51 protein-coding genes and 1 riboswitch (1 of these 52 only partly in view) are annotated in these 56,964 nt (G+C 70.4%); of the genes, 36 read left to right on the forward strand and 15 right to left on the reverse strand.

What is annotated here, in order from left to right:
• Together KCH87_RS24630 and KCH87_RS24635 are read left to right on the forward strand one after the other, a co-directional pair.
• Positions 1-927: thiamine pyrophosphate-dependent enzyme (locus KCH87_RS24630; protein ID WP_247196756.1), on the forward strand; the 927-nt coding region annotated here is incomplete at its 5' end.
• Positions 928-989: 62 nt separating this feature from the next.
• Complete coding sequence (locus tag KCH87_RS24635; RefSeq protein WP_210588411.1) at positions 990-1,730, forward strand: IclR family transcriptional regulator; 741 nt, start codon at positions 990-992, stop codon at positions 1,728-1,730.
• Positions 1,731-1,738: 8 nt separating this feature from the next.
• On the opposite strand, the gene KCH87_RS24640 is transcribed toward KCH87_RS24635, so the two are convergent.
• The 3 genes from KCH87_RS24640 to KCH87_RS24650 are packed head-to-tail and all read right to left on the reverse strand — an operon-like array spanning position 1,739 to position 5,328.
• Positions 1,739-3,199 carry a sugar ABC transporter ATP-binding protein gene (locus KCH87_RS24640; RefSeq protein WP_210588412.1) on the reverse strand — a complete coding sequence of 487 codons (1,461 nt, stop codon included), beginning with the start codon at positions 3,197-3,199 and terminating at the stop codon, positions 1,739-1,741.
• A gap of 1 nt (position 3,200) precedes the next feature.
• Positions 3,201-4,268: a sugar ABC transporter substrate-binding protein gene (locus KCH87_RS24645; protein WP_210588413.1), complete on the reverse strand. Its 1,068-nt coding sequence runs from the start codon at positions 4,266-4,268 to the stop codon at positions 3,201-3,203.
• A gap of 31 nt (positions 4,269-4,299) precedes the next feature.
• Complete coding sequence (locus KCH87_RS24650; protein ID WP_210588414.1) at positions 4,300-5,328, reverse strand: ABC transporter permease; 1,029 nt, start codon at positions 5,326-5,328, stop codon at positions 4,300-4,302.
• Between the two features lie 160 nt (positions 5,329-5,488).
• Here KCH87_RS24650 and KCH87_RS24655 point away from each other — a divergent pair, with 160 nt between their 5' ends.
• A complete protein-coding gene (locus KCH87_RS24655) occupies positions 5,489-6,214 on the forward strand; it encodes an SDR family NAD(P)-dependent oxidoreductase (protein WP_210588415.1) in 726 nt (241 codons plus the stop codon).
• Here KCH87_RS24655 and KCH87_RS24660 read toward each other — a convergent pair.
• Positions 6,191-6,916, reverse strand: coding sequence for a MerR family transcriptional regulator (locus tag KCH87_RS24660; RefSeq protein ID WP_210588416.1), 726 nt, complete (start codon positions 6,914-6,916; stop codon positions 6,191-6,193). The genes KCH87_RS24655 and KCH87_RS24660 overlap by 24 nt on opposite strands.
• Positions 6,917-7,138: 222 nt before the next feature.
• Between KCH87_RS24660 and KCH87_RS24665 the strand changes: the two genes are divergently transcribed.
• Together KCH87_RS24665 and KCH87_RS24670 are read left to right on the forward strand one after the other, a co-directional pair.
• Positions 7,139-8,575, forward strand: coding sequence for an amino acid permease (locus tag KCH87_RS24665; protein WP_210588417.1), 1,437 nt, complete (start codon positions 7,139-7,141; stop codon positions 8,573-8,575).
• A 120-nt stretch (positions 8,576-8,695) separates the two neighbouring features.
• Positions 8,696-9,184, forward strand: coding sequence for a hypothetical protein (locus tag KCH87_RS24670; RefSeq protein ID WP_210588418.1), 489 nt, complete (start codon positions 8,696-8,698; stop codon positions 9,182-9,184).
• Here the strand turns inward: KCH87_RS24670 and KCH87_RS24675 are convergent.
• Positions 9,144-10,025 (reverse strand): arginase family protein, encoded by an 882-nt coding sequence (locus tag KCH87_RS24675; RefSeq protein ID WP_210588419.1) that lies wholly within the window; start codon positions 10,023-10,025, stop codon positions 9,144-9,146. The two genes, KCH87_RS24670 and KCH87_RS24675, sit on opposite strands and share 41 nt — an antisense overlap.
• 86 nt (positions 10,026-10,111) lie before the next feature.
• A complete protein-coding gene (locus KCH87_RS24680) occupies positions 10,112-11,641 on the reverse strand; it encodes a M1 family metallopeptidase (protein ID WP_210588420.1) in 1,530 nt (509 codons plus the stop codon).
• A 189-nt stretch (positions 11,642-11,830) separates the two neighbouring features.
• On the opposite strand from KCH87_RS24680, the gene KCH87_RS24685 reads away from it, so the two are divergent.
• The 3 genes from KCH87_RS24685 (at position 11,831) to KCH87_RS24695 (ending at position 16,871) form a co-directional block, all read left to right on the forward strand.
• Positions 11,831-13,807 (forward strand): Xaa-Pro dipeptidyl-peptidase, encoded by a 1,977-nt coding sequence (locus KCH87_RS24685; protein ID WP_210588421.1) that lies wholly within the window; start codon positions 11,831-11,833, stop codon positions 13,805-13,807.
• Positions 13,804-15,069, forward strand: a complete 1,266-nt coding sequence (locus tag KCH87_RS24690) for a M14 family metallocarboxypeptidase (RefSeq protein ID WP_210588422.1) — start codon at positions 13,804-13,806, stop codon at positions 15,067-15,069. Before KCH87_RS24685 ends, KCH87_RS24690 begins: the two co-directional genes overlap by 4 nt.
• 83 nt (positions 15,070-15,152) lie before the next feature.
• Positions 15,153-16,871, forward strand: coding sequence for a BCCT family transporter (locus KCH87_RS24695; RefSeq protein ID WP_210588423.1), 1,719 nt, complete (start codon positions 15,153-15,155; stop codon positions 16,869-16,871).
• A 77-nt stretch (positions 16,872-16,948) separates the two neighbouring features.
• Here KCH87_RS24695 and KCH87_RS24700 read toward each other — a convergent pair whose 3' ends face one another.
• Entirely contained in the window at positions 16,949-17,893 is a 945-nt protein-coding gene (locus tag KCH87_RS24700) for an FAD-dependent oxidoreductase (RefSeq protein WP_210588424.1), read from the reverse strand.
• Positions 17,894-17,959: 66 nt separating this feature from the next.
• Here KCH87_RS24700 and KCH87_RS24705 point away from each other — a divergent pair, with 66 nt between their 5' ends.
• Positions 17,960-18,985 (forward strand): oxidoreductase, encoded by a 1,026-nt coding sequence (locus KCH87_RS24705; protein ID WP_210588425.1) that lies wholly within the window; start codon positions 17,960-17,962, stop codon positions 18,983-18,985.
• Between the two features lie 48 nt (positions 18,986-19,033).
• Positions 19,034-20,674 carry an ABC-F family ATP-binding cassette domain-containing protein gene (locus KCH87_RS24710; RefSeq protein WP_210588426.1) on the forward strand — a complete coding sequence of 547 codons (1,641 nt, stop codon included), beginning with the start codon at positions 19,034-19,036 and terminating at the stop codon, positions 20,672-20,674.
• A gap of 187 nt (positions 20,675-20,861) precedes the next feature.
• Here the strand turns inward: KCH87_RS24710 and KCH87_RS24715 are convergent, their stop codons facing one another.
• The 3 genes from KCH87_RS24715 to KCH87_RS24720 form a co-directional block, all read right to left on the reverse strand.
• Positions 20,862-23,288 carry a Tex family protein gene (locus KCH87_RS24715; RefSeq protein WP_210588427.1) on the reverse strand — a complete coding sequence of 809 codons (2,427 nt, stop codon included), beginning with the start codon at positions 23,286-23,288 and terminating at the stop codon, positions 20,862-20,864.
• 123 nt (positions 23,289-23,411) lie between these two features.
• The gene (locus KCH87_RS50120) at positions 23,412-23,543 is read right to left on the reverse strand and encodes an LPFR motif small protein (protein WP_282612984.1); all 132 of its coding nucleotides are present in this window, start codon (positions 23,541-23,543) and stop codon (positions 23,412-23,414) included.
• Between the two features lie 82 nt (positions 23,544-23,625).
• A complete protein-coding gene (locus KCH87_RS24720) occupies positions 23,626-24,495 on the reverse strand; it encodes a hypothetical protein (RefSeq protein ID WP_210588428.1) in 870 nt (289 codons plus the stop codon).
• A 112-nt stretch (positions 24,496-24,607) separates the two neighbouring features.
• Between KCH87_RS24720 and KCH87_RS24725 the strand changes: the two genes are divergently transcribed.
• Both KCH87_RS24725 and KCH87_RS24730 read left to right on the forward strand, forming a co-directional pair.
• Positions 24,608-25,567, forward strand: a complete 960-nt coding sequence (locus KCH87_RS24725) for a GlxA family transcriptional regulator (RefSeq protein ID WP_210588429.1) — start codon at positions 24,608-24,610, stop codon at positions 25,565-25,567.
• 11 nt (positions 25,568-25,578) lie between these two features.
• Positions 25,579-26,214: a DJ-1/PfpI family protein gene (locus KCH87_RS24730; protein WP_210588430.1), complete on the forward strand. Its 636-nt coding sequence runs from the start codon at positions 25,579-25,581 to the stop codon at positions 26,212-26,214.
• On the opposite strand, the gene KCH87_RS24735 is transcribed toward KCH87_RS24730, so the two are convergent.
• The gene (locus tag KCH87_RS24735; RefSeq protein ID WP_210588431.1) at positions 26,201-26,950 is read right to left on the reverse strand and encodes an enoyl-CoA hydratase/isomerase family protein; all 750 of its coding nucleotides are present in this window, start codon (positions 26,948-26,950) and stop codon (positions 26,201-26,203) included. The two genes, KCH87_RS24730 and KCH87_RS24735, sit on opposite strands and share 14 nt — an antisense overlap.
• Before the next feature lie 270 nt (positions 26,951-27,220).
• Here KCH87_RS24735 and KCH87_RS24740 point away from each other — a divergent pair, with 270 nt between their 5' ends.
• Complete coding sequence (locus KCH87_RS24740; protein ID WP_210588628.1) at positions 27,221-27,730, forward strand: ATP-binding protein; 510 nt, start codon at positions 27,221-27,223, stop codon at positions 27,728-27,730.
• Positions 27,731-27,736: 6 nt separating this feature from the next.
• Here the strand turns inward: KCH87_RS24740 and idi are convergent, their stop codons facing one another.
• Both idi and KCH87_RS24750 read right to left on the reverse strand, forming a co-directional pair.
• Positions 27,737-28,330, reverse strand: a complete 594-nt coding sequence (gene idi / locus KCH87_RS24745; protein ID WP_210588432.1) for an isopentenyl-diphosphate Delta-isomerase — start codon at positions 28,328-28,330, stop codon at positions 27,737-27,739.
• 269 nt (positions 28,331-28,599) lie between these two features.
• The gene (locus KCH87_RS24750) at positions 28,600-29,538 is read right to left on the reverse strand and encodes a cation diffusion facilitator family transporter (protein ID WP_210588433.1); all 939 of its coding nucleotides are present in this window, start codon (positions 29,536-29,538) and stop codon (positions 28,600-28,602) included.
• 418 nt (positions 29,539-29,956) lie between these two features.
• Between KCH87_RS24750 and KCH87_RS24755 the strand changes: the two genes are divergently transcribed.
• The 20 genes from KCH87_RS24755 (at position 29,957) to KCH87_RS24845 (ending at position 50,974) form a co-directional block, all read left to right on the forward strand.
• Positions 29,957-31,735, forward strand: coding sequence for a DUF5941 domain-containing protein (locus tag KCH87_RS24755; protein ID WP_210588434.1), 1,779 nt, complete (start codon positions 29,957-29,959; stop codon positions 31,733-31,735).
• Complete coding sequence (locus KCH87_RS24760; RefSeq protein ID WP_210588435.1) at positions 31,732-32,484, forward strand: sugar phosphate nucleotidyltransferase; 753 nt, start codon at positions 31,732-31,734, stop codon at positions 32,482-32,484. Before KCH87_RS24755 ends, KCH87_RS24760 begins: the two co-directional genes overlap by 4 nt.
• Complete coding sequence (locus KCH87_RS24765; protein WP_210588436.1) at positions 32,472-33,533, forward strand: iron-containing alcohol dehydrogenase family protein; 1,062 nt, start codon at positions 32,472-32,474, stop codon at positions 33,531-33,533. The genes KCH87_RS24760 and KCH87_RS24765 overlap by 13 nt, the downstream gene beginning before the upstream one ends.
• Positions 33,511-34,290 carry a CDP-alcohol phosphatidyltransferase family protein gene (locus KCH87_RS24770; RefSeq protein ID WP_210588437.1) on the forward strand — a complete coding sequence of 260 codons (780 nt, stop codon included), beginning with the start codon at positions 33,511-33,513 and terminating at the stop codon, positions 34,288-34,290. Before KCH87_RS24765 ends, KCH87_RS24770 begins: the two co-directional genes overlap by 23 nt.
• Before the next feature lie 8 nt (positions 34,291-34,298).
• Complete coding sequence (locus tag KCH87_RS24775) at positions 34,299-35,171, forward strand: glycosyltransferase (RefSeq protein WP_247196784.1); 873 nt, start codon at positions 34,299-34,301, stop codon at positions 35,169-35,171.
• Positions 35,172-35,268: 97 nt separating this feature from the next.
• Positions 35,269-36,198 (forward strand): ABC transporter permease, encoded by a 930-nt coding sequence (locus KCH87_RS24780; protein ID WP_210588439.1) that lies wholly within the window; start codon positions 35,269-35,271, stop codon positions 36,196-36,198.
• Positions 36,191-36,970 carry an ABC transporter ATP-binding protein gene (locus tag KCH87_RS24785; protein ID WP_210588440.1) on the forward strand — a complete coding sequence of 260 codons (780 nt, stop codon included), beginning with the start codon at positions 36,191-36,193 and terminating at the stop codon, positions 36,968-36,970. The genes KCH87_RS24780 and KCH87_RS24785 overlap by 8 nt, the downstream gene beginning before the upstream one ends.
• 386 nt (positions 36,971-37,356) lie before the next feature.
• Positions 37,357-38,259 (forward strand): squalene synthase HpnC, encoded by a 903-nt coding sequence (gene hpnC, locus KCH87_RS24790; RefSeq protein ID WP_210588441.1) that lies wholly within the window; start codon positions 37,357-37,359, stop codon positions 38,257-38,259.
• Positions 38,256-39,203, forward strand: a complete 948-nt coding sequence (hpnD, locus tag KCH87_RS24795) for a presqualene diphosphate synthase HpnD (RefSeq protein ID WP_210588442.1) — start codon at positions 38,256-38,258, stop codon at positions 39,201-39,203. The genes hpnC and hpnD overlap by 4 nt, the downstream gene beginning before the upstream one ends.
• A complete protein-coding gene (locus tag KCH87_RS50785) occupies positions 39,203-39,340 on the forward strand; it encodes a DUF6380 family protein (protein ID WP_374199030.1) in 138 nt (45 codons plus the stop codon). Before hpnD ends, KCH87_RS50785 begins: the two co-directional genes overlap by 1 nt.
• Positions 39,337-40,767: a hydroxysqualene dehydroxylase HpnE gene (hpnE, locus tag KCH87_RS24800; RefSeq protein ID WP_210588443.1), complete on the forward strand. Its 1,431-nt coding sequence runs from the start codon at positions 39,337-39,339 to the stop codon at positions 40,765-40,767. The genes KCH87_RS50785 and hpnE overlap by 4 nt, the downstream gene beginning before the upstream one ends.
• Positions 40,767-41,894 carry a polyprenyl synthetase family protein gene (locus KCH87_RS24805; protein ID WP_210588444.1) on the forward strand — a complete coding sequence of 376 codons (1,128 nt, stop codon included), beginning with the start codon at positions 40,767-40,769 and terminating at the stop codon, positions 41,892-41,894. Before hpnE ends, KCH87_RS24805 begins: the two co-directional genes overlap by 1 nt.
• A 116-nt stretch (positions 41,895-42,010) precedes the next feature.
• Positions 42,011-44,002 carry a squalene--hopene cyclase gene (gene shc, locus KCH87_RS24810; protein ID WP_210588445.1) on the forward strand — a complete coding sequence of 664 codons (1,992 nt, stop codon included), beginning with the start codon at positions 42,011-42,013 and terminating at the stop codon, positions 44,000-44,002.
• Entirely contained in the window at positions 44,002-44,643 is a 642-nt protein-coding gene (locus tag KCH87_RS24815; protein WP_210588446.1) for a 1-hydroxy-2-methyl-2-butenyl 4-diphosphate reductase, read from the forward strand. The genes shc and KCH87_RS24815 overlap by 1 nt, the downstream gene beginning before the upstream one ends.
• A gap of 5 nt (positions 44,644-44,648) precedes the next feature.
• Positions 44,649-45,671: an adenosyl-hopene transferase HpnH gene (gene hpnH / locus KCH87_RS24820; protein ID WP_210588447.1), complete on the forward strand. Its 1,023-nt coding sequence runs from the start codon at positions 44,649-44,651 to the stop codon at positions 45,669-45,671.
• Positions 45,672-45,675: 4 nt separating this feature from the next.
• Complete coding sequence (gene ispG / locus KCH87_RS24825; RefSeq protein WP_210588448.1) at positions 45,676-46,833, forward strand: flavodoxin-dependent (E)-4-hydroxy-3-methylbut-2-enyl-diphosphate synthase; 1,158 nt, start codon at positions 45,676-45,678, stop codon at positions 46,831-46,833.
• Between the two features lie 29 nt (positions 46,834-46,862).
• Positions 46,863-48,818 (forward strand): 1-deoxy-D-xylulose-5-phosphate synthase, encoded by a 1,956-nt coding sequence (gene dxs, locus KCH87_RS24830; RefSeq protein ID WP_210588449.1) that lies wholly within the window; start codon positions 46,863-46,865, stop codon positions 48,816-48,818.
• On the forward strand, positions 48,815-50,200 hold the full coding sequence (locus tag KCH87_RS24835; protein ID WP_210588450.1) for an aspartate aminotransferase family protein: 1,386 nt from the start codon (positions 48,815-48,817) through the stop codon (positions 50,198-50,200). The genes dxs and KCH87_RS24835 overlap by 4 nt, the downstream gene beginning before the upstream one ends.
• Positions 50,201-50,261: 61 nt before the next feature.
• The gene (locus tag KCH87_RS24840; RefSeq protein WP_210588451.1) at positions 50,262-50,855 is read left to right on the forward strand and encodes a helix-turn-helix domain-containing protein; all 594 of its coding nucleotides are present in this window, start codon (positions 50,262-50,264) and stop codon (positions 50,853-50,855) included.
• Positions 50,852-50,974, forward strand: coding sequence for a DUF6126 family protein (locus KCH87_RS24845; RefSeq protein ID WP_210588452.1), 123 nt, complete (start codon positions 50,852-50,854; stop codon positions 50,972-50,974). The genes KCH87_RS24840 and KCH87_RS24845 overlap by 4 nt, the downstream gene beginning before the upstream one ends.
• 10 nt (positions 50,975-50,984) lie before the next feature.
• On the opposite strand, the gene KCH87_RS24850 is transcribed toward KCH87_RS24845, so the two are convergent.
• Positions 50,985-51,782, reverse strand: a complete 798-nt coding sequence (locus tag KCH87_RS24850) for a tyrosine-protein phosphatase (RefSeq protein ID WP_210588453.1) — start codon at positions 51,780-51,782, stop codon at positions 50,985-50,987.
• Between the two features lie 170 nt (positions 51,783-51,952).
• Between KCH87_RS24850 and KCH87_RS24855 the strand changes: the two genes are divergently transcribed.
• The 3 genes from KCH87_RS24855 to KCH87_RS24865 all read left to right on the forward strand — a co-directional run bounded on the left by KCH87_RS24855 (position 51,953) and on the right by KCH87_RS24865 (position 56,473).
• Positions 51,953-54,022, forward strand: coding sequence for an alpha-galactosidase (locus KCH87_RS24855; RefSeq protein ID WP_210588454.1), 2,070 nt, complete (start codon positions 51,953-51,955; stop codon positions 54,020-54,022).
• Between the two features lie 296 nt (positions 54,023-54,318).
• Positions 54,319-54,483, forward strand: a riboswitch (cyclic di-AMP (ydaO/yuaA leader).
• Positions 54,484-54,487: 4 nt separating this feature from the next.
• Positions 54,488-55,429, forward strand: coding sequence for a LysM peptidoglycan-binding domain-containing M23 family metallopeptidase (locus KCH87_RS24860; protein WP_210588455.1), 942 nt, complete (start codon positions 54,488-54,490; stop codon positions 55,427-55,429).
• 258 nt (positions 55,430-55,687) lie between these two features.
• Positions 55,688-56,473 (forward strand): SGNH/GDSL hydrolase family protein, encoded by a 786-nt coding sequence (locus tag KCH87_RS24865; RefSeq protein WP_210588629.1) that lies wholly within the window; start codon positions 55,688-55,690, stop codon positions 56,471-56,473.
• 21 nt (positions 56,474-56,494) lie between these two features.
• On the opposite strand, the gene KCH87_RS24870 is transcribed toward KCH87_RS24865, so the two are convergent.
• A protein-coding gene (locus KCH87_RS24870; protein ID WP_210588456.1) for a TetR/AcrR family transcriptional regulator crosses the window boundary here: on the reverse strand, positions 56,495-56,964 show its 3' portion. Its footprint extends 151 nt past the window's final position; only the last 470 of its 621 coding nucleotides appear in the window; its start codon lies beyond the right edge, outside the window — the gene reads right to left on this strand; the stop codon is at positions 56,495-56,497.

The raw sequence follows: 56,964 nt of genomic DNA on the forward strand, positions 1-56,964 counted from the left end.
TTCCCCACCACCCACCCCCTGTACGCCGGTGCACTGCCGCCCCGCCACGACGCCATCCGCGCCACCCTCGACGCCTACGACGTCGTCCTGATCGCCGGCGCGCACGCCTTCACGCCCCACTCCTACAGTCCCGGCCCCGCCCTGCCGCCCGCCCTCACCGTCGTCCACCTCGACACGGACCCGGACGAGATAGGCCGCAACTTCCCTGCGGACGCCGGCCTGGTGGGCGCACTCGGCCCGTCCCTCCACCAACTCGCCGAACTACTGCGGGAACTCATCCCCGCGCACACCGCCAAGGGCCGCATCCTCCGTGCCGGCGAGCGCCACACCGCCGAACGCGACAGCACCGAATCCGCCGCCCACGCCGCCTACTCCGCGTCCCCCCTCGCCCCCTGGGCCGCCGCCCACGCCGTCGCCCGCGGCCTGCCGCCCGATGCCGCGGTCGTCGAAGAGGCCATCACCGTGGGCCTGCTCCTGCGCCGTCTCGTACGACTGGACCGCACCGGCAGCTACACCCACACCGTCGGCGGCGGCCTCGGCTGGGGCATCGGCGCCGCCGTCGGCCGCGCCCTCGCCGAACCCGACCGGCCCGTCGTCGCCGTCCTCGGCGACGGCTCCGCCCTGTTCGGCCTCCAGGGCCTGTGGAGCGCGGCGCGACAGCAGGCCCCGGTCCTGTTCGTGGTGATGAGCAACGGGGCCTATCGCACCGTTCAGGAGACATACACGGCGATGGGCGGAAAGGGAGTCTGCCCCGGTACGGAGCTGGGGCAGCTGGACTTCGTGCGGGCGGCGGACTTCTTCGGGGTGGAGGCGGTGCGGGCCCGGAGTGCGGACCATTTGCGGGAACTGGTGGCGGGGGCGGGGGAGTTGAGGGGGCCGCGACTGGTGGACGTACGCCTCCAGGAGCAGAGCCCGTCCGGCCGTTGAGGAATCTTTCTCACGGCCTCCGACACCTTGTCACCCGCCCCCCTGACCACGACCATCACCCCATGACGGACGGCGCGCTCCCGAAGTCGGTCCTCGCACGCGGGGCCGCACTGCTGCGCGCCTGCGGCGACTCCGACGCCGCCCTGAGCCTCGCCGAGCTGGCACTCCGCACCGGCCTGCCCAAACCCACCGCGTACCGTCTGATCGGCGAACTGGTCCGGCTCGGCCTGGTGGAACGCACGCGCGACGGCAGCTACCGCATCGGCCTGGGCCTGTTCGAGCTGGGCCAGTCCGCGCCGTCCGTGCGCGAACTGCGGGACACCGCGCTGCCGTACCTCGGCGACCTGCACGAGGCGACCCACGAGAACGTCCACCTCGCCGTTCCCGACGGCACCGACACCCTCTTCCTGGAGAAGGTCACCAGCCGCCGCGCGACCCCGATCGTCTCCCGTACCGGAGGCCGGCTGCCCGCCCACTGCACGGCCACCGGCAAGGTGTTCCTCGCCCTGGACCCGCGCCCGCCGCGCGTCGGCCTGCCCCGCCTCACCCCGCGCACCCTGGTCCTGCCCGGTCAGCTCGCCCGGGACCTGGCCCTGACCCGGGCTCGGGGTTACGGCGTCAACCTGGAGGAGGCCGAGATCGGCGTCTCGGCCGTCGCCGCCCCGGTCTACGCCCGCGGCCGCGACTCCTGCCCGGTCGCCGCGATCTCCGTCACCGGCGTCACCCGCCGCCTCGACATGGACCGCGTCGGCGCGAGGGTGTGCGAGGCGGCGAGGGCACTCACGCGGAAGCTGTCGGCTTGACGAGGCACTCAGGCTTTCGTCTGCTGCATCGCCACCGCCAGCGCACGCTCCGTCAGCCGCGCTCCACCCACCTCACCGGTGATCCGCCCGCGCACGAACACCAGGACCCGATCACACACCTCCGTCAGCTCGGCGAGGTCGGTGGAGGCGATCAGCACGGCCGCGCCGCCCGCCGCCAACTCGCCGACGATCCGGTGCATTTCGGCCCGCACGCCGACGTCGACACCCCGGGTCGGATCGTCGAGGACCACGATCGACGGGTCGGTGGCGAGCCATTTCGCGAAGACGACCTTCTGCTGATTGCCTCCGGAGAGCCGGCCCACCACGTCGTACGGCCCACCCCGCAGCCGCAACCGCTCCGTCAACTCGACCGTACGCCGGACCAGTCCGGCCCGCGCCGGGGCGACCCCTCCGCGCCCCAGCGCCAGCCAGCTGACCGCCGTGGTGTTCTCCCACACGGTCCGGTCCACCATCAGCCCGAACCGCTTGCGGTCGCTCGGCACGAAGGCCACCCCCGCCCGCACGGCGGCCCGCAGCGAGTGCGGCAGCCCGCGTCCCCCGATGTCCACCCGCCCCGCGGAGACGGCCGTACGCCCGCACACCACCTCCAACGCGCTGAGATGACCCGCCCCTTGCAGCCCGGCGACCCCGACCACCTCGCCGGCCCGCACCGTGAAGGTCACGTCCGCCAGCTGCCCGGGGACGCTCACGCCGGACAGCACCACCGGCGGCGGCAGATCGACCACGGTCCGCGTCCGGCGTACGGGCTTCTCGGGGCGTCCGCCCAGCATCGCCGTGACCAGCTCCGGTACGTCCACCGCGTCCCGGTCCTCCCCGGCCAGTGCGACCCGCCCGTCCCGCAGTACCGTCACGCGCTGCGCGAAGCGCATCACCTCCTCCAGGAAGTGGGTGACGTACAGGACGGCGATGCCCCGTCCGGTGAGCGTGCGCAGTACCTGTTCGAGGCGGTCGACGGCGGCGGCCGGGAGCGCGGACGTCGGCTCGTCGAGGATCAGCAGCCCGGGCCGGCGCAGCAACGCCCGTGCGATCTCCGTCAACTGCTGGTCCGCAAGGGGGAGTTCACCCAGCAGGGTGGCGGGGTCCAGGTCCAGGCCCAACTCGGCGAGGACGGGCAGCGCGGCCCGGTCCATGGCGCCCCGGTCGAGCAGGCCGAAGCGGCGCGGCGCGTGGCGCGGGAAGAGGTTCTCCCGCACGGTGAGGTCCGGGAACAGGCTCAACTCCTGGGAGACGACGGCGATCCGCGTGCCGGACGCCAGCCGTACCGCGCCTTCGTCCGGGGCCAGCACCCGCGACAGGATCCGCACGAGCGTCGACTTGCCGGCGCCGTTCTCCCCGACCAGCGCGTGCACCTCACCGCCCCGCAGCCTGATCCCGGCCCCGTCCAGCGCCCGTACGCCGCCGTACGACTTGACCAGTCCCTGTGCCACCAGGACATCGCCGTACGTCATCTCAGCGCGCGTCCTTCAGGGGCTTGAGACTGGCCTCCTGGTCGCCGAGGAGCTTGTCGATCGTCGGCTTGTACCAGTCGTGGGCCGCCTCGGCCGACTTCTGCCGGGTGATGATCTCGTCGATGTTGGACGAGTCGACCACCCCGCCGGGGGACAGGAACCAACCCTCGGGCAGCTTCCCGTCGTTCTCGCGCACCGACTCGATCAGCATCGCCGTGGAGAGGTAGCCCTTGAGGAAGTGCTGCGGGTCGATGGTCACGAAGTTCGAGCCGTCCTTGACCGCGTCGAGGGTCTTGGGGTCGACGTCGAAGCCGGCCGTCAGCCAGCTGCCCTTCTTCGACTTCTTGATCTTGGCGAGGTTGTAGCTGTCGGCGTCGCCCACCCCCAGGAAGGCGATCGCGTCGGGGTGTGCGTTGACCTGCGACGACCAGGAGCTGTAGTTCTGCCCCGGATCGCTGTACGTCTGGAAGGGGCCGACGATCTCGACGTTCGGCGCCTCCTTCTTGAACGTGTCGGCGATGCCCTGGGCACGGTTGTCCAGCACCGGCGTCCCGGGGTTGGGCACCCCGATGGCGACCTCGCCCCTCGGGTCGTCGCCCAGCCGCTCGAGCGCCTCCTTCGCCATCAGCTCGCCGAGGGCGTAGTTGTCGTTGCCCACGTAGAAGCCGACCTTGCTGCCGTCGGTGGGCGCGGTGTCCAGGGCGACGACCGGGATGCCCTGGTCGACGGCGCGGGCGGCGGGGCGGGTGAAGATCGGCGGGTCGAGGTTCTCCAGGACGATGCCGTCCTTGGCGCGGGTGGTGAGGTTCTGGAAGAGCTGGACCTCGGCGGGCCCGTCGGTGTTCGGCGGGCCGACCGCCTTGAAGTCGACGTCGCCGGCGTGGCTCGCGGCGCTCTCCGCGCCGAGCACCATCTCATGGGCGAAGTTGAGCGAGATGTTGGCCACCGCGATGCCCATGTTCAGCTCGCCGCTCTTGCTGCTGCCGGAGCCGCTCTCGCCGCAGCCGAAGGAGGCCAGCAGGGCCAGGGCGCCGAGTGCGGCGGACACCGTACGGAATCGGGGGTGCATCACGGCCTCCAAGAATTCTGCGTGCTCGTGCTCATGTGCGCCGCCGTCCCGTGCGGCGCAACGCGCTGTCGGCCGCGACCGCGACGAGGATGACCCCGCCGGTCGCGAACGACGTCCAGTTGATGGGCACTTCGAAGAACACGAGCCCGGCGGCGACGACGGACAGGATCATCGCCCCGGCCACGGCACCCACGACCGAGCCGCGCCCGCCGGCCAGCGGGGTGCCGCCGATGATGCAGGCGGCGATGGCCTGCAACTCGTAGCCCTGGCCCAGGGTCGGATCGCCGGCGCCGTAGAAGGCGAGCGCGAGCGCGGCCGCGCAGGCCGTCGTGAGCCCCGACAGCGCCAGGGCCTGGATACGGGTGCGGACGACCGGGATGCCGCTGAACGCGGCGGCGTCGGGATTGGAGCCGATCGCCCGCACCCGGGCCCCGAAGCGGGTGCGGGTGAGCACCACGGCGAGGATCACGACGACCGCCACCAGCACCCACAGCGCGAACGGCACGCCGCCCGGATCGCCGCCGGCGAAGGTGAAGAACGAGTGGTCCAGCGGCAGGTCGGTGATCTGCTTGCCGTCGGCGAGCGCGAGCCCGACGCCCCTGAAGAGCATCAGCGTGCCCAGCGTCACGATGAACGACGGCAGCCCGAGCAGCGTCGTGACCAGCGCGTTGAACACACCGAGCGCGATCCCGGTGAGCAGCACCAGGGGCACCGCCAGCCAGGGATCCAGGCCCTCGCGCACCAGCAGCGCCCCGATGACCAGGCACATGGCGTAGGTGCCGCCGACCGACAGGTCCACCTCGCGCATGGCCAGCGCGAAGACCATCCCGCACGCCATCAGCGAGATGTAGACCGAGTTGTGGGCCGTCGAGAGCAGGTTGCCGGTGTCGAGGAAGTCCGGATACGGAATCCCGATCCCGGCGACGAGCAGCCCCAGCACGAGCAGCACACCGAGCTCGTCCCGGACCAGCCGGCGCGGCACCGGCCGCCATCTGCGCGCACCGCCGCCCTGTTCGCGGGCGCGCTCGGCGTCGTCCACGGCACGCTCGGTCTCGGTCATCGGGCACGGCTCCCGTACGGCTGGTGCTGGGGGTGACCCCCAGCCATGTCCGAGGGTCGCCCCGCAGCGTCGGCCTCCCGGAGGCGAGCGGCAACCAAGACGTTTCAGCGAGTGAAATGCGCCCTTGCCGAGTCACTGACGCGTCATCACACTTCGCCCCATGGAGACGCGTACCGCCCTGGTGACCGGAGCGGCACAGGGCCTCGGTCAGGAGTTCGCCGTCGCGCTCGCGGGTCGCGGTTACCGCGTCGCGGGCCTGGATCTCGTCCCACAGCCGGTGACCGCCGCAAAGGTCCTGGACTATGTGGAGCTGATCGGCGACGTCACCGACGAGAGCACCATCGAGGAGGGGCTGGAGCGCGTCATCGACCGGTTCGGCACGCTGCACGTCGTGGTCAACAACGCCGGCGTCTATCCGCAGAAACCCTTCGAGGACACCACGGTCGAGGAGTGGCGCCGGATCATGCGCGTCAACCTGGAGGCGCCGTTCCTGGTGACGCGGGCCGCGCTGCCGTACCTGAAGGCCGCGGGCTGGGGGCGGATCGTCAACATCGCCTCGGAGGCCGTGCTCTCCGCGCCGCCGACCATGGTCCCGTACGTCGCCTCGAAGATGGGCCTGATCGGCTTCACGCGCGCGTTGGCATCAGCGCTGGGGCCGTACGACATCACGGTGAACGCGATCGCGCCCGGCATGGTCCGCACCGCCACGGCCGAGCGGACGGTCGGCGCGGACGGCGGCTTCGAGCACATCCGTGCCGGGCAGGCCGTACCGCACACCCAGCAGCCCACCGACCTGGTGTCGACGCTGCTGTACGTGGTGGACGAGGGCAGCGGCTTCCTCACCGGCCAGACGCTGAACGTGTCAGGCGGATCCACCTACCTCTGAGATCCCGTCGAGCCACTCGCGCAGCTCCTCCCTGAGGGAGCGCTGAAAGGTCGTCAGCAGGGCCTGCACCACCAGCGGATGCATGTGCGCCGACAGCGACTTCACATCCTCGGCGGCACGCTCCGCCACGGCGTCGCGCAGCAGCCGCGACAACTCGTGCGCCGCCGCGCGCGAATGCTCGATCAGCGTCGTGCGGGCCGCCATGATCGTCTCCTGGGACAGCGGTACGTCGAGCAGCTCGACGCCGAGCCGCAGCAGACCGGAGTCGACGCGGAACGAGCCGTCCTCACGCGTGACGATGTCCATCGCCACGAGCCGCTCCACGTCCTGATCGCTCAGCGTCCGCCCCGCGTGCCCCTGAAGCTCCTCGCGAGTGACCGTCTCCAGCGCCTCCGGGGCCCAGGACGCCACCACGGCACGGTGGATGGCGAGGTCGTGGGCGCTCAGGTCCGGTGGCAGCTGCCGCAGATAGCGTTCGATCGCGGCGAGGGTCATGCCCTGTCTCTGGAGTTCCTCGATCAGCGCCAGGCGCGCGAGATGCTCCTGCTGGTAATGACCGACCCGGCGCGGACCGATCACCGGCGGCGGCAGCAGACCCTTGGTGCCGTAGAACCGGACCGTGCGGACCGTGACGCCCGCCCGCGCGGCCAGCTCGTCGATCGTGAGGGTCGGCTCCCCCGTGTCGATGGGTTCGGTCGTCATGTGCAGCAGTATCGCTGTCTCACCAACACTGTGAAACCTCCGGGAGTGCCTCTGATGACCATGTGAGAACCAACGCTCTGTGACATGAGCCACCGCATGAGGCGCGATCACCGTGGGAAGGTGCTGCCTTGGTCCGTACCGCGTCAAGGCGGTTACGGGCCACACCTTTGTCAGGACCCCGGGCTCACCCCCGCCCGGGCGCACCAGAGAGTGGTACCACCTGTGAGCAAGGACGCCGTGGACACGGCACAGGTCGCCTTCCATCCCGAGGCGACCCGGACGCCCGCGGACGCGGGCGACGCCGGCTACAGCAAGGACCTCAAGGCCCGCCACGTCAACATGATCGCCATCGGCGGCGCGATCGGCACCGGACTCTTCCTGGGCGCCGGCGGCCGTCTGCACAACGCGGGCCCCGCCCTCGCGATCGCCTACCTCGTCTGCGGCGTCTTCGCCTTCTTCGTGGTCCGCGCCCTCGGCGAGCTGGTCCTGTACCGCCCCTCCTCCGGTTCCTTCGTGTCGTACGCGCGCGAGTTCCTCGGCGAGAAGGGTGCGTACGTCGCCGGCTGGATGTACTTCCTGAACTGGTCGACGACCGGTATCGCCGACATCACCGCGATCGCGCTCTACACCCACTACTGGAGCCTCTTCACCGACATCCCGCAGTGGGTGCTCGCCCTGATCGCCCTGGCGGTGGTCCTGGCGGTGAACCTGATCTCGGTGAAGATCTTCGGCGAGATGGAGTTCTGGTTCGCGATCATCAAGGTCGCCACGCTCGTCGGCTTCATGTTCATCGGCATCTTCCTGCTGGCCACGCGGCACGAGGTGGGCGGCCAGACGCCCGGCCTCTCCGTGATCACGGACAACGGCGGCGTCCTCCCGCACGGCATGATGCCCGTCGTCCTCGTCATGCAGGGCGTGATCTTCGCGTACGCCGCCCTGGAGCTGGTCGGCGTCGCCGCGGGCGAGACCGCCGAGCCGGAGAAGGTCGTCCCGCGCGCGGTGAACTCGATCATGTGGCGGGTGGGCCTGTTCTACGTTGGCTCGGTCGTCCTCCTGGCTCTTCTCCTCCCCGGCTCGGTGTACTCCGCCGACGAGAGCCCCTTCGTCACGGTCCTGTCGAAGATCGGCGTCCCCGCGGCGGGCGACGTGATGAACCTGGTGGTCCTGACGGCGGCGATGTCCTCGCTGAACTCCGGCCTGTACTCGACGGGCCGCATCCTGCGCTCCATGGCGATGGCGGGCTCGGCCCCGAAGTTCACGGCCCGTATGAACCGCAGCCAGGTCCCGTACGGCGGCATCCTCCTGACCTGCGCCGTGTGCGTCCTCGGCGTCGGCCTGAACTACCTCATGCCGAGCCAGGCCTTCGAGATCGTGCTGAACGTCGCCTCCCTCGGCATCATCAGCACCTGGGTGATCATCATGATCTGCCACCTGGCCTTCGTCCGCCGCGCCAGGGCGGGCCTGCTTGCCCGGCCCTCCTTCCGCCTGCCCGGCAGCCCGGTCACCGAGATCACCACGATCGCCTTCCTCCTCGCCGTCCTCGCCCTGATGTGGAACGACCCCGAGGTGGGCCGCAAGACCCTCCTGCTCATCCCGCTGATCGCAGCGATGCTGGTCGCAGGCTGGTACGCGATCCGCCGCCGAGCGGCGAGTAAATAACATACGGTCAGGCCCGCGCCCCATAGGGGCGCGGGGAACTGCGCGACCAGCCACACTCAACCCGCAGATACCCACTGCCGGAGGGCCTACGGCGACACACTCGGTGGGTAAGGGAGCGTCATGGACCTCATTCCCGTGGAAATCGGCCCATTGAACCCCCAGGTTCAGGAGCTGGCGGTCGGACTGGTGCTGTTCGCGGTCTGCTACCTCTGCATCGTCCCGCTGCTCCGCCGCGCCCGCCGCACCATCGAGGCACGTGAACAGGCAACGGACGGAGTCGCCAAGCACGCCGAACAGGTCCGCGCCCTCGCGGAGGAGAAGCGCAACGAGGCGCGGGCCCTGCTCGCCAAGGCCCGCCACGACGCCGCACGCACCCGCCAGCAAGCGGAGGCGCACGGCGCGGCGCTCATCGCCGAGGCCCGCGCCGACGGCATGCGCGAACGGGACGCACTCCTCGCCCGCGCCACCACCCGCATCGAGGCGGACCGAGCCACCGCGGAGGCCGAACTCCGCACGCACATCCCGGAGTTGGCCGCGGAGCTGGCGAGCCGAGTGCTGGGCGAGCCGGTCAGTCCCGGGACGCGAACGCCCGCAGCAGACACTCGGTGAGCCGCGCCGCGATGGTCCCGTCGGGATCGAGGCGTGGGTTGAAGATCGCGACGTCGAGGCCCACCGCCGGGCCGGCGAGGGCAAGGCCGAGCACCGTCTCCAGCTCCTCCCAGGACAGCCCGCCCGCGAGCCGGTAGTCCACGGCGGGCATGACCGCGTCCGCCAGCACATCGACGTCGAGATGCACCCAGTACCCGGCGGACCCACCGCCTGCGAGGAGATCCACCGCACGCCGTGCCGCCTCGGCCGCGCCCAGCTCCCGCACCGCGTCGAGATCCATGGCGTGCAGTTCGTCCGGCAGTGGCTGCATCCCGAACACCGAGGCCTCCGCCTGGTCCCGGAAACCGAGGGCGACGGCGTCCGCGTCCCGCACCAGCGGCCCGCGCCCCTCCAGATCGGCCAGGACGGCGGGCCCGCGCCCGGTGGCCAGGGCCAGCTCCATGGAGGCCACCTCACCGACCGGTTCCGCCTCCGGCTGGTAGAAGTCGGTGTGACCGTCCAGGAACAGCAGCCCGTGCCGTCCCCGGCGGCGCAGCGCCAGCAGATTGCCGAGCAGCACGCTGCAGTCGCCGCCCAGCACCACCGGGAACCGGCCGCCGTCGAGGACACCGCCCACCACGTCGGCCAGCCGTACGGAGTAGTCGGCGATCCCCGCCGGATTGAGGACCCCGCTCCCCGGATCCCGCTCGGGGTCGTAGGGGCCCGGTTCGACCCTGCCCGCCCGCACCGCACCGAGGCCGTCGGCCAGACCGGCGTCGAGCAGTGCCCCGGGCAGCTCCTCGACGCCGGTCGGCCGCAGCCCCAGCACGGACGGTGCCTCGATGATCGCGACGTCCCGCACTGATGACTCCCTCGTCAGGCGGCGCCGGCCGGTCCACGCGTCCGGCGCGTGGGCCCACCGTAAACCGCGGGAGGGCGCCGAGCGCGTCAGTGCCCGTGTCGCGGGGCGTCCTGTGCCGCGTCACGGTGCTGATGCACGTCGTTCGTCGCGGCGATCTTCTTCCACGACTTCGGCCGCACCACAGCCGTCGAGGCCTTCGCAATGGACGCGGACCGTGCCGCGGGTGTGCTCGGCTTGGACGGTTGGTACAGCCAGGTGTCGAAGAGCGCGGCCAGTGGCTTGCCCGACACCTGTTCGGCGTAAGCCCGGATGTCGGCGACCGACGCGTTGCCGTACGCGTACTTCTGCGGCCAGCCCTTGAGGACGGCGAAGAACGCCTCGTCCCCGATCTCGTTGCGCAGCGCCTGGAGCGCCAGCGCGCCCCGGTCGTACACCGCGAGGTGGAACTGGTTCTCCGGCCCCGGGTCGCCCGGCTTCACGGTCCAGAACGGATCGTCGGCCGGATGCGACGCGTACACATAGTCGGCGATCTCCTGCGCCGTGCCCTCGTCCTCGTGCTCGGACCACAGCCACTGCGCGTACCGGGCGAAGCCCTCGTTGATCCAGATGTCCTTCCAGCCGGCCACGGACACCAGGTCGCCGTACCACTGGTGGGCCAGCTCGTGGACGACCACGGAGGTGTTCGACCCGTTCGCGAACTGCCGCGGGCTGTAGAAGGGCCGGGTCTGCGTCTCCAGCGCGTACCCGGTGTCGGTGTTCGGCACGTACCCGCCGAGCGCGTTGTACGGATACGGTCCGAAGTACTCCGTCAGCCAGTCGGCGATCTCCCCGGTCCGCTCGACGCTCGCGCGCGCCGCGCCGGCGTTGGCGCCCAGATCCTTGCTGTAGGCGTTGATGACCGGAATACCGCTCTCGGTCGTCCCCGTCGTGACGTCGAACTTCCCGACGGCGAGCGTGGCGAGGTAGGTCGCCTGCGGCTTGTCGGAGCGCCAGTTGTAGCGGGTCCAGCCTGCCCGTGAACTCGTCGACTGGAGCGTGCCGTTCGAAATGGCCTGGCTACCGTCGGGCACGGCCACCGACACGTCGTAGGTGGCCTTGTCGAGCGGGTGGTCGTTGCTCGGGAACCACCACCAGGCCGCCTCGGGCTCGTTCGCGCCCACTCCGCCGTCCGGCGTGCGGTGCCAGCTGGTGAAGCCGTACGCCTGCTTCGACGACGGCACTCCGCTGTACCGCACGACGACCGTGACCGGGGTGCCCTTGGGGAGGGGCTTCTTCGGCGTGATCTCCAGCTCGTGCTCGCCGGACGTCGCGAACGACGCCTTGGCGCCGTTCACCCGCACCTCGCTGACGTCCAGCAGGAAGTCCAGGTTGAACCGGGACAGGTCCTGCGTGGTCCGGGCCAGCAGGGTCGCCGTGCCCGACAGCCCGTCCGTGGCCGGCTGGTACGTCAGCCGCAGGTCGTAGTGGGAGACGTCGTATCCGCCGTTGCCGTAGGCCGGGTAGTAGGGGTCGCCGATGCCCGGGGTGCCGGGGGAGACGCTCGCGGCCGATGCCGGGATCGCCAGCAGCAGGGACGCCGCGGCGAGCGAGCCCGGCGCGATGAGTCTGCGGTGCACGAAAGCTCCAAGTCGTAGGGGACCGAAGTCTGTTCGGAGCCTATTCATTACCTGTGCACGTCAGCATGTCCATGGTCGCAGCTGTCACACGATCGCCATTCGGCCGTCATGGGGCCGAATGGCTCAAGCACCTCGTCCGTGTCGGATCGCCCTCTTCTGCACAGGAGTTGACCGATGTACCGTCCGCGCATGCCGATACGCATGCGCTTCACGACCTGGAGACCGCTCGCGCCCCGACAGGCAGCGCTCGCGGCGGCCGCCGTCGCCGCCCTGACGGCTGCCCTCCTCACCCCGGCCGCGGCCCACAGCGCCCCGCGCGAGAGCACGCCGGTGTATTCGTACGAGAACGCAGTCCGCGAGGCCGTATGGGTGGACACCGGACTCGACGGCGACAGCGACGGAAAGACGGACCGCGTCGCCGTCGACATCGTCCGCCCGCGCGAACCCGCCCAGCAGGGCCGGAAGATCCCGGTCATCATGGACGCCAGCCCTTACTACTCCTGCTGCGGACGCGGCAACGAGAGCCAGAAGAAGACATACGACGCGAGCGGCAACGTCGTCCAGATGCCGCTCTACTACGACAACTACTTCGTGCCGCGCGGATACGCCTTCGTCGGCGTCGACCTCGCCGGCACCAACCGCTCCGACGGCTGTGTCGACGTCGGCGGCCGCTCCGACATCCAGTCCGCCAAGGCGGTCGTCGACTGGCTGAACGGCCGCGGCAAGGCCTACACCTCCCGCACCGGCACCGCCCGGGCCAAGGCCACCTGGACCAACGGCAAGACCGGCATGATCGGCAAGAGCTGGGACGGCACGATCGCCAACGGAGTCGCCGCCACCGGCGTCGAGGGCCTGGAGACCATCGTCCCGATCAGCGCCATCTCCACCTGGTACGACTACTACTTCTCCAAGGGCGCCCCGCTCTACGACTCCGGCCCCGACTGGCTGTCCGACTACGTCAACAGCCCCGACGCCCGCGCCAAGTGCGCCGCCGTCCAGCAGAAGCTCGTCGACCAGGCCCCGCGCACCGGCGACTGGACGCCGCTGTGGACCGAGCGTGACTACATCAAGGACGCCTCGAAGGTGAAGGCCAGCGTCTTCCTGATCCACGGCATGCAGGACCTCAACGTCCGTATGCAGCACGTCGGTCCCTGGTGGGACGCCCTCGCGAAGAACGGCGTCGAGCGCAAGATCTGGCTCTCCCAGACCGGCCATGTCGACCCCTTCGACTTCCGCCGCGCCGACTGGGTCGACACCCTGCACCGCTGGTTCGACCATGAACTCCTCGGCTACGACAACGGCATCGACGACGAGCCCATGGCCGACATCGAACGCCACCCCGACCAGTGGGTCACCTCGGAGACCTGGCCGCCCAGCGGCACCCGGACCACCACTCTGCGCCCCGACTCGGGCGACCGGCCCGGTGTCGGCACCCTCGGCCTGAGCAAGGCGGCCGGCACCGAGACCTTCACCGACAACCCCCAGCTCAGCGAGACCGACTGGGCCGCGCAGATCGACACCTCGACACCCGACAAGGCGGGCTTCGCCACCGGGCCGCTCACCCGCGACCTGCGCCTGTCCGGCCCGTCCGAGGTGACCGTCACCGCGACCCCGACCACCTCGACGGCCCATCTCTCCGCCGTCCTCGTGGACCTCGGCCCCGACACCATCCGCGACTACGCGACGAGCGGCGAGGGCATCACCACCCTCACCGACCGCACCTGCTGGGGCGCGAGCACCACCGGCGACAGCCCCTGCTTCAAGGGGACGCAGGCGAAGACGGCGGACGTCGACCACACGATCGTCAGCCGCGGCTGGGCCGACCTCGGCAATCACGCCTCCGACGAGACGGGCGTCCCGCTCACTCCGGGCAAGCCGTACACCATCACCCTGGACCTGGGCGCGACCGACCATGTGGTCCCGGCCGGACACCGGCTGGCGCTGATCGTCGCGGGCACCGACAAGGACCTGATCGACCCGCCGTCGACCAAGCCGACGCTGACCCTCGACCTGTCCCGCACCTCGGCCCGCGTCCCGCTGGTCGGCGGCGCAGCGGCCTTCGCCCGTGCCACCTCGGGCGCCGGCGTCGCCACCCCTGAGGCCACCACCCTGAACGGCGTAGAGGCGCCGCGCACCGTCCAGCGCATCCCGGGAGGCAGCCGGTGATCCGCGCACTGACCGTCACCGCGGCGGCCCTTGCCGCATCCCTGGTCACCGTCCCGGCGCAGGCGGCGGACACCCTGCCGCGCACCGGCTTCGAGCAGTCGGACGGCGCTCGCTGGACCACCCAGCCGGAGGAGCAGGACTTCCTGGCCGCCGTGGACGAGGCGGGCGACCGGGTCTCCCTGGCCCGCATCGGCACGACGAAGCAGGGCCGCCCCCTCCAACTCGTCCGCATCGGCGCGCACAACGCGCCCAGCAAGGTGCTGCTCATCTGTAGCCAGCACGGCGACGAACCGTCCGGCCGCGAGGCCTGTCTGACCACCGTCCGCGACCTCGCCTTCACGACGGACCGTGAGACCCGGCGCTTCCTGGACCGCACCACCGTGCTCGTCGTGCCCACCGCCAACCCCGACGGCCGGGCCGCCGACACCCGCGGCAACAGCGACGGCGTCGACATCAACCGCGACCACATCGCCCTGGGGACCGCCGAGGGGCGCACCATGGCCGCCCTCATCCGGGACCAACGCCCCGACGTCGTCTACGACTTGCACGAGTACGGCGCCACACCGCCGTACTACGACAAGGACCTCTTCGACCTCTGGCCCCGCAACCTCAACACCGCCTCCGCCGTCCACGACGAGGGCGAGACCCTCTCCCAGGCGTACGTACGCCCTGCCGCACAGGGCGCCGGGTACACGACGGGCACGTACGGCATCTGGACCGACCCCGTCACCGGTGACCCGATCCAGCAGGTCGCCGGCGACGGACAGGAACGCATCCTGCGGAACATGTCCGGCATCAAGCACGCGGTCGGCCTGCTCATCGAAAGCCGGGTCGACGCTCTCACCGATGCCGAGAAGGCGGACGAGTCACTCAACAACCGGCGCCGGGTCAACTCCCAACTCGCCGCCCTGAAAGGCCTGTTCGGGTTCACGTCCGAGCGCCGGGCGCAGGTCGAGGCCGCGACGGCCACGGCGCGTCTCGCGGGGTACGCCGACGCCGGCCCCGTCTACATCGGGGGCGCCGACAACGACCCGCCCGAACCGGCCGAGGTGATCCAGGACCCGCCCTGCGGCTACCGGCTCACGGCGGATCAGTACGCGGACGTCAAGGACGAACTGGCCCTGCACGGCGTCCTCGCACGCCATGACGCGGACGGCACCCTGGTACCGCTGCGCCAGTCGCTGCGCGCCCTCGTGCCCCTGCTGCTGGACGGGCGAGCGCCGTACCACCTGACCGTCGGGGAGGCCGACACCGACTGCTGATCGGATCAGATCCGTGTCACGTGTGGTAGCTCCTTACGGATCGGGTAAGTGCGCGTAAACAACTTGGCTGAAAGGTCCCGCCCGTGACGCATGACAAGCATTCCCCGCCCGACCACGGTGGAGGCTCGCTTCCGGGCTCGGAAGCGGGTCTCGCCGGCAGGGGGCAGCCGCAGACCGACCGGATCGTCTTCGGCGTGACGGCGGCGCTCACCCTGGCCTTCGTGGTCTGGGGCGCCACCGCCACCGACTCGCTCAAAGACGCCTCCGGCACGATGCTCGACGGGCTGATGCACAACGGCGGATGGGCCTTCATGCTGGCCGCCTCCTGCTTCGTGGTCTTCGCCCTCTGGCTCGCCGTCAGCCGCTTTGGCCGGATCCACCTCGGCACCGAGGGGGAGAAGCCCGAGTTCCGCACGGTGTCCTGGGTCGCGATGATGTTCAGCGCGGGCATGGGCATCGGCCTGATGTTCTACGGCGTCAGCGAGCCGCTCTCGCACTACACCACGCCCCCGCCGGGCACGGACCCCCAGAACTCGGGGGAACGCATGGAGACGGCGATGGCGACGACGCTGTTCCACTGGACCCTGCACCCATGGGCGATCTACGCGGTCGTCGGCCTCGCCATCGCGTACAGCACGTTCCGCAAGGGCCGTCGCCAGACGGTCAGCGCGGTCTTCACCCCGCTCATCGGAGAGAAGCACGCGAACGGCGCCGGCGGCCGGGTCATCGACATCCTCGCGATCGTCGCGACCATCTTCGGCTCCGCGGCCTCGCTCGGCCTCGGCGCGCTGCAGATCGGCTCCGGCTTCCAGGAGCTGGACTGGATGGACGAGGTCAGCGACGGACTCCTCGTCGCCATCATCGCCGTCCTGACCCTCGCCTTCGTGGCCTCGGCCGTGTCCGGCATCGAGAAGGGCATCCAGTGGCTGTCCAACACCAACATGGTGCTGGCGCTGCTGCTCGCCGTGTTCGTGTTCGTCGCGGGCCCGACCATCCTGATCCTGGACCTGCTGCCCACCTCGGTCTTCGCCTTCCTCGGCGACCTTCCCCAGCTCGCGGGCCGCACCGAGGCATCCGGCGGCGCGGGCGTCGCCGACTGGCTGAGCGGCTGGACCGTCTTCTACTGGGCGTGGTGGATCTCCTGGACGCCCTTCGTCGGCATGTTCATCGCCCGTATCAGCCGCGGCCGCACCATCCGTCAGTTCATCGGCGGCGTGATCCTCGTGCCCAGCACGGTCAGCCTGGTCTGGTTCGCGGTCTTCGGCGGTACGGCGATGAAGCTCCAGGAGGGCGACCGGCTCGGCGAGGAGACCACGCCGGAGGGCCAGCTCTTCGCCGTCCTGCGCGACTACCCCATCGCCACCGTCACCAGCCTGCTCGTGATGATCCTGGTCGGCATCTTCTTCGTGTCGGGCGCCGACGCCGCGTCCATCGTGATGGGGACGCTCTCGCAGAAGGGCGCGCTGGAACCCGGCCGGTTCGTGGTCGTGTTCTGGGGCATCGTCACCGGGGCCGTCGCCGCGATCATGCTGCTCGTGGGCAGTGAGGGCGACGCTCTCACCGGCCTTCAGAACCTCACGATCCTCGCCGCGGCGCCCTTCCTGCTGGTGATGATCGGGATGTGCGTCGCCCTCATGCGCGATCTGCGCCACGACCCGATCATCGTGCGGGAGGAGATGGCCTCCGAGGTGGTCGAGCTCGCCGTCGTCGAGGGGCACAAGCAGTACGACGGGGAGTTCGAGATCCGGATCGGGCCCGGAGCGGGGACGGAGCGGGAGGGGGACCCGATCGGTCAGGACTGACGCTCCGCCCGGCGCGCGCCGTGGGAGGGCGCGGGCCGGTTGCGAACTGCGGACCGTATGCGGCCGGCGACGGGCACTCAGCCCGTCGCCAGCCGCGCCGCCTCGCTCGCGCACCCCCACGACACCGTGACTCCCGCGCCGCCGTGGCCGTAGTTGTGCACCAACAGCCGCCCGTCCGGCAGCAGTTCACGCTCCAGCCGGACCGCGTTCCGCGTCGGCCGAAGCCCCACCCGGTGGTCCAGCACCCGCGCCCCGGCGATCTCCGGCCGCAGCGCCGCACACCGCCGTACGATCGCCGCCGCCACCGCCGGATCCGGCTCGGTCGAGAAGTCGTCCTCGTCCGCCGTGCCGCCCAGCAGCAACCTGCCGGGCTGCGGAAAGAAGTACGCCATCGCCCCGGCGGCGTCGGTGGAAACGAGCCAGGTCCGGATCCCGGGGTTCTCCACGACGACCAGCTGCCCGCGCACAGGGCGTACGGACGCATCCGGTACGAGCTCCCGCGCGCCCAGCCCGGTGCAGTTGACCACCACGGGCGCGTCGACCTCCGCGAACCCGGACACCGTACGGACCTCGACCGCTCCACCCGCAGCGAGGAACCGCTCACGCAGCCACCGCAGATGGACCGCCATGTCGATGAGCGGCAGCCGCGCCCACAACCCCGTGCCCCGGTACTCCCGGTCGGTCGCCGGGCGCAGCCCCGGCAGCCGGTCGGCCGCCCAGGCATCGTCCAGATCCGCCTCACCCAGTACCCCTTCGACCATGCGTACGCCGGTCGACTCGGGCCGGGCTGCCAGCTCCTCGTACACGTCGAGCGAGCGCAGCGCCCAGCTGCGCGCCAGCGCGACCGGCTTGATCCGGTACGGCCACCACAGCGCGCCCGCAACCGCCGAGGTGGTCCGCTCCACAGGATCCCGTGTCCACACCCGTACCCGGCGGCCGCGCTCGGCGAGGACGACGGCCGTGGTCAGCCCGATGACCCCGCCGCCGACCACGATGACCTCGTCGTCCGGTTCACTGTCCACGCGGGGACGGTAGCGGAATGTGTCATGCCGTGCTCAGAGAGCGGTCTCTCTGGGGATACTCACAGCATGTCTGCCGAGTACGCGACCTTCGGCCTGGCACCGGCGATGCGTGCCGGTGGAGTCCTCGCCAACGGTGACTACCAAGTGCACCGGGATTTCGTGGACTTCATCGTCGACGACCGTCCGCTGCTGTTCCAGCTCTCCGACCTCGACGCCGTCTCCCCACTGGCCTCCGACGTCCCACCCGCGATCTTCACCGCCCAGGTCCGCAGCCTGCTGCTGGAGACCGACGCACCGCTGCCCGGAGGCCGGTACGTCATCTACGGCTGTCCCGAATGCGAGGACCTGGGGTGCGGTGCGGTCACCGCGGTCATCGAGCAGGAAGGGGAGGATTTCATCTGGCGGGACTTCGCCTGGCAGACCGAGGAGGACGCCGACCTGGAGCTCAACGGCTACCACGGCATAGGGCCGTTCCGCTTCGCCGGCGCCGAGTACCGGGCCGCCCTGGCCTCCCTGCTCGACGGAGAGGAGACGGCCCCCGCCCGCCGCCGCGTTCTGCTCATCGGTGCCCGCGTCGCCCTGCTGGCCAAGCTCGCCGCCGCACTGCGCACCATCGGCATCGGCGCCGACATCACCCGCGACGCGGCCGGCGTCCCCGCCGACGAGCTGCGCGGCTACGGCGCCGTAGCCTTCGGCCGTGCGGTCACCGAGGAGGAACGTGCCGCCGTACGCGGCACCTTCGAACGCGCCGGTGTCGACGTCGCCTACGTCGAGGGACTCGCCCCGATCGTCCCGCTCCTCGTCGCCCAGATCGAACACGCCCTGGACCGCAGCCCCGCGGACCGGCGCCGACTGACCCGGCTGGTCGCCGCCGACGGCGAGGCGGGCGTCGAGGTCACCTCGCCCTGCCGGGTCCAGCTCACGGCGTACCGCCTGGACCGCCTGTACCGCACCCACGCCCACGAGGTCTTCGACGGGATCCTGGAGCCCGGCCGGCATCGCATCGCCCTGGACGCGAAGGCGGTGAAGGGGGAGTCCTTCGTGGTGGCGCGGACGTCGGGAAGCGTGCTGGTGGAGGCGATGGCCCACTGAGAAGGGAGGCGCGACCGGTGTCGCAGGGCCGTTAGGATCGGCGGTCTGATGACTGCCACCCTCGTCGCCAAGAACCTCGCCGCCGGCCACGGCGACCGCTCGCTGTTCACCGGGCTCGACCTCGTCGTCGCGCCCGGCGATGTGATCGGACTCGTCGGGGCCAACGGCGCGGGCAAGTCCACGCTGCTGCGGATGCTCGCCGGGCTCAGCGCGCCGGAGGAGGGCGAGCTGCGCCTCTCCCCGCCCTCGGCGTCCGTCGGTCACCTCCCGCAGGAGCCGGAGCGCCGGCCGGGCGAGACCGTACGGGAGTTCCTGGCCCGCCGCACCGGCGTGGCCGAGGCCCAGCGGACGATGGACGAAGCCACCGAGGCGCTGGTCGAAGGCGCGCCGGGCGCCGACGACGCGTACGCGACGAGCCTGGAGCGCTGGCTCGACCTCGGCGGCGCCGACCTGGACGAACGGGCGGAGGAGGTCGCCGACTCACTGGGCCTGGCGGTGGATCTCGACCAGGCGATGACGTCCCTGTCCGGCGGCCAGGCCGCCCGCGCGGGCCTGGCCTCCCTGCTGTTGTCCCGCTACGACGTCTTCCTGCTCGACGAGCCGACCAACGACCTCGACCTGGACGGCCTGGAACGCCTCGAACGCTTTGTGAGCGGCCTGCGCGCCGGCACGGTCGTCGTCAGCCACGACCGCGAGTTCCTCGCCCGCACCACCACCAAGGTCCTCGAACTCGACCTCGCACAGGGGCAGATCAATCTGTACGGCGGCGGCTACGAGGCCTACCTGGAGGAGCGCGAGACGGCCCGTCGGCACGCCCGCGACGACTACGAGGAGTACGCCGACAAGAAGGCGGCCCTCCAGGACCGGGCGCAGATGCAGCGGGGCTGGATGGACAAGGGCGTGAAGAACGCGCGCCGCAAGGCGGCCAACGACAACGACAAGATCGGCCGTAAGTTCCGCAGCGAGGCCAGCGAGAAGCAGGCCGCGAAGGCCCGCCAGACCCAGCGCATGATCGAACGCCTCGACGTCGTCGACGAGCCGCGCAAGGAGTGGGAACTGCGGATGGAGATCGCCACGGCCCCGCGCTCCGGCGCCGTGGTCGCCACCCTGCGGGACGCCGAGGTCCGGCGCGGTGACTTCGTCCTCGGCCCGGTGTCCCTTCAGATCGACTGGGCGGACCGGGTGGCCGTGACGGGCGCGAACGGCGCGGGCAAGTCGACCCTGCTCGGCGCGCTGCTCGGCCGGGTGCCCGTGGACGCGGGCCAGGCGTCCCTCGGCTCGGGCGTCCTGATCGGCGAGGTCGACCAGGCCCGCAAGCTGTTCCACGGCCCGGAGTCCCTGCTGGACGCCTTCTCCGCGGCCGTCCCCGACACGGAGCCCATGGAAGTCCGCACACTGCTCGCCAAGTTCGGCCTGAAGGCGGACCACGTCCTACGCCCGGCTGCGACGCTCTCCCCGGGCGAGCGCACCCGCGCCGCCCTGGCCCTGCTCCAGGGCCGAGGCGTCAACCTGCTGGTCCTCGACGAGCCGACCAACCATCTCGACCTCCCGGCCATCGAGCAACTGGAATCCGCCCTCGACGCGTACGAGGGCACGCTCCTCCTCGTCACCCACGACCGCCGCATGCTGGACGCGGTCCACGTGACCCGCCGCCTGGAGGTGGCGAACGGCAAGGTGACCGAACGCTGAGCGCTCCGCTGGTTGCGCGGGTTGTTCACCTGCGGGCCGGTGGGGGCTGGTCGCGCAGTTCCCCGCGCCCCTTACGGGGCGCTGTACCGCATCGGAGTTTCTGAGTCCCCCCGGGGGCTGCCGCCATTCCAGGGACAGACCGGGCCCGGCCCTCCGGGTCGTACCGGAGAGGCCGGGCCCGGATGCATCAGCCCTTGCCCTTCTTCGGATCGAGCAGCCCCGCGCGCCGCAGGGCGTCAGCCATCGCGCTGTTGGCGGGCGGGGGTGCCTGGCGCGAGCCGCCGCCACCGCCGCCACCGCCGCCTCCACGGCCCTGCCGCTGCTCGCCACCGCCGCCTGCCCGGCCCTGACGCTGCTGCGGCGGGCGGCCGCCGCGCTGCTGCCGTCGCTCGCCGCCTCCGCCCTGCTGCCCCTGAGCGGGTGCCGCCTCGTCGTCCAGCCTCAGCGTCAGCGAGATCCGCTTCCGCGGAATGTCGATGTCCAGGACCTTCACCTTGACGATGTCGCCGGGCTTGACCACATCCCGCGGGTCCTTCACGAACGTCTTCGACATCGCGGACACATGCACCAGACCGTCCTGGTGCACGCCCACGTCGACGAACGCCCCGAAGGCCGCCACATTCGTCACGACACCCTCGAGGACCATTCCGGAGGACACGTCGGAGATCTTCTCGATGCCGTCCTTGAAGGTGGCGGTCTTGAAGGCGGGCCGGGGGTCGCGCCCGGGCTTCTCCAGCTCCTTGAGGATGTCGGTGACGGTCGGCAGACCGAAGGTCTCGTCGACGAACTCCTGCGGCTTCAGCGAGCGCAGCACACCCGTGTTGCCGACGAGGGAGGCCACCTGCTGACCGGACGTCTGCACCATCCGCCGTACGACGGGATAGGCCTCGGGGTGGACGCTCGACGCGTCCAGCGGGTCGTCGCCGCCCCGGATCCGCAGGAAGCCCGCGCACTGCTCGTACGCCTTCGGGCCGAGCCGTGCCACACCCTTCAGCTCGGACCTCGCCTTGAACGGGCCGTTGGCGTCACGGTGCGACACGATGTTCTCGGCGAGCCCGGAGGAGATGCCGGACACGCGCGAGAGAAGCGGCGCGGACGCCGTGTTCACGTCGACACCGACACCGTTCACACAGTCCTCGACCACCGCGTCCAGCGAGCGCGACAGCTTCACCTCGGACAGGTCGTGCTGGTACTGGCCGACACCGATCGACTTCGGGTCGATCTTCACCAGCTCGGCCAGCGGGTCCTGGAGCCGGCGCGCGATCGACACCGCACCGCGCAGCGACACGTCCATGTCCGGCAGCTCCTGCGAGGCGAACGCCGACGCCGAGTACACGGACGCGCCCGCCTCGGACACCATCACCTTGGTGAGATTCAACTCCGGGTGTTTGCCGATCAGTTCACCGGCGAGCTTGTCGGTCTCCCGGGACGCCGTGCCGTTGCCGATCGCGATCAGCTCGACCGCGTGCTCCTTCGACAGCCGCGCCAGCTTGGCGATCGCCTCGTCCCACTTGTTCGCCGGGACGTGCGGGTGGATGACATCGGTCGCCACGACCTTGCCGGTCGCGTCGACGACGGCGACCTTCACGCCTGTACGGAAGCCGGGATCCAGCCCCAGCGTCGCGCGCGTGCCGGCCGGAGCGGCGAGCAGCAGGTCGCGCAGGTTGGCGGCGAAGACGTTGACCGCCTCGTCCTCGGCGGCCGTACGCAGCCGAACGCGCAGGTCGAGGCCGAGGTGCACGAGGATGCGGGTGCGCCAGGCCCAGCGGACGGTGTCCGTCAGCCACTTGTCGGCGGGACGGCCGCGGTCGGCGATCCCGAACTTGGACGCGACGATCCCCTCGTACGACGAAGGCCCTTCCGTCGCCTCCTCCGGCTCCAGGACGAGATCGAGCACCTCCTCCTTCTCACCGCGCAGCATGGCGAGGATCCGGTGCGAGGGCAGCGCGGTGAACGGCTCGGCGAAGTCGAAGTAGTCGGCGAACTTGGCGCCCGCCTCCTCCTTGCCCTCCCGCACCTTGGCGGCCAGCCGCCCGCGCACCCACATGCGCTCGCGCACCTCGCCGATCAGGTCGGCGTCCTCCGAGAACCGCTCGGTGAGGATCGCCCGCGCACCGTCCAGCGCGGCCTGTGGATCGGCGACGCCCTTGTCGGCGTCGACGAATGCCGCGGCCGCGGCCAGCGGGTCGACCGTCGCATCGCCGAGCAGGCCCTCCGCGAGCGGCTCCAGGCCGGCCTCACGGGCGATCTGCGCCTTGGTCCGCCGCTTCGGCTTGTACGGCAGATAGATGTCCTCGAGCCGCGCTTTCGTCTCGGCGCCGCGGATCTGCGCCTCCAGCTCGTCGGTGAGCTTGCCCTGCTCGCGCACCGATTCGAGGATCGCCGTCCGCCGCTCCTCCAGCTCCCGCAGATAGCGCAGCCGTTCCTCGAGCGTGCGCAGCTGCGCGTCGTCGAGCATCTCGGTCGCTTCCTTGCGGTAGCGGGCGATGAAGGGCACCGTCGAACCGCCGTCGAGCAGCTCCACGGCAGCCTTCACTTGCCGCTCCCGTACGCCGAGCTCCTCGGCGATCCTGCCTTCGATGGACCCTACTTCGATGGACCCGGGTGTCGTCACGATCCCGTACCGCCTTCTCACTGAGGTTGCGCGGCAATTGTGGCAGGTGACACCGACAATCGGGGATCAGGGCGCCACCTCCGCCCCGTCGGGACGGGCGCAAGGACTCCGGAGCGGGCGAATTCAGGCCCTGCGTCGCCGCGAGCCGCCGGAGGCCCCGCCGAGGAGCCGGGCCAGCGCACGGAAGGGCAGCGTCACCACGGTGGCGATCGCCCCACCTATCTGTCGCAACACATCTGCAATCGCACGGAGCATGGACATCCCCTTTCTCTCCGGACCAGGTGGCCGGGACAGACCGAGTACCTCGCCCAGGTCCCGCCATGCGTCGCGTCCCGGCTCAGCCCTTTCCGAACAGGTCCTCCGGAAACGCCCCGGCGGCCACAGCGGCACGGGCGAACCCGGCCCCCAGTTCCGTCAGCCGCGCGACGCCCTCCGCGCCCAGGTGCTCGTACGGTGCCCGGTCCAGCCGGTCCGTGTCCCGTTCGATCTCCTCCCGGAGCGCGACGCCCTGCTCGGTCAGCTCGCCCGCCCCGCTCAGCAGCCCGCGCTCCCGCAGCCGGGCCTTCGCCGCGTCCCACTCCTCCTGGCTCCAACCACGGGTGCCGAACACCCACTTCGGGGCCATGCCCTTGCCGGTCGCCGTGTGGGTCACCAGCGCCTGAAGCCCGTCGAGGTTCGCCGACATCAGCGCGGTGAGATGGCCGTCGCCCCGGTGCTCACGCAGCAGTGTCGCCGCGTGCCAGTACGCCAGATGCGGTGCCTCGGGCACGGGGAGGTCGGCGTGCGCGGCGTACAGCGGCCGGGCGCTGCGCGAACAGGCCTCGGCCGCCCGCAGCGCGAGACGCGCGGCCTCCGCCATCTCCGGCGAGGCCACGACCTGCTCGCCCAGGAGACGCCGTAGCGCCGAATCGACGGCACGCGCGCGTGCCGCCAGGACGGCGTCGGGCGCGGCGATCGCCCACACCGCGGGCACATGGCGGGCCACGAGCTCGTACTTGTAGTTGTAGAACGTCGCCGTCACCGCCCCGGGCCCCACCGGCCCCAACGCGGCCGCCCGCACGGCGAAGTTGACGGCCCTGGGGTCGGTGACCCCGAGCGCGCCCAGCTCCTTGCGCACCTCGGGCGCGAAGTAGTGCGTGGCGTGCAGGGCGTTCAGCGCGGTGTGGCAGCGTCGGCCGGCGCGCGGATCGATGGCGGAAGCAGTCATGCCGCGAACATTACTGACCGGTCGGTTCGTATTCCACTGCTCCCCGGCCAGGGCAGAAAAGGTGGGGAACTCGTCCTTGCGGCCATCGTTCGGCTCGCGAAGAATCGGTCGCATGGCGCAGCGATCCGTTCTCGTCGTCCTCTTCGAAGGCGTGCAGAGCCTCGATGTCACCGGCCCGGTGGAGGTCTTCGCCGGGGCCGAGAAGCACACCCCGGGGACGTACCGCATCCGTACGGCGTCCCTGGACGGCGCTCCCGTGCGCACGTCCAGCGGCCTGACCCTCGTACCGGACGGCACCCTGGACGCCGTGGCCGACCCGCACACCCTCCTCGTCCCCGGCGGCCAGGGCACCCGCGGCCGTCACCCACGCCTCACCGACTGGCTGCGTGACCACGGCCCGCGCGCCGAACGCCTGGTCTCCGTCTGCACCGGGGCGATCCTGCTCGCCGAGGCGGGCCTGCTGGACGGCCGCCGCGCCACGACCCACTGGGCGTACAGCGACAAGCTCGCTCGCGACCACCCGGCCGTACAGGTCGACGCCGACCCCATCTACATCCGCGACGGACAGGTCTCCACGTCGGCCGGCGTCACTTCGGGCATCGACCTCGCGCTCGCCCTGGTCGAGGAGGACCTGGGACGCGAGACGGCCCTGACGATCGCCCGTCACCTGGTCGTCTTCCTGCGCCGTCCCGGAAACCAGGCCCAGTTCAGCGCCCAGCTCGCCGCCCAGACCGCACAGCGCGAACCGCTCCGCGAAGTCCAGCAGTGGATCACCGAGCATCCGGCCGCAGATCTGAGCGTCGAGTCGCTGGCCGCCCGCGCCCGCCTCTCACCCCGCCACTTCGCCCGCGCCTTCCAGGCCGAGACCGGCATGACACCCGGCCGGTACGTCGACCGCGTCCGCCTCGAACACGCCCGCCGTCTGCTGGAGGACACGGGAGACGGCATCGAGGAGATCTCCCGCGCCAGCGGCTACGGCACCTCCGAGGCCATGCGGCGCGCTTTCGTGAGGTCCCTGGGGACGGCCCCGGCCGAGTACCGCCGCCGCTTCCGCCCCGCACCCGCGCACTGAAAGGACCACCGATGCAGATCGCCCTGGTCATCTACGACCGGTTCACCGCCCTCGACGCCGTCGGCCCCTACGAGATCCTCGCCCGCACCCCGGACGCGGAGACCGTCTTCGTCGCCAAGGAGGCCGGACCCGTCCGTTCCGACAACGGAGTGCTCGCGCTCACCGCCGACAGGGCGCTGGCAGAGGTGGAGCGTCCCGACATCGTGGTCGTGGCCGGCGGTCCCGGCCAGAGCGCGCTGATGGAGGACGAGCAGTTGCTGGACTGGCTGCGCGCGGTCGACGCCACCAGCACCTGGACCACCTCCGTGTGCACCGGCTCCCTGCTGCTCGCCGCCGCCGGACTCCTCCGGGGCCGCCGGGCGACCTCCCACTGGCTGGCGCTGGACCAGCTGAAGCGCTTCGGCGCCGAACCGATGGGGGAGCGGGTCGTCCTCGACGGCAAGTACGTCACCGCGGCCGGCGTCTCCTCCGGCATCGACATGGCGCTCACCCTGCTCGGGCGCATCGCCGGCGACGACCACGCCCAGGCCGTACAACTGGCCACGGAGTACGACCCTCAGCCGCCGTACGACGCCGGGTCGCCGCGGAAGGCGCCCGCGCACATCGTCGACGCCCTCCGCGCGCGCAGCCGGTTCATCCTGACGTAGTCCAGGTGAAGCGCGGCTGCCTGCGCTCCAGGAACGCGGCGACGCCCTCCGCGGTGTCGCCGCTGCCGCGCGCCTGCTCGGCCCAGTGGGCGTCCCGGTCGGTGCGGCCGTTCGAGAACTCCTTCGCCGCGGCCTGCGTCAGTTGGGAGCGCGAGACCAGGACCCGGGTGAACTCCGCGACCCGCTTGTCGAGTTCGCCCTCGGGCAGCACCTCGTCGACCAGGCCGGAGCGCAGCGCCCGCTCCGCGTCGATCAACTCGCCGGAGAACAGCAGGTACTTGGCTGTCGCAGGACCCACCAGCGACACCAAACGCCGGGTGGAGGACGCCGGATACACGATCCCGAGCTTCGCCGGCGTCACCCCGAACAGCGCGCCCTCCTCGGCGAACCGCAGATCACAGGCGGCCGCAAGCTGCGAACCGCCGCCCACACAGTGCCCGCGGACCGCCGCCAGCGTCGGCTTCGGGAACGCGGCGAGGGCCTCCTCGGCACGCACCGCGAGCCCCTGAGCCTCGTCCGGCGACCCCCGGAGCGTGGAGATGTCGGCGCCCGCGCAGAACGTCCCGCCCTGACCGGTCAGCACCAGGGCCCGTACGTCCGGATCGGCGGCCAGCGTGTCGAGCAGCGGCGGCAGGGCCCGCCACATGTCGGCGGTCATGGCGTTGCGCTTGGCCGGATGATGGATGACGACGGTGGCCACCGAGTCGGCGACACTGTGCAGCAGCTGCGGCTCCATGCGCCGGATGCTATCCGTCCCCGCCGAACCCGCGATCAGCGAGGCCGAGGGGACGAATCGGGCGAGGATGGCGTCAAACCCGTACAACCCGAATAGTTCGCGAAGTCGGCACAAGGGGGACAGGAGCAGTCCCACAACTGACCGTGTCATACGCCAACGATCAGAACCGTTCGATACCAGCTGACTTCTGTTCAGTTCTCCGGACCGCAGTGACTCGGTGCCAACACTCAAGGTGTGGTGACAATCGAGCGCAAGGGTGGGGACCGGACGATGGAGAACCACGGGCGTGGGCCCGGCCCACGCCCAGAGGGCGGCACGGAAGGGCCCCTCGACAACAGGGCGCCCGATCCGCTGCCGTACGAGGGGGTCTGGCGGTTCACCGCACCGGCCGTCGACGCCTCGGTCCCGCAGGCCCGGCACGCCGTGCGGGACCTGCTGCTCCGTCAGGGCGTGCCGGTCTCCGACGATCTGGTCCAGGGCCTGCTGCTGATCATCTCGGAGCTGGTCACGAACGCCGTCCGGCATGCGGCGCTGCTGTCGCCGATGATCGCCGTGGAGGTCGCCGTGGGCGCCGAGTGGGTGCGGGTGTCGGTGGAGGACAACCACCCCTACCGCCCCACCGCCCTGGAGGCCGACCACGGACAGACCGGCGGGCGCGGGCTGCTGCTGGTGCGCGAGGTCACCCGGGAGGCGGGCGGGGTGTGCGACGTCGAGCACACCGCGAGCGGCGGCAAGGTGATCTGGGCCGCCCTGCCGCTCACCCCCGTGCGCGTGCTGTAAGCCCGCTCACCAGCCGGCCGACGGGCCCGTCAGCTCTTTGACCGCGGGCCGGGCCGCGTCCAGCACGGTCATGAACCAGGAGGAGAAGACATCCTTCGCGTGCCGCTCCGCCAGCTCGGCGGGGGTCACGAAGGCCGTCGTGCCGACCTCCTCCGGATCGGGCCGCAGCGGTGCCTGCACCAGACCGACGAAGAGGTGGTTGTACTCCTGCTCCACCAGGCCCGAGGCCGGGTCCGGGTGGTTGTAGCGGACCGTGCCGGCCTCGGCGAGCAGCGAGGGCGAGGCCCCCAGCTCCTCGTACGTCCGCCGGGCCGCCGCCGCGAAGGGCGCCTCGCCCGGGTAGGGGTGGCCGCAGCAGGTGTTGGACCACACACCGGGGGAGTGGTACTTGCCCAGCGCCCGCTGCTGGAGCAGCAGCCGGCCGCGGTCGTCGAAGAGGAACACGGAGAAGGCGCGGTGCAGCTGCCCCGGCGGCTGATGGGCGGCGAGCTTCTCCGCGGTGCCGATCGTCACGCCGTTCTCGTCGACCAGTTCCAGCAAAATCGCGTCCGAGGTGCCGTTCGACGAGCTGTGCGTCGCGGTGGCAGGTGTGATCGGCATACCCATCCTTCGCATCGGTTTTCGCGCCCCAAGTCTGCCGTACGAATCCGGCACTCCCGGCACTTCGCGGCACGCCCGCATGTCCGCGCCGGGCGCGGGCCGTGGCCGGCGGCGGTCGGTGCCGGGAGAGGGGCCCGGTTGGTGATCGTGCCCGGTGTCCGGAGCGGAGAACCGCCCGGGGCGGGGCTGTGAGAGGGAGGACGCAACCGCGCGCCGGAGCGATGCGCTCCGCGCGCGCCGGTTACAGATGTGCTGCACACGCGCCGGTGTCAGTGGCAGAGCCGTGCCTCGTGTTCCGCGTGCCCGCCGGGCTCCAGCTGGAAGGTGCAGTGCTCGACGTCGAAGTGGTGGCCGAGGCAGCCCTGGAGCTCGTGCAGCATCTTCTCGTGACCGATAGCGCTCAGCACTTCGGAGCGCACTACGACGTGCGCGGACAGGACCGGCATGCCGGAGGTGATCGTCCAGGCGTGCAGGTCGTGGACGTCCTCGACGCCTTCGAGGGCCAGTATGTGCTCCCGTACCTCCGCCATGTCGACGTCCTTGGGGGCCGACTCCAGCAGGACGTCGAGGGTCTCGCGCAGCAGCTTCAAGGTCCGGGGCACGATCATCAGGCCGATGACCAGCGAGGCGATCGGGTCGGCCGCCTGCCAGCCCGTGGTCAGGATCACCGCCGCGGAGATCAGCACCGCGACCGAGCCCAGCGCGTCCGCCGCCACCTCCAGGAACGCGCCGCGCACGTTCAGGCTCTCCTTCTGGCCGCGCATCAGCAGCGTCAGCGACACCAGGTTCGCCACCAGGCCGATCAGACCGAACACGATCATCAGGCCGCCCTCGGTGTCGGCCGGCGTGAAGAACCGCTGGATCGCCTCGAACAGCACGTAACCGCCGACCCCGAGCAGCAGCAGGCAGTTGGCGAGGGCGGCGAGGATCTCGGCACGGGCGTACCCGAACGTGCGCTTGCCGGTCGCGGGGCGGCCGGCGAAGTGGATCGCGAGGAGAGCCATACCGAGGCCCAGCGCGTCCGTCGCCATATGCGCGGCGTCGGCGACCAGGGCGAGCGAATCGGCGACGATGCCGCCGACGATCTCGACCACCATGACGCCGAGCGTGATCGACAGCGCGACGCGCAGTCTGCCGCGGTACGCGGCTGTCGCCGTACCGCCGGCGGGTGCGCCGTGCGCATGCCCGTGATCGTGCCCAGCCCCCATGGCAGCAGCCCTCCTGATTTCTGTCCGGGATCACAGTGAACTACGGGTGGGGGGTATGGGGCAACGCGGCACTGAACACCGTTGTCATGTGCCCTGACCTGCGCAAACGAAGTGCAGGTCAGGCGGTTGGGTGATCGGCGGTGGCCCGGATTGACGCATGTTCGGCCTGCGGGGGCCCTGTCGCGAATGTCCGTTCCGGGACCGCGATTTTGTGTGCCGGGCAGGCGATCCCTGATGATGATCACGGCAAAGGCAAGGGCAGATCGTGTCGACCGGGCCATGAACGGCCGGTGAACACGGACTTCCCATCATCCGATAGCCTCTGCCGACATGCCGCCCGCCTGGTGCAGCCAAGGGGCGCCCCCACCATGCACATGACCGGCGCGGACGCGTCGGCACCCTCAGGGAGTGAGTTCGGTTGTCGACCGCCATCCTCACCGGTCAGCCGGTGCCCGGATCGTCGCTCGAGGGCGATCTGCGGTCGCTCGGCTTCGAGGTGCGGGTCGCGTCCGACGCCGCCGACGCGGAGACCTTCCTCGCCGCGGTTCCGGGTGACCAGCGGGTCGCCGTGGTCGACACCCGCTTCGTCGGCCACCTGCACGCTCTGCGCCTCGGCCTCACCGACCCCCGCTTCCCGCTCGCCGCGATCCCGGGCGCCGTGACCGCCCAGGCCGGCGGCCGTCAGGCCCTGACCCGGGCGCTGGCCCGCGAGAACTCCGCCGGCGGCGCGCTGCTGGTGGACAGCCTCGCCGACCGCATCACCACCGCCCTCGACGCCGACGTGCACCGCCCGGAACTCGGCAGCCTCGTCGCCGTCGTCCCCGCCGACCCGCAGGCCCGCAACGAGGCACGGCAGGCCGTCGCCGCCGTCGACGACGAGGCCGTACGCCTGAAGTCGGCGGTGAAGGCCCGCGACGGCTTCTTCACCACCTTCTGCATCAGCCCGTACTCGCGCTACCTGGCCCGCTGGTGCGCCCGCCGCGGCTTCACCCCGAACCAGGTCACCACCGCCTCCCTGCTCACCGCGCTCATCGCGGCGGGCTGTGCGGCCACCGGCACCCGGGGCGGATTCATAGCCGCCGGACTGCTGCTCCTCTTCTCCTTCGTCCTGGACTGCACCGACGGACAGCTCGCCCGCTACTCCCTCCAGTACTCGACGCTCGGCGCCTGGCTCGACGCCACCTTCGACCGCGCCAAGGAGTACGCCTACTACGCCGGCCTCGCCCTCGGTGCGGCCCGCGGCGGCGATGACGTGTGGGCCCTCGCCCTCGGCGCGATGATCCTCCAGACCTGCCGGCACGTCGTCGACTTCTCCTTCAACGAGGCGAACCACGACGCCACCGCCAACACCAGTCCCACGGCTGCCCTCTCCGGCAAGCTCGACAGCGTCGGCTGGACGGTCTGGGTGCGCCGGATGATCGTCCTGCCGATCGGTGAGCGCTGGGCGATGATCGCGGTCCTGACGGCGTTCACGACACCGCGGATCACCTTCTACGCGCTGCTCATCGGGTGCGCCTTCGCGGCGACGTACACCACGGCGGGGCGCGTGCTGCGTTCCCTGACGCGCAAGGCCCGGCGGACCGACCGGGCGGCGCAGGCGCTCGCGGATCTGGCGGACTCCGGTCCGCTCACCGAACTGGTCCTTCGGGCCGCGCGTGGCAGGTTTGACCGTGGCGCGTATTACGCCGCTTTTGCCGGTGGCCTGCTGGTGGTGATCTCCGCCGCACTTTGGGCCGCGGAATGGCAGACCGTGCTGTGCGCGATCGGCTACGTCCTCCTGTCGGCCGTCGCCGTCTCCCGCCCCCTCAAAGGCGCCCTGGACTGGCTGGTTCCCCCCTTCTTCCGTGCCGCCGAATACGGGACCGTCCTGATCCTGGCGGCTGAATCAGAGGTGAACGGAGCGCTTCCCGCGGCTTTCGGCCTGGTGGCCGCCGTCGCCTACCATCACTACGACACGGTCTATCGCATCCGCGGCAACGCGGGCGCTCCGCCGAAGTGGCTGGTGCGGGCGATCGGGGGGCACGAGGGCCGGACGCTGGTGGTCGTCGTGCTGGCCGCGCTGCTCACCGGCGCGCAGTTCGAGGTCGCGCTCACGGTCCTCGCCGGGGCCGTCGCCCTGGTGGTGCTCGTCGAGAGCATCCGCTTCTGGGTGTCCGCCGGGGCACCCGCCGTACACGACGAAGGAGAACCCGCATGATCGGCCTCGTGCTGGCGGCAGGCGCCGGACGGCGCCTGCGGCCCTACACCGACACCCTGCCGAAGGCACTGGTGCCGGTGGGGCCCGCGGGTATCGAGGGCGAACCGACCGTGCTGGACCTCACCCTCGCCAACTTCGCCGAGATCGGCCTGACCGAGGTCGCGATCATCGTCGGCTACCGCAAGGAAGCCGTCTACGAGCGCAAGGCGGCCCTCGAGGCGAAGTACGGCCTCACGCTCACCCTCATCGACAACGACAAGGCCGAGGAGTGGAACAACGCCTACTCCCTGTGGTGCGGCCGTGACGCCCTCAAGGACGGCGTGATCCTCGCCAACGGCGACACCGTCCACCCGGTCTCCGTCGAGAGGACGCTGCTCGCCGCCCGCGGCGACGGCAGGAAGATCATCCTCGCCCTCGACACCGTGAAGTCCCTCGCGGACGAGGAGATGAAGGTCGTCGTCGGCCCCGAGAAGGGCATGACGAAGATCACCAAGCTGATGGATCCTTCCGCGGCCACCGGCGAGTACATCGGCGTCACGCTCATCGAGGGCGACGCCGCCCCCGAGCTGGCCGACGCGCTGAAGACCGTCTGGGAGACCGACCCGCAGCAGTTCTACGAGCACGGCTACCAGGAGCTCGTGAACCGCGGCTTCCGCATCGACGTGGCGCCGATCGGCGAGGTCGACTGGGTCGAGATCGACAACCACGACGATCTCGCCCGGGGACGGGAGATCGCGTGCCGGTACTGACCAGGCTCATCCCCTCACCGGTCGTCGTGGACATCCGCCCGGGTGCCCTGGACGACCTGGGCTGTGTGCTGGCCGACGAGCGCATCTCGCACTCCGGGAAGCTCGCCGTCGCGGTCAGCGGCGGCTCCGGCGCCAGGCTGCGTGAACGCGTCGCCCCCTCGCTGCCCGGCGCCACCTGGTACGAGGTGGGCGGCGGCACCATCGACGACGCGATCAGGCTGGCTGCCGACATGAGGGCCGGCCACTACGACGCGGTCGTCGGACTCGGCGGCGGCAAGATCATCGACTGTGCCAAGTTCGCGGCGGCGCGCGTCGGCCTCCCGCTGGTCGCCGTCGCCACCAACCTCGCGCATGACGGCCTGTGCTCCCCGGTCGCCACCCTCGACAACGACGCGGGCCGCGGTTCCTACGGTGTGCCGAACCCGATCGCGGTCGTCATCGACCTCAATGTGATCCGTGAGGCCCCCGCGCGCTTCGTGCGCTCCGGCATCGGCGACGCCATCTCCAACATCTCCGCGGTCGCCGACTGGGAGCTCGCCAACCGGGTCAACGGCGAGAAGGTCGACGGACTCGCCGCGGCGATGGCCCGCCAGGCCGGCGAGGCGGTGCTGCGGCACCCGGGCGGCATCGGGGACAACGGCTTCCTCCAGGTGCTCGCCGAGGCCTTGGTGCTCAGCGGTATCGCCATGTCGGTCTCCGGTGACTCGAGGCCGTGCTCCGGGGCCTGCCACGAGATCCACCACGCCTTCGACGGGCTCTACCCCAAGCGCGCGCCCGCCCACGGCGAGGGGTGCGGCCTGGGCGCGGCCTTCGCGATGTATCTCCGGGGCGCGCACGAGGAGTCGGCGTACATGGCCGAGGTGCTGCGCCGGCACGGGCTGCCGGTGCTGCCGGAGGAGATCGGCTTCACGACCGAGGAGTTCGTCAAGGTCGTGGAGTTCGCCCCGCAGACCCGGCCCGGCCGCTACACGATCCTCGAACACCTCGACCTCACCACCGACCAGATCAAGGACACCTACACCGACTATGTCAAGGCCATCGGTAGCTGAACTCCGCCCCGTCGTTCACCCCGCGGGAGTGAAGGACCGGCGCAGCGGTGAGCACTGGATGGGACGCCTCTACATGCGTGAGGTGTCCCTGCGGGTCGACCGCTACCTGGTGAACACCAGGGTCACGCCCAACCAGCTCACGTACCTGATGACCCTCTTCGGCGTCCTCGCGGCCCCGGCCCTGCTGGTGCCGGGGATCACGGGCGCCGTCCTCGGCGTGGTGTGCGTCCAGCTGTATCTGCTGCTGGACTGCGTCGACGGCGAAGTCGCGCGCTGGAAGCAGCAGTTCTCGCTCGGCGGGGTCTATCTGGACCGGGTCGGCGCCTACCTCACCGATGCCGCGGTGCTCGTCGGCTTCGGCCTGCGCGCCGCCGACCTGTGGGGCTCCGGGCGCATCGACTGGCTGTGGGCGTTCCTCGGCACCCTGGCCGCCCTGGGTGCGATCCTGATCAAGGCCGAGACCGACCTCGTCGGCGTCGCCCGCCACCAGGGCGGACTCCCGCCGGTCAAGGAGTCGGCGTCCGAGCCGCGCTCCTCCGGCATGGCGCTGGCCCGCAAGGCCGCCGCGGCGCTGAACTTCCACCGACTGGTGCTCGGTATCGAGGCGTCCATCCTGATCCTGGTCCTGGCCGTCCTGGACACGATGCGCGGCGACCTGTTCTTCTCCCGGCTCGGCGTCGCGGTGCTGGCCGGTATCGCGCTCCTGCAGACCCTGCTGCACCTGGTGTCCATCCTCGCCTCGAGCAGGCTCCGGTGACGCCCGGCATGAAGGTCGGCGCGGTCATCATCACCATGGGCAACCGCCCCGACGAGCTCAGGGCCCTGCTCGACTCGGTCGCCAAGCAGGACGGCGACCCGGTCGCGGTGGTCGTCGTCGGCAACGGCTCGCCCGTCCCCGCCGTCCCCGAGGGCGTCCGCACGATCGAGCTGCCCGAGAACCTCGGCATCCCCGGCGGCCGCAACGTCGGCATAGAGGCCTTCGGCCCCAGCGGTCGCGACGTCGACATATTGCTATTTCTCGACGACGACGGCCTGCTCGCCCAGCACGACACCGCCGAACTCTGCCGTCAGGCTTTCGCGGCCGACCCGAGGCTCGGCATCATCAGCTTCCGCATCGCCGACCCGGACACCGGCGAGACCCAGCGCCGTCACGTACCCCGGCTGCGCGCCTCCGACCCGCTGCGCTCCTCCCGGGTCACCACCTTCCTCGGCGGCGCCAACGCCGTCCGCACCCAGGTCCTCGCCGAAGTCGGCGCGCTCCCGGACGAATTCTTCTACGCGCACGAGGAAACCGACCTGGCATGGCGGGCCCTCGACGCGGGCTGGATGATCGACTACCGGTCCGACATGGTGCTGTTCCACCCGACGACCGCGCCCTCGCGGCACGCGGTCTACCACCGCATGGTCGCCCGCAACCGCGTGTGGCTCGCCCGCCGCAACCTCCCCGCGCCCCTGGTCCCCGTCTACCTGGGCGTCTGGCTGCTGCTCACCCTCCTGCGCCGCCCCTCGCGGCCCGCGCTCAGGGCATGGTTCGGCGGATTCCGGGAAGGCTGGACGACCGACTGCGGGCCCCGCCGGCCCATGAAGTGGCGTACGGTGTGGCGGCTGACTCGACTGGGCCGACCCCCCGTCATCTGACAAGCTCGGTCCTGAGAGCACCCGGCCGTTTCGCATGGCCGCCGGCTCATGCCCTGCCCCCACAGGCCGCGCATCTCGAAGACGAAAGTTTCCTTTGGTGAGTGAGACAACGCACGACGGTTCGGTCGCGGTGAGCGCGGCCCTGCCGCCCGACGAGCGACTGACCGCGGCCCAGCTGGCCGAGAAGTACGGCCTGTCCGTGAGCGGTGCCCGCCCCTCGCTCGTCGAGTACGTCCGTCAGCTCTGGGCCCGGCGTCACTTCATCGTCGCCTTCTCCCGGGCGAAGCTGACCGCCCAGTACAGCCAGGCGAAGCTCGGCCAGCTCTGGCAGGTGGCCACTCCGCTGCTGAACGCGGCCGTGTACTTCTTCGTCTTCGGCGTCATCCTGCAGGCCAACCGCGGCATGTCGCAGGAGGTGTACATCCCGTTCCTGGTCACCGGTGTGTTCGTGTTCACCTTCACACAGAGCTCGGTGATGGCGGGCGTCCGTGCGATCTCCGGCAACCTCGGTCTGGTCCGTGCCCTGCACTTCCCGCGCGCCTCGCTGCCGATCTCCTTCGCGCTCCAGCAACTCCAGCAGCTGCTGGCCTCGATGATCGTGATGATCGCCGTGGTGGTCGGCTTCGGCAGTTTCCCCGACCTGTCCTGGGCCCTGGTCGTCCCGGCGCTCGCCCTTCAGTTCCTCTTCAACACCGGCCTCGCGCTGGTCATGGCCCGGGCCGGCGCCAAGACCCCGGACCTCGCGCAGCTGATGCCGTTCGTGATGCGTACGTGGATGTACGCGTCCGGTGTCATGTACTCCATCCCGATCATGCTGGCCGACAAGCCGCAGTGGATCGCCACGGTCCTCCAGTGGAATCCGGCCGCCATCTACATGGACCTGATGCGCTTCGCGCTCATCGACGGCTATGGCTCCGAGAACCTCCCGAACCATGTGTGGATGGCAGCGCTCGGCTGGGCCGTGCTGCTCGCCGTCGCCGGCTTCGTCTACTTCTGGAAGGCGGAAGAGAGGTACGGCCGTGGCTGAACACCCGGGGGACGAACCGATCCCCACCGTCATCGCCGACGAACTCCACATCGTCTACCGCGTCAACGGCGCCAAGGCCGGCAAGGGCAGCGCCACCGCGGCACTCAGCCGCATACTCAAGCGCGGCGAGGACCGAGGGGTGCGCAAGGTGCACGCCGTACGCGGCGTCTCGTTCGTCGCCCACCGAGGCGAGGCCATCGGCCTGATCGGCTCCAACGGCTCCGGCAAGTCCACGCTGCTGCGCGCCATCGCCGGCCTGCTCCCCGCCGAGAGCGGCATGGTCTACACCGACGGCCAGCCCTCCCTGCTCGGGGTGAACGCGGCTCTGATGAACGACCTCACCGGCGAGCGGAACGTCATATTGGGCGGGCTCGCCATGGGGATGTCCCGCGAGGAGATCAGGGAGCGCTACCAGCAGATCGTCGACTTCTCGGGCATCAACGAGAAGGGCGACTTCATCACCCTGCCGATGCGCACCTACTCCTCCGGCATGGCGGCCCGTCTGCGCTTCTCCATCGCCGCGGCCAAGGACCACGACGTCCTGATGATCGACGAGGCCCTCGCCACCGGCGACGCCAGCTTCCGCAAGCGCTCCGAGGCACGTATCCGTGAACTGCGCAAGGAAGCCGGCACCGTGTTTCTCGTCAGCCACAACAACAAGTCGATCCGTGATACCTGCAACCGCGTCCTGTGGCTGGAACGCGGCGAGCTGCGCATGGACGGGCCGACCGAAGAGGTCCTCAAGGAGTACGAGAAGTTCACGGGCAAGTAGTCCACCCGGACCCGGGCGAAAAGCCCATCAGGCTTCCCAGGGCCCCGCCGGAACCCTTCCGGCGGGGCCCCGCGTCTGCAAAGGAAACGTCAACTTCGGTCGGCCCAAGGAATCTTGAAGCCAATCGGTGTGTTCTTGTGATGCGCAGGACACCCCGACGGACCGCGTTGCGTTGTACAACGTAAGCTATACCGGTCCCGATAAGCGGCAAGTGGGGCGATAATGCGCGACACCCCACGCCAGGTCAGCCGCACGGACGGCCGGGCGGCGTGTCCGAAATAGTGTGTATTGGGTCGGCAGTGTAGAACGGGAGATGTGACGGCAATGGCTACGGAAACTCCCCAGGTCGACGCAGCGTGTGCCGTCCCCGCGCCGGGTAGTGAACGGTGACGGGAACCGGCACCGCGCCGACCGGCGATCCGGAGCGCGGCACGCTCGAGAAGGCCGCGGACGAGAACTTCCCCGTGGCCCCGTTCTTCCTGCCCAGGGCCTGGCGCGCCGATCTGATGGCGGTGTACGGGTTCGCCCGCCTTGTCGACGACATCGGCGACGGCGACCTCGCCCCCGGCGGCGCCGACGCCCGTTTGCTCGGCGTGTCGGCCGAGGAGGCCGAGGACCGTCTTCTGCTGCTGGACGCTTTTGAGGCCGATCTTCACCGCGTGTTCGATTCGACTCCGCGCCATCCCATCCTGCGCCGCCTCCAGCCGACCGTGCGGCGCCGCTCGCTGAGCCCGGAGCCCTTTCTCGGCCTGATCGCCGCCAACCGCCAGGACCAGCTCGTCAAGCGCTACGAGACCTACGACGACCTCCTCGCGTACTGCGAACTGTCCGCCAACCCCGTCGGCCGCCTCGTCCTCGCCGTCACCGGCACCGAGACCCCCGAGCGTGTCCGGCGCTCCGACGCGATCTGCACGGCCCTCCAGATCGTCGAGCACCTCCAGGACGTCGCCGAGGACCTCGGCCGCGACCGTATCTATCTGCCCGCCACGGACATGAAGCGCTTTCATGTCCAGGAGGCGGATCTCGCCGCGAAAATCGCGGGCGCATCGGTGCGCGCACTGGTTGCATACGAAGCGCAACGAGCCCGCGATCTCCTGAATGAAGGCGCCCCCTTGGTGGGTAGCGTCCACGGCAGGTTGAAGCTGCTGCTCGCAGGGTTCGTGGCGGGGGGAAGGGCGGCAATCCATGCGATTGCCGCCGCCGAATACGACGTACTTCCCGGCCCGCCCAAGCCCGGCAAGCTCCAGTTGCTGCGTGAGGTGGGCGTGACCCTGCGAGGAGAGGGGTGATCCGGACCGTGGACTCACCGCCGCACGTGTCCGCACCGGTACTCGCCGCCTACAGCTACTGCGAGGCAGTCACCGGACAGCAAGCACGTAACTTCGCGTACGGCATCAGACTGTTGCCGACGCACAAGCGGCGCGCGATGTCGGCGCTGTACGCCTTCTCGCGCCGTGTCGACGACATCGGCGACGGCGTGCTGGAACCCGACATCAAGATCGCCAGACTCGAGGACACCCGGGAGCTGCTGACCCGGATCCGTGACGACGCGGTCGACGAGGACGACACCGACCCGGTTGCCGTCGCCCTGACCCATGCCGCCGAGCAGTTCCCGATCCCGCTGGACGGCCTCGACGAGCTCATCGACGGCGTGCTGATGGACGTACGCGGTGAGACCTATGAGACCTGGGACGACCTGAAGGTCTACTGCCGCTGTGTGGCGGGTGCCATCGGGCGGCTCTCGCTGGGTGTGTTCGGTACGGAGCGAGGGGCGCGCGGCGCCGAGCGCGCGCCGGAGTATGCCGACACGCTCGGGCTCGCGCTTCAGCTCACCAACATCCTGCGGGACGTCCGCGAGGACGCCGAGGGCGGGCGCACCTATCTGCCCGCCGACGACCTGGCCAAGTTCGGCTGCTCGGCCGGGTTCAACGGACCGAAACCGCCGGAGGGCGCCGACTTCGCGGGCCTCGTGCACTTCGAAGTGCGCCGGGCCCGCGCCCTTTTCGCCGAGGGCTACCGGCTGCTCCCCCTGCTCGATCGGCGCAGCGGTGCCTGTGTCGCCGCCATGGCCGGCATCTACCGGCGCCTGCTCGACCGCATCGAGCGCGATCCGGAGGCGGTGCTGCGCGGCCGGGTCTCGCTGCCCGGCCGCGAGAAGGCGTACGTCGCCGTGCGTGGTCTGTCCGGGCTGGACGCCCGGCATGTGAACCGGACCGTCAGGAGGCGCGCCTGATGGACAAAACGGTCCAAGGTGATGCTGCTGGAGAAAAGTGGCGGGCAACCCTCCGGTGCCGGGTGGCGTCCCTGACTGCAATGGTCTGCCGTGCACCGTTCAAGCACCGCGGCCGCGCAGGGGGGAGTGCACGATGACCGACGGCTCGCGGACCGAGGAGCCGCTTGCGGACATGCCGGGGCCACGCTCCGGTCGGGACGCCGTCGTGGTCGGCGGCGGGCTCGCCGGCATCACCGCCGCGCTCGCGCTCGCCGACGCCGGAGTGCGCGTGACCCTGATCGAGGGCCGACCGCGCCTGGGCGGGCTCGCCTTCTCCTTTCAACGCGGCGAGTTGACGGTCGACAACGGACAGCATGTGTACCTGCGCTGCTGCACCGCCTACCGCTGGTTCCTCGACCGCATCGAGGGGGCGGCGCTGGCGCCGTTGCAGGATCGTCTCGACGTGCCCGTACTCGACGTCGCCAAGCCCGAAGGGCGGCGGCTCGGCAGGCTGCGGCGCGACGCGCTGCCCGTGCCCCTGCATCTGGGGCGCAGCCTGGCCACGTACCCGCATCTCTCGCTCGCCGAACGCGCCAAGGTCGGGCGTGCCGCGCTCGCGCTCAAGGGGCTCGACCTCGCCGATCCGACCCTGGACACACAGGACTTCGGCAGCTGGCTGACCGCGCACGGTCAGTCGGCGCGTGCCATCGAGGCCCTGTGGGACCTGGTCGGGGTCGCCACCCTCAACGCGGTCGCGGGCGACGCCTCACTCGGGCTCGCCGCGATGGTGTTCAAGACCGGTCTGCTGTCCGACCCGGGCGCGGCCGACATCGGCTGGGCGCGCGTCCCGCTCGGGGAACTGCATGACCGGCTGGCCCGCAAGGCGCTCGACTCCGCGGGCGTGCGTACCGAGGTCCGTACACGAGTCACCTCCATCTCTACTGACGACAACGGACGTTGGAGCGTTCAGGTTCCCGGCGAGACACTCACGGCGGACGCCGTCGTCCTCGCCGTACCGCAGCGCGAGGCGCACGATCTACTGCCCGCCGGAGCCCTCGACGCCCCGGAACGACTGCTGGAGATCGACACCGCGCCGATCCTCAACGTGCATGTCGTGTACGACCGGAAGGTGCTCGGCAAGCCCTTCTTCGCGGCCCTCGGCACCCCGGTGCAGTGGGTCTTCGACCGGACCGACGCCTCCGGGCTGAAGGACGGCCAGTACCTGGCGCTGTCGCAGTCGGCGGCGCAGGACGAGATCGACGCACCGGTCGCCGAACTGCGCGAGCGGTATCTGCCCGAACTGGAACGGCTGTTGCCCGGCACCCGCGGCGCCGAGGTGAAGGACTTCTTCGTGACCAGGGAGCGCACGGCCACGTTCGCTCCCGCCCCAGGCGTCGGGCGGCTGCGGCCCGGCGCCCGTACCAAGGCCCCCGGCCTCTGGCTGGCCGGAGCGTGGACCGCCACAGGGTGGCCCGCGACCATGGAGAGTGCGGTCCGCAGTGGCGTGAGTGCGGCGGACGCCGCGCTGAGCGCCCTGGGCCGGCCCCGCCCCCGCCACCTCTTCGAAGTCGAGGAGGCGGCCTGATGCTCGATGAGCGCGCGGCAGGTCCCCGCACCCCCGGTACCGCAACAAGAGGAGAGACTGTGCCCACTGTGCCCCCGGCCCCGAAGGCTGCCGACGCGGTGGAGGTGACCGCGCTACTGGAGCGCGGCCGGACCCTGGCCACACCCGTACTGCGGGCGGCCATCGCCCGCCTGGCCCCTCCCATGGACACCGTTTCCGCCTACCACTTCGGCTGGATCGACGCGGCGGGCAACCCCGCGGACGGCGACGGCGGCAAGGCCGTACGCCCCGCCCTCGCGGTGCTCTCCGCCGAGGTCACCGGCGCCGCCCCTGAGGTCGGCATCCCCGGCGCGGTCGCCGTCGAGCTGGTCCACAACTTCTCGCTGCTGCACGACGACCTGATGGACGGCGACGAACAGCGCCGGCACCGCGACACCGTCTGGAAGGTGCACGGCCCCGCCCAGGCGATCCTGGTCGGCGACGCCCTGTTCGCCCTCGCCAACGAGATCCTGCTGGAACTCGGCACCGTCGAGGCGGGCCGTGCCACCCGTCGGCTCACCACCGCGACCCGCGCGCTGATCGACGGACAGGCGCAGGACATCTCCTACGAGCACCGCGACCGCGTCAGCGTCGAGGAGTGCCTGGAGATGGAGGGCAACAAGACCGGCGCCCTGCTCGCGTGCGCCAGCTCCATCGGCGCGGTGCTCGGCGGCGCGGACGACCGCACCGCCGACACCCTGGAGAAGTACGGCTACCACCTGGGCCTGGCCTTCCAGGCCGTCGACGACCTCCTCGGCGTCTGGGGCGACCCGGAGGCCACCGGCAAGCAGACCTGGAGCGATCTGCGCCAGCGCAAGAAGTCCCTGCCGGTCGTGGCCGCGCTCGCGGCGGGCGGTGCCGCCTCCGAGCGGCTCGGCGAGATCCTCGCCGCCGACGCCAAGAGCAGCGACTTCGCGAACTTCTCCGAGGAGGAGTTCGCGGCCCGCGCCGCCCTCATCGAGAAGGCGGGCGGCCGCGAGTGGACCGCCGAAGAGGCGCGCCGCCAGCACACCGTCGCCATCGAAGCCCTCGGCGCCATCGACATGCCTGACCAGGTGCGGGACCGGTTCGCGGCGCTCGCCGACTTCGTCGTCGTACGAAAGAGATGATCACTATCGGTCGAACAGCCCTCGCGTAGTCGCCGGCCGGTGCTACCGACGCACGAGCACCGGCCGACGGCGGACCCACAGCAGCACGACTTGTACGACTGCAAGAAGGGGAAGCCATGACAGCGACGACCGACGGAAGCACCGGGGCCCTGCCGCCCCGCGCTGCCTCGGCCAGGGAAACACTCATCACGACCCCCGTGGCGGCCGGGGTGCACGAGGCCGCCGTACGAGCCACCGAGCGGGCCACCGACTTCCTGCTCTCCCGGCAGGACGCCGAGGGGTGGTGGAAGGGCGACCTCGAGACGAACGTCACGATGGACGCCGAGGACCTGCTCCTCCGCCAGTTCCTGGGCATCCAGGACGAGGCCACCACGCGCGCCGCCGCCCTGTTCATCCGCGGCGAGCAGCGCGAGGACGGCACCTGGGCCAGCTTCTACGGCGGACCCGGCGAACTCTCCACCACCATCGAGGCGTACGTCGCCCTGCGCCTGGCCGGCGACGCCCCGGACGCGCCGCACATGGCGAGGGCCTCGGCCTGGATCCGTGACCGGGGCGGTATCGCGGCCTCCCGGGTGTTCACGCGGATCTGGCTGGCGCTGTTCGGCTGGTGGAAGTGGGAGGACCTGCCCGAACTCCCGCCGGAACTCATCTACTTCCCGAAGTGGTTCCCGCTCAACATCTACGACTTCGGGTGCTGGGCGCGGCAGACCATCGTCCCGCTGACGATCGTCTCCGCGAAGCGTCCGGTGCGGCCCGCGCCCTTCCCGCTCGACGAGCTGCACACCGACGCGCGCAACCCGAACCCGGTCAAGCCGCTTGCTCCTGCGGCGAGTTGGGACGGTGTCTTCGAGCGGCTCGACAAGGCGCTGCACCAGTACCGCAGGTTCGCTCCGCGCGGGCTGCGCAGGGCCGCGATGAACTCCGCCGCGCGCTGGATCATCGAGCGGCAGGAGAACGACGGCTGCTGGGGCGGCATCCAGCCGCCGGCCGTGTACTCGGTCATCGCGCTGTACCTGCTCGGCTACGACCTCGAACACCCGGTGATGCGCGAGGGGCTGGCGTCGCTGGACCGTTTCGCCATCTGGCGCGAGGACGGGACCCGGATGATCGAGGCCTGTCAGTCCCCGGTGTGGGACACCTGCCTCGCGGCCATCGCGCTCGCCGACGCCGGGCTCCCGGCCGACCACCCGCAACTGGTGAAGGCCGCCGACTGGATGCTCGGTGAGCAGATCGTGCGGCCCGGCGACTGGTCGGTGCGCAAACCCCAACTCCCGCCCGGCGGTTGGGCGTTCGAGTTCCACAACGACAACTACCCCGACATCGACGACACCGCCGAGGTCGTCCTCGCGCTGCGCCGGGTCAGGCACCACGACCCGGAGCGGGTGGAGAAGGCGATCGGGCGCGGGGTGCGCTGGAACCTCGGGATGCAGTCGAAGAACGGCGCCTGGGGGGCCTTCGACGTCGACAACACCAGCATGTTCCCCAACAAGCTGCCGTTCTGCGACTTCGGCGAGGTCATCGACCCGCCGTCCGCGGACGTCACCGCGCACGTGGTGGAGATGCTGGCGGTCGAGGGCTACAGCCACGATCCGCGCACCCGGCGCGGCATCGAGTGGCTGCTCGCCGAACAGGAGCCGGACGGCTCGTGGTTCGGGCGCTGGGGGGTCAACTACATCTACGGCACTGGATCCGTGGTGCCCGCCCTCACCGCCGCCGGACTGCCCGGCTCGCACCCGGCGATCCGCCGGGCCGTCGGCTGGCTGGAGTCCGTACAGAACGACGACGGCGGCTGGGGGGAGGACCTGCGCTCGTACCACGACGTGAAGAAGTGGAGCGGCAAGGGCGCCTCCACCGCCTCGCAGACGGCCTGGGCGCTGCTGGCCCTGCTGGCGGCGGGCGAGAAGGACTCCAAGGCCGTCGAGCGCGCCGTCGAGTGGCTCGCGAGCACCCAGCTGGCGGACGGCTCCTGGGACGAGCCGTACTTCACGGGGACCGGTTTCCCGTGGGACTTCTCGATCAACTACAACCTCTACCGGCAGGTCTTCCCGCTCACCGCGCTCGGCCGGTACGTCCACGGAGAGCCCTTCGCCAAGGCACAGGAGGGCTGATGAGCGCCCAGCCCGCCGCCGTCCCGCTGCTGATCGCCTGTGCGCTCGGCATCGAGCACATCGCCCTGCGCCTGGGCGAGCGCGGTGGCGCGGGCGGGCCGGTCACCGTCCTGCGTACGGGCATGGGGCCCAAGGCGGCCGGGCGCTCCGTCACCAGGGTCCTGGCCGACCCGGAGCTCGGCGAGGCCGCCGTGCTGGCCACCGGGTTCTGTGCCGGGCTCGCGCCCGGTATGCACCCCGGTGACCTGGTCGTCGCCGAGGAGACCCGGGACCCGGACGGAACCGTTCCGTGCGTCGGGACCGACCTACTCGTCAAGGAGCTCGTGCGAGCCGCACCCGGGCGCACCGTCCACACCGGCCCTGTCGCCGGCTCCGATCACGTCGTCCGCGGTCAGGAACGGTCCGATCTCCTCGCGACCGGCGCGATCGCGGTCGACATGGAGTCCGCGGCCACGCTCCTGAGCGCCGTACGCACGGGCCCACGCCCGGTTGCGGCCGTCCGGGTGGTCGTGGACGCTCCAGAACATGAACTCGTCCGGATCGGCACATTGCGCGGTGGAATATCTGCCTTCCGCGTATTGCGTTCCGTTCTTCCCGCTTTCTATGAATGGCACCGTTCCTTGCTGCTCCCCAGGAGGTGAGCCAGATGGCTATGCCGCTGCGTCAGTCCATCAAGGTTGCTACGTACTTGGTTGAACAGAAGCTCCGCAGGCGGGACAAGTTTCCGCTCATCGTCGAGCTGGAACCGCTCTACGCCTGCAATCTCGCGTGCGAGGGCTGCGGCAAGATCCAGCACCCGGCGGGCGTGCTCAAGCAGCGCATGCCGGTGGCCCAGGCCGTGGGAGCGGTGCTCGAGTCCGGTGCTCCGATGGTGTCGATCGCCGGCGGGGAGCCCCTGATGCACCCCAAGGTCGATGAGATCGTGCGGCAGTTGGTGGCGAAGAAGAAGTACGTCTTCCTGTGCACCAACGCGCTGCTGATGCGCAAGAAGATGGACAAGTTCAAGCCCTCGCCGTTCTTCGCCTTCACGGTGCACATCGACGGGCTGCGCGAGCGGCACGACGAATCCGTGGCCAAGGAGGGCGTGTTCGACGAGGCCGTGGAGGCGATCAAGGAGGCCAAGAAGCGCGGCTTCCGGGTCACCACCAACTCGACCTTCTTCAACACGGACACCCCGCAGACCATCATCGAGGTGCTCAACTACCTCAACGACGACCTCAAGGTCGACGAGATGATGATCTCGCCCGCCTACGCCTACGAGAAGGCCCCCGACCAGGAGCACTTCCTGGGCGTGGAGCAGACCCGCGAACTGTTCAAGAAGTCCTTCGCGGGCGGCAACCGCCGCAAGTGGCGGCTCAACCACTCCCCGCTCTTCCTGGACTTCCTGGAGGGCAAGGTCGACTTCCCGTGCACCGCGTGGGCGATCCCGAACTACTCGCTCTTCGGCTGGCAGCGCCCCTGCTACCTGATGAGCGACGGGTACGTGACCACGTACCGGGAGCTGATCGAGGACACCGACTGGGACAAGTACGGCCGCGGCAAGGACCCGCGCTGCGCCAACTGCATGGCGCACTGCGGTTACGAACCGACCGCGGTCATGGCCACCATGGGCTCCCTCAAGGAGTCCCTGCGGGCGATGCGCGAGACCGTCGCCGGAAACCGCGAGTGACGACATGACCGCCATTTCCTTGGGCGTCCCCGAGGTGCCGGTCCGGCCGATCGCAGAGCGCCGTGTCTCACGGCAGATCCAGGTCGGGCCGGTGGCGGTCGGGGGCGGGGCCCCGGTGTCGGTGCAGTCGATGACGACGACGCGGACATCGGACATCGGCGCCACCTTGCAGCAGATCGCGGAACTCACCGCGTCCGGCTGCCAGATCGTGCGCGTCGCCTGCCCCACGCAGGACGACGCGGACGCCCTCGCGACCATCGCGCGCAAGTCGCAGATCCCGGTGATCGCGGACATCCACTTCCAGCCGAAGTACGTGTTCGCCGCGATCGAGGCCGGCTGTGCGGCCGTACGCGTCAATCCCGGCAACATCAAGCAGTTCGACGACAAGGTGAAGGAGATCGCGCGGGCCGCGGGGGACCACGGCACGCCGATCCGTATCGGGGTCAATGCGGGCTCGCTCGACCGGCGGCTGCTCCAGAAGTACGGCAAGGCGACCCCGGAAGCCCTGGTGGAGAGCGCGTTGTGGGAGGCGTCGCTCTTCGAGGAGCACGACTTCCGGGACATCAAGATCTCGGTGAAGCACAACGATCCTGTGGTGATGGTCAACGCCTACCAGCTGCTGGCCGAACAGTGCGACTACCCGCTGCACTTGGGCGTCACCGAGGCCGGTCCCGCCTTCCAGGGGACCATCAAGTCGGCGGTGGCTTTCGGGGCGCTGCTGTCACGGGGGATCGGTGACACGATCCGGGTGTCCCTGAGTGCCCCGCCCGCCGAAGAGGTCAAGGTCGGCATCCAGATCCTGGAGTCCCTGAACCTCAGGCAGCGGCGGCTGGAGATCGTGTCGTGCCCGTCCTGCGGGCGCGCCCAGGTCGATGTCTACAAGCTCGCCGACGAGGTCACGGCCGGTCTGGAGGGCATGGAAGTGCCCCTGCGGGTGGCCGTGATGGGGTGTGTGGTCAACGGTCCCGGTGAGGCGCGGGAGGCGGACCTGGGGGTCGCCTCCGGCAACGGCAAGGGGCAGATCTTCGTCAAGGGCGAGGTCGTCAAGACCGTTCCCGAGTCGAAGATCGTGGAGACCCTCATCGAAGAGGCGATGAAGATCGCCGAGCAGATGGAGCAGGACGGCGTCGCGTCGGGGGAGCCGGCCGTCACCGTGAGCTGAACAGCACGGACCGAAGGGGGCCCGCGAACGTGACGATTCTGGAGAACATCCGGGGACCACGCGACCTGAAGGCGCTGTCCGAGGCGCAACTTGGCGAACTGTCCGACGAAATCAGAGAGTTCCTGGTGCACGCCGTGGCCAGGACCGGTGGTCACCTCGGGCCCAATCTGGGGGTGGTGGAACTCTCCGTCGCCCTCCACCGGGTCTTCGAGTCACCGGTCGACCGCATCGTCTGGGACACCGGCCATCAGAGCTACGTACACAAACTGCTGACAGGACGTCAGGACTTTTCGAAGCTCCGCGGCAAAGGGGGCCTGTCCGGCTACCCGTCGCGGGAGGAGTCCGAGCACGACATCGTCGAGAACAGCCATGCCTCCACGGCGCTGGGCTGGGCCGACGGACTCGCCAAGGCACGCCAGGTGCAGGGCGAGAAGGGACACGTCGTCGCGGTGATCGGCGACGGCGCGCTGACCGGCGGCATGGCCTGGGAGGCGCTGAACAACATCGCGGCCGCCAAGAACAGGCCGCTGATCATCGTCGTCAACGACAACGAGCGCTCGTACGCCCCCACCATCGGCGGCCTCGCCAACCACCTCGCCACCCTGCGCACCACCGACAGCTACGAACAGGTCCTGGCCTGGGGCAAGGACGTCCTCCAGCGCACGCCCGTCGTCGGCAACACCGTCTACGAGGCGCTGCACGGCGCGAAGAAGGGCTTCAAGGACGCGTTCGCGCCGCAGGGTCTGTTCGAGGACCTTGGGCTCAAGTACGTCGGCCCGATCGACGGACACGACATCGGTGCCGTCGAGTCCGCGCTGCGGCGTGCGAAACGCTTCCACGGGCCGGTGCTGGTGCACTGCCTCACCGAGAAGGGGCGCGGCTACGAACCCGCCCTCGCGCACGAAGAGGACCACTTCCACACCGTGGGTGTGATGGACCCGCTCACCTGCGAACCGCTCGCGCCGTCCAACGGGCCGTCCTGGACCTCGGTGTTCGGCGAGGAGATCGTGAAGATCGGCGAGGAGCGGGAGGACGTCGTGGCGATCACGGCGGCCATGCTGCACCCGGTCGGGCTCGGCAAGTTCGCCGCCCGGTTCCCGGACCGGGTGTGGGACGTCGGCATCGCCGAGCAGCACGCGGCCGTATCGGCGGCGGGGCTCGCGACCGGAGGACTGCACCCCGTCGTCGCCGTCTACGCCACCTTCCTCAACCGTGCCTTCGACCAGCTCCTGATGGACGTCGCCCTGCACCGCTGCGGAGTGACCTTCGTCCTGGACCGGGCCGGGGTGACCGGTGTCGACGGCGCCTCCCACAACGGCATGTGGGACATGTCGATCCTCCAGGTCGTGCCGGGCCTCAGGATCGCCGCGCCGCGCGACGCCGACCAGCTGCGGGCCCAGCTGCGCGAGGCGGTCGCGGTGGACGACGCGCCGACCCTTGTGCGGTTCCCGAAGGAGTCGGTGGGGCCGTGCGTCCCGGCGGTCGACCGGGTGGGCGGCGTCGACGTACTGCACCGCGACGATGTGCCGGACGTCCTGCTGGTCGCCGTCGGCGTCATGGCGCCCGTCTGCCTCCAGGCCGCCGAGCTGCTTCAAGCTCGCGGCATCGGCTGCACCGTCGTCGACCCGCGCTGGGTCAAGCCCGTCGACCCGGCGCTCCCGGGCCTCGCCGCCGGGCACCGCCTGGTGGCCGTCGTCGAGGACAACAGCCGCGCGTCCGGGGTCGGCGCCGCGATCGCGCTGGCGCTCGGTGACGCCGACGTCGATGTGCCCGTACGGCGTTTCGGCATCCCGGAGCAGTTCCTCGCGCACGCCAAGCGCGGCGAAGTGCTCGCCGACATCGGCCTCACGCCCGTCGAGGTCGCCGGCCGGATCAGCGCGAGCCTGGCCGTCAAAGAGGTGGCCAAGGAGCCGGCCGAAGACGTGCCGGTGCAGAAGCCGGTCGACGTGCCGGTGCGGAAGTCAGTCAAGGAGAAACCCGAATGACCACGGAGTTCGACCTCGGCGCCCTGCTGGCCGAGCGCGGAGCCGAGCGCTACGAGCTGCATACCAAGTACCTCAACCACCAGCTCCCGCGCATGCTGCACACCATCGGCTTCGACAAGGTCTACGAGCGGGCCGAGGGCGCGTACTTCTGGGACGCGGACGGCGACGATTACCTGGACATGCTCGCCGGGTTCGGGGTGATGGGCCTGGGCCGCCATCACCCCGTCGTCCGCAAGGCGCTGCACGACGTGCTCGACGCCCAGCTCGCCGACCTCACCCGCTTCGACTGCCAGCCGCTGCCCGGGCTCCTGGCGGAGCGGCTGCTGGTCCACAGCCCGCATCTGGACCGGGTGTTCTTCGGCAACAGCGGCACCGAGGCGGTCGAGACCGCCCTGAAGTTCGCCCGCCGCGCCACCGGCAAGGCCCGCGTCCTGTACTGCGACCACGCCTTCCACGGCCTGACCACCGGCTCCCTGTCGGTCAACGGCGAGGACGGTTTCCGCGACGGCTTCGCCCCGCTGCTGCCCGACACGGCCGTACCGCTCGGTGATCTCGACGCGCTGGCAAGGGAGTTGAAGAAGGGTGACGTCGCCGCCCTGATCGTCGAGCCGATCCAGGGCAAGGGCGTGCTCGAGACCCCGCCCGGCTATCTGCGCGCCGCCCAGGAGCTGCTGCACAAGCACAAGGCGCTGCTGATCGTGGACGAGGTGCAGACCGGGCTCGGCCGGACCGGTGACTTCTACGCCTACCAGCACGAGGACGGCGTGGAGCCGGACCTGGTCTGTGTGGCCAAGGCGCTCTCCGGCGGCTATGTACCGGTGGGTGCCACGCTCGGCAAGGACTGGATCTTCAAAAAGGTCTACTCGTCGATCGACCGCGTGCTGGTCCATTCGGCGAGCTTCGGATCCAACGCCCAGGCCATGGCGGCGGGCCTGGCCGTCCTGTCGGTCATGGAGAACGAGCAGATCGTCGCGAACGCCCGCGCCACCGGTGAGCTGCTCAAGTCCCGCCTCGCGGCCCTGGTCGGCAAATACGAACTGCTGGCCGACGTCCGCGGCCGCGGCCTGATGATCGGCATCGAGTTCGGCAAGCCCAGCTCGCTGAAGCTGCGCAGCCGCTGGACCATGCTCCAGGCCGCCCGCAAGGGCCTCTTCGCGCAGATGGTGGTCGTCCCGCTGCTCCAGCGGCACCGGATCCTCACCCAGGTCTCCGGTGACCACCTGGAAGTGATCAAGCTGATCCCGCCGCTGGTCGTGGGCGAGCGGGAGGTGGACCGGTTCGTCGAGGCCTTCACGGCCGTGATGGACGATGCCCACAGCGGGGGCGGCCTGATGTGGGACTTCGGGAAGACGCTGGTGAAGCAGGCGGTGGCCAACCGCTAGGGCACTTGTCTCTGAGGCAATAAATTTGTCTGACGGGTAAGTCTCCGGCTGAATGGAGGGTATGAGCTCTCCCGACCTGCCCGTCGTGGCGCCGCAGCTCCGTGCCCTGCGGCGCCGCGCCTCCCTCACCCTGGAGGCCGCGGCCCGTGAGGCAGGGCTGTCGCCCGCCCATCTCTCCCGCCTGGAGACCGGGCAGCGTCAGCCTTCGCTGCCGATGCTGCTCGCCCTTGCCCGCATCTACGGTACGACCGTCTCGGAGCTGCTCGGTGAGACGATCGCCGAGCGGGACGCCGTCGTACGCGCCGCCGACATGGAACCGACCACGGCCGGCGGCTGGACGTACCGTCAGGCCGGAGCGCCCGGCCGCGGCATGCAGGCCCTGCGCCTGCACGTGCCGCACGGCTCCCAGGGCGACATCGTGCGCGTGCACCCCGGTGAGGAGTGGCTGTACGTGATCGAGGGGCGGCTACGGCTGCGCCTCGGCGACACCACGCACTTGCTCGCGCCCGGCGACAGCGCGCACTTCGACTCGCTGACCCCGCATCGCATTGCCGCAGAGGACCGCGGCGGGCTCGAGCTCCTGTTCGTCCACACCCTGTTGCAGAGCCCCACGGCCACGCTGTGCCTGGGCCCCACCCCTGGAGTCATGCCATGAGAGACATGGAGGAGAAGTTCCCGCGTGCTCTGTGGGTGCGCCTGATCATCTACATCGCGGTGGGACACGTCTTCGCGGCCTTCATCTACCTGCTCTTCGAGCTGGGGGCGAGGCAGTAGCCCTGCGTCCTCAGTCCAGCAGGCGCTCGCGCAGCCGCTCACGGATCTCGGGGGTGACTCCGAGCCCCTGTTCCAGGTAGACCTCGACCGTGCCCCAGGTCTCCTCGATGGTCTCGAAGGCCGCGGTCAGGTATTCCGCGCGCGCGTCGAAGAGGGGGCTGAGCAGCTCCATGACCTCGGGGGAGTAGGCCGAGGTCGAGCTGCTGCTGCGGTGGACCTTGTAGCGGCGGTGCTTGGCGTTCGACTCCAGGTAGTCCGTCACGATCGCCTCGCGCTCCACGCCCAGGGCAAGCAGCGTCACGGCTATGGACAGGCCGGCGCGGTCCTTGCCCGCCGCGCAGTGCATCAGGGCGGGGACGCTGTCCTCGGCGAGCGCGCGCAGCACCCGGGAGTGCTCGGCGGTGCGCTCCTTGATGATCGTGCGGTACGAGGTGATCATCCGGTTCGCGGCCTTGCCGTCGGAGAGGATCGTCCGCAGCTGGTCGATGTCGCCGTCGCGGACCATCTTCCAGAACTCGGCGCCGTCCGCCGGGTCGGTCAGCGGCAGGTTCACATTCCGCACACCGGGCAGCTCGACATCCGGGCCCTCCAGCCTCTGGTCGGCGGCGTTGCGGAAATCGAAGATCGTGTGCAGACCCAGGGAGTCGAGGAAGACGGCGTCCTCCTCGGTCGCGTGCGCGAGGTGGCCGCTGCGGAACAGCACGCCCTGCCGCACCCGCCGCCCGTCCACGGTCGGCAGTCCGCCCACGTCACGGAAGTTGCGCACTCCGGCCAGCTCCGGCTCGGTCGACGGGATCTGCTGCGTCACGAGGGCTCCTCCCCATCGGCTTCGTCGGCGCGGCTCGTCGACGGGCACGGACTCGACGATACGACATGGATTCCTGAGGCAATGAAGTTATCCACAGGCGTTGTGCCAGGGGATCAAGGGCTGGATGATGTTGGTACTTGAGTGCACCTGTGCGGATCTGTGGAGACGTGATGCTGGAGTTTTCGGATAACGCCCGTACGTGGCTCCTGACCGGGCCGACCAGCGGCTACGCCATCCATCTCACCGACGACGACGAGCTGGTGCACCTGCACTGGGGCCCGCGGATCGCGCTCGCCGACGCCGAGGCCCTCGCGGTGCGTGCGCTGCCGGACTGTAGCTCCTTCGAGTCCCAGCTCGACGGACGCGAGGAGTACCCGGTCGAGGGCGGTCCCCGCTTCGCCCGGCCCGCCCTCTCCGTACGCACCGAGGAGAGGCGCGGCACCGAGTGGCGCTTCGAGGCGTACGAGGCCGAGGACGACGAACTGCGGCTGCGGTTCCGCGACGAAGGCCTGACCGTCACGCTGCACTACCGGATGCGCGACGACGTCGTGGAGCGCTGGGTGACCCTCGACAACGACGGGCCGACGGTCGAGCTGCTGCGCGCCGACTCCGCCACCTGGACCCTGCCCGACCGCGACGGCTGGCGGCTCTCCCAGCTGCACGGCCGCTGGGCCGCGGAGTCCCGGCTGGTGCGCTCCGACCTCACCTACGGTGAGAAGGTCATCGGCAGCCGCCGCGGCCACACCGGGCATCAGCACCTGCCCTGGGTCGCGCTGGACGCCGACGCGACCGAGGAGCGGGGCGAGGTCTACGGCTGCGCCCTCGGCTGGTCCGGCTCCTGGCGGATCGCCGTGGCCCAACTCCCGGACGCGCGCGTGCAGATCACCGGCGGCGCCGGATACGACGACTCGGGCCTGCTGCGACTGGCGGCGGGCGAGTCGTTCACGACGCCCGTCTTCGCCGGCCTGTGGAGCGACGGCGGCTTCGGCGGGGCGAGCCGGGCGTGGCACGCCTACCAGCGTGCGTACGTCATCCCGGACGCGGGCCAGGACCGGCCGGTGCTCTTCAACTCCTGGGAGGCCACGGAGTTCGACATCTCCGAGGAGCAGCAGCGGGCGCTCGCGCGCCGGGCCGCGGACATGGGCGTGGAGCTGTTCGTGGTCGACGACGGCTGGTTCGGGGCACGGACCAGCGACCGGGCCGGGCTCGGCGACTGGACACCCAACCCCGACCGCTTCCCCGGCGGCCTCAAGCCGCTCGCGGACCACGTGCACGGCCTCGGCATGCAGTTCGGCATCTGGGTCGAGCCCGAAATGGTCAATACGGACAGCGATCTGTATCGCGCCCACCCTGACTGGGCGCAGCACCAAATCGGGCGCAAACGTACGGAATTTCGCAATCAACTCGTACTGAACCTCGCCCGCGACGACGTTCAGGAGTACCTCTGGGAGCGGCTCGACACGCTTCTCTCCAGTGCCCCGATCGACTACGTGAAGTGGGACTTCAACCGCTGCTTCACCGATGCGGGCTGGCCGGGAGAAGCGTATCCGCAGCGGTTGTGGGTCGATCATGTGCGCGCTCTGTACGGTTTGTTGGACCGGCTGCGGGACGCGCACCCCGGCGTCGCCTTCGAGTCCTGCTCCGGCGGTGGCGGCCGGATCGACCTCGGGATCATGAGCCGCACCGACCAGGTGTGGACCTCGGACAACACGGACCCGCTCGACCGGCTCGCCATCCAGTACGGCTTCAGTCAGATCCACCCCGCCAGGGTCATGGCGGCCTGGGTCACCGACAGCCCCAACACCCAGCTCAACGGCCGGGTCAGCTCGCTGCGCTTCCGGTTCGTGAGCGCCATGGCCGGGGTGCTCGGGGTCGGCGGCGACCTCACGAGGTGGACGGACGAAGAGCTTGCCGAGGCCGGGAACTGGGTGGGCCTGTACAAGGAGATCCGGCCCCTCGTGCAGCGTGGGGACCTCTACCGGCTGCGGCCGCCGCAGGGCGGTGCGAGTGCGGTGCAGTACGTGCTCGGCGACGAGGCCGTCGTCCTCGCCTGGCTCCAGGCGCAGCGTTACGGCGAGCCCGTACCGGCGCTGCGGCTGCGCGGCCTCGACCCGACAGCGTCGTATGAATGCCGCGAAACGGGCGAAGTTCACCGGGGTGCGGTGCTGTTGCACCACGGATTGCGCACAGGGCTGCGCGGCGACCTTGATGCGACGGTTCTCCGGCTGCGTCGCATCTGACTCTTCTGTCCGAATTGGGATCTTCATTACAACTCGCTCTGGAATAAGGCGTCCTGGGGAGATGCTGCGTGAGCAGCGTCATATTCGTGACCGAGCGTCGTCCGTCATGTTCACGTAATTCGCGGGTGTTTCCTGGGGATTTGAATCCTGTGACGGGGTGGAATTCACGGAGTGTGACTGGGATTTCTCACAAGGGATCAAGAGAAACGCATGCCCCGGGAACCTCTTGCTTGTCCCTTTGCGTCTTAGTCGCTTACGTTCGCCACCAATCCGGACGGACGCCCAATCCTGCCGCCGCCCGGAGACCGCACAACTCACCCGTGAACGGCAGGAGCGGGGGACCCACAGGTACAACCGCCTGTTCCGGTCTCCGGAACGGCTAGGGGTTAAGTCGCGATCGCGCGGCCGGACATCTCCAGTCCGAACCCGACAGCTCACCTCGTAGGCGCCGGAGAGGAATTCGCCATGCCCGCGAAGGGTAAGCACCGCCGTCCCAAGAGTCAGCGCTTCACCCGCTCGATCGCCGTCGCCGGAACCGGTGGCGCAGCGCTCGCCCTCCCGCTCCTGGGGGCCACCGGAGCGCACGCCGCTCCCGCTCAATCCGTTTCGGAAAAGGCCGTTCAGTCGGTTCCGAAGGCCGATAAGAAGGCTGCCGAGAAGAAGGCCGCCGCGAAGACCTATTCGGTGAGGGCCGGTGACTACCTCTCGAAGATCGCCGACGAGCAGAATGTCAGCGGTGGCTGGCAGAAGCTCTACTCGGACAACCGCCAGGCGGTCGGCGACGACCCGTCGCTGATCCATCCCGGCCTGAAGCTCTCGATCGGCAAGAAGGCCGCGACCGACTCCTCCAAGTCGCCGTCGTCTTCATCGCCTTCGTCGAAGTCGTCCGACTCGTCTGACTCATCCGGTTCGTCTGACTCGTCCGCATCGGATTCGTCGGCGTCCTCGAGCTCGAACACGGCGAACACCCAGTCCGCCGACACCACGAGCACCGCCGGCGGCTTCACCCTCCCGGTGGCCGGTGCCACCGTCGGCACTCCGTACCACATGTCGGGCAGCATGTGGTCCAGCGGTTACCACACCGGCGTCGACTTCGTCGTCCCGACCGGCACCTCGCTGAAGTCCGTGGGTGCGGGCACGGTCGTCTCCGCGGGCTGGGGCGGCGCGTACGGCAACCAGGTCGTCGTCAAGCTGGCCGACGGCTACTACGCGCAGTACGGCCACCTGTCCTCGCTCTCCGTCTCCAACGGGCAGACCGTGACCGAGGGCCAGGAGCTCGGCCTCTCCGGTGCGACCGGCAATGTGACCGGCCCGCACCTGCACTTCGAGATCCGCACCACCCCGGACTACGGCTCGGACGTCGACCCCGTCGCCTACCTCCGCTCGCACGGCGTCTCCGTCGGCTGACACCGCGGCTGACGCGCCCCCCACGCCACCGAAGGCCGGACCCCGATCCCCGGGTCCGGCCTTCGGTGAAGAAAATCAAGACGGACGGCTGAGTGACGCCACAACGTCCTTGATCGGAGGGCTATTCCTGAGTTGGTGAACACTTTAGGCGTGGCTTATCTCACCGCCCGTCAACCCCTTCCTACGGTCGCGTAGCTCACATCCGAAGGTGAATCATGGGCCGATGTGGCAGACGATTCGAAGAATGACAACAGATCAGTGATCGGGTCGTACGTGGCGGTGGGGGACAGCTTCACCGAGGGCGTCGGCGACCCCGGCCCTGACGGGGCGTTCGTCGGCTGGGCCGACCGGTTCGCGGTACTGCTCGCGGACCGCCGGCCGGAGGGCGACTTCGAGTACACCAACCTCGCCGTGCGCGGCAAACTGCTCGACCAGATCGTGGCACACCAGCTCCCGAAGGCCGTCGAACTCGCCCCGGACCTGGTCTCGTTCTGTGCGGGCGGCAACGACATCATCCGGCCCGGAACCGACCCCGACGAGGTCGCCGAACGCTTCGAGCGGGCGATGGTCCGGCTCACCTCGGCCGTCGGCACCGTCATGGTGACGACCGGCTTCGACACCCGAGGCGTCCCGGTGCTCAAGCATCTGCGCGGCAAGATCGCCACCTACAACGGCCATGTACGGGCGATCGCCGACCGGTTCGGCTGCCCGGTGCTCGACCTGTGGTCCCTCAAGACCGTTCAGGACCGGCGGGCCTGGGGCGACGACCGGCTCCACCTCTCGGCCGAGGGGCACACGCGCGTGGCGCTGCGCGCCGGCCAGGTACTCGGCCTGGAGGTCCCGGCCGATCCCGACCAGCCCTGGCCCCCGCTGCCACCGCGGGGCACCCTCGATGTGCGGCGGGACGACGTCCACTGGGCGCGCGAGTACCTGGTCCCGTGGATCGGGCGGCGGTTGCGCGGCGAGTCGTCGGGCGACCATGCGACGGCGAAGGGCACGCTCTCGCCGCACGACATCAAGGAACGGATCGGGTTCGTGGCCTGAGGGCGGCGGTGGACGGCTCGGTCACCGTCCTGACGCGGTCAAGGCCTTCCGCTCCAGCCCCAGTTCGCGGGCGAGTGCGTCATCCACCCATTCCTGCGCACGCGCGCGTGACACCGCGCCGGCATAGGAGGTCATCTGTACGGCGAGTCCGTCGAGGAGGGCCGTGAGGCGCAGGGCCGCGCCGGTGGGATCCGGGCAGCGGAACTCGCCCGCGGCCACTCCTTCGGCGATGACCTCGGCGATCGCGGCCTTCCATTCCTTGTCGAGGTCGCGGGTGACCTCCCGCAGGGCGGGCTCGCGCAGCGCCGCCGCCCAGCCCTCGATCCACAGCCGCCAGCCCTTGGCCTGGCCCGTGGGTGCGTACCAGCGCACAGCGGCCCGAAGCCGGCGCAGTGCCGTCGTACGGCGGCCGAGCAGCCGGCGCAGCTGTGCGAGGTCGTCCTCGGCGGCGTAGGTGAAGGCGGCGGCGACGAGCCTCTCCTTGGTGGAGA

It is taken from the genome of Streptomyces sp. GESEQ-35 (assembly GCF_017948485.1).
Taxonomy (GTDB): Bacteria; Actinomycetota; Actinomycetes; order Streptomycetales; family Streptomycetaceae; genus Streptomyces.

What these genes read in the sequence shown, in the direction of transcription:
- KCH87_RS24635 (WP_210588411.1), top strand. Translation starts at nt 990, where the DNA reads ATGACGGACGGCGCGCTCCCGAAGTCGGTCCTCGCACGCGGGGCCGCA.
- KCH87_RS24640 (WP_210588412.1), bottom strand. Translation starts at nt 3,199, where the DNA reads ATGACGTACGGCGATGTCCTGGTGGCACAGGGACTGGTCAAGTCGTAC.
- KCH87_RS24645 (WP_210588413.1), bottom strand. Translation starts at nt 4,268, where the DNA reads ATGCACCCCCGATTCCGTACGGTGTCCGCCGCACTCGGCGCCCTGGCC.
- KCH87_RS24650 (WP_210588414.1), bottom strand. Translation starts at nt 5,328, where the DNA reads ATGACCGAGACCGAGCGTGCCGTGGACGACGCCGAGCGCGCCCGCGAA.
- KCH87_RS24655 (WP_210588415.1), top strand. Translation starts at nt 5,489, where the DNA reads ATGGAGACGCGTACCGCCCTGGTGACCGGAGCGGCACAGGGCCTCGGT.
- KCH87_RS24660 (WP_210588416.1), bottom strand. Translation starts at nt 6,916, where the DNA reads ATGACGACCGAACCCATCGACACGGGGGAGCCGACCCTCACGATCGAC.
- KCH87_RS24670 (WP_210588418.1), top strand. Translation starts at nt 8,696, where the DNA reads ATGGACCTCATTCCCGTGGAAATCGGCCCATTGAACCCCCAGGTTCAG.
- KCH87_RS24685 (WP_210588421.1), top strand. Translation starts at nt 11,831, where the DNA reads ATGCCGATACGCATGCGCTTCACGACCTGGAGACCGCTCGCGCCCCGA.
- KCH87_RS24705 (WP_210588425.1), top strand. Translation starts at nt 17,960, where the DNA reads ATGTCTGCCGAGTACGCGACCTTCGGCCTGGCACCGGCGATGCGTGCC.
- KCH87_RS24710 (WP_210588426.1), top strand. Translation starts at nt 19,034, where the DNA reads ATGACTGCCACCCTCGTCGCCAAGAACCTCGCCGCCGGCCACGGCGAC.
- KCH87_RS50120 (WP_282612984.1), bottom strand. Translation starts at nt 23,543, where the DNA reads ATGCTCCGTGCGATTGCAGATGTGTTGCGACAGATAGGTGGGGCGATC.
- KCH87_RS24720 (WP_210588428.1), bottom strand. Translation starts at nt 24,495, where the DNA reads ATGACTGCTTCCGCCATCGATCCGCGCGCCGGCCGACGCTGCCACACC.
- KCH87_RS24725 (WP_210588429.1), top strand. Translation starts at nt 24,608, where the DNA reads ATGGCGCAGCGATCCGTTCTCGTCGTCCTCTTCGAAGGCGTGCAGAGC.
- KCH87_RS24730 (WP_210588430.1), top strand. Translation starts at nt 25,579, where the DNA reads ATGCAGATCGCCCTGGTCATCTACGACCGGTTCACCGCCCTCGACGCC.
- KCH87_RS24735 (WP_210588431.1), bottom strand. Translation starts at nt 26,950, where the DNA reads ATGGAGCCGCAGCTGCTGCACAGTGTCGCCGACTCGGTGGCCACCGTC.
- KCH87_RS24740 (WP_210588628.1), top strand. Translation starts at nt 27,221, where the DNA reads ATGGAGAACCACGGGCGTGGGCCCGGCCCACGCCCAGAGGGCGGCACG.
- idi (WP_210588432.1), bottom strand. Translation starts at nt 28,330, where the DNA reads ATGCCGATCACACCTGCCACCGCGACGCACAGCTCGTCGAACGGCACC.
- KCH87_RS24750 (WP_210588433.1), bottom strand. Translation starts at nt 29,538, where the DNA reads ATGGGGGCTGGGCACGATCACGGGCATGCGCACGGCGCACCCGCCGGC.
- KCH87_RS24760 (WP_210588435.1), top strand. Translation starts at nt 31,732, where the DNA reads ATGATCGGCCTCGTGCTGGCGGCAGGCGCCGGACGGCGCCTGCGGCCC.
- KCH87_RS24770 (WP_210588437.1), top strand. Translation starts at nt 33,511, where the DNA reads ATGTCAAGGCCATCGGTAGCTGAACTCCGCCCCGTCGTTCACCCCGCG.
- KCH87_RS24775 (WP_247196784.1), top strand. Translation starts at nt 34,299, where the DNA reads ATGAAGGTCGGCGCGGTCATCATCACCATGGGCAACCGCCCCGACGAG.
- KCH87_RS50785 (WP_374199030.1), top strand. Translation starts at nt 39,203, where the DNA reads ATGGACAAAACGGTCCAAGGTGATGCTGCTGGAGAAAAGTGGCGGGCA.
- hpnE (WP_210588443.1), top strand. Translation starts at nt 39,337, where the DNA reads ATGACCGACGGCTCGCGGACCGAGGAGCCGCTTGCGGACATGCCGGGG.
- KCH87_RS24805 (WP_210588444.1), top strand. Translation starts at nt 40,767, where the DNA reads ATGCTCGATGAGCGCGCGGCAGGTCCCCGCACCCCCGGTACCGCAACA.
- shc (WP_210588445.1), top strand. Translation starts at nt 42,011, where the DNA reads ATGACAGCGACGACCGACGGAAGCACCGGGGCCCTGCCGCCCCGCGCT.
- KCH87_RS24815 (WP_210588446.1), top strand. Translation starts at nt 44,002, where the DNA reads ATGAGCGCCCAGCCCGCCGCCGTCCCGCTGCTGATCGCCTGTGCGCTC.
- hpnH (WP_210588447.1), top strand. Translation starts at nt 44,649, where the DNA reads ATGGCTATGCCGCTGCGTCAGTCCATCAAGGTTGCTACGTACTTGGTT.
- ispG (WP_210588448.1), top strand. Translation starts at nt 45,676, where the DNA reads ATGACCGCCATTTCCTTGGGCGTCCCCGAGGTGCCGGTCCGGCCGATC.
- KCH87_RS24835 (WP_210588450.1), top strand. Translation starts at nt 48,815, where the DNA reads ATGACCACGGAGTTCGACCTCGGCGCCCTGCTGGCCGAGCGCGGAGCC.
- KCH87_RS24840 (WP_210588451.1), top strand. Translation starts at nt 50,262, where the DNA reads ATGAGCTCTCCCGACCTGCCCGTCGTGGCGCCGCAGCTCCGTGCCCTG.
- KCH87_RS24845 (WP_210588452.1), top strand. Translation starts at nt 50,852, where the DNA reads ATGAGAGACATGGAGGAGAAGTTCCCGCGTGCTCTGTGGGTGCGCCTG.
- KCH87_RS24855 (WP_210588454.1), top strand. Translation starts at nt 51,953, where the DNA reads ATGCTGGAGTTTTCGGATAACGCCCGTACGTGGCTCCTGACCGGGCCG.
- KCH87_RS24860 (WP_210588455.1), top strand. Translation starts at nt 54,488, where the DNA reads ATGCCCGCGAAGGGTAAGCACCGCCGTCCCAAGAGTCAGCGCTTCACC.